The 47,885-nt window shown below is 70.7% G+C and carries 41 protein-coding genes (1 of these 41 only partly in view); 23 read left to right on the top strand and 18 right to left on the bottom strand.

The genetic code is table 11. From position 1 onward, the window contains the following. Window positions 1–93: 93 nt before the first annotated feature. The 3 genes from Adu01nite_RS20545 to Adu01nite_RS20535 form a co-directional block, all read right to left on the bottom strand. Complete coding sequence (locus Adu01nite_RS20545) at window positions 94–984, bottom strand: DUF2199 domain-containing protein (RefSeq protein WP_239132566.1); 891 nt, start codon at window positions 982–984, stop codon at window positions 94–96. Between the two features lie 120 nt (window positions 985–1,104). Then, the gene (locus Adu01nite_RS20540) at window positions 1,105–1,578 is read right to left on the bottom strand and encodes a hypothetical protein (protein ID WP_203728513.1); all 474 of its coding nucleotides are present in this window, start codon (window positions 1,576–1,578) and stop codon (window positions 1,105–1,107) included. Window positions 1,579–1,711: 133 nt separating this feature from the next. Then, window positions 1,712–2,383, bottom strand: a complete 672-nt coding sequence (locus tag Adu01nite_RS20535; RefSeq protein ID WP_203728512.1) for a DUF5317 family protein — start codon at window positions 2,381–2,383, stop codon at window positions 1,712–1,714. Between the two features lie 174 nt (window positions 2,384–2,557). Between Adu01nite_RS20535 and Adu01nite_RS20530 the strand changes: the two genes are divergently transcribed. From Adu01nite_RS20530 to Adu01nite_RS20515, 3 genes are read left to right on the top strand one after another with little or no spacing between them, the layout of a single operon-like run. After that, window positions 2,558–3,988, top strand: a complete 1,431-nt coding sequence (locus Adu01nite_RS20530; RefSeq protein WP_203728511.1) for a cellulose binding domain-containing protein — start codon at window positions 2,558–2,560, stop codon at window positions 3,986–3,988. Window positions 3,989–4,007: 19 nt separating this feature from the next. Continuing rightward, complete coding sequence (locus tag Adu01nite_RS47900) at window positions 4,008–5,246, top strand: cellulose binding domain-containing protein (protein ID WP_239132565.1); 1,239 nt, start codon at window positions 4,008–4,010, stop codon at window positions 5,244–5,246. A gap of 14 nt (window positions 5,247–5,260) precedes the next feature. Continuing rightward, window positions 5,261–6,433 carry a DUF6891 domain-containing protein gene (locus tag Adu01nite_RS20515; protein ID WP_203728510.1) on the top strand — a complete coding sequence of 391 codons (1,173 nt, stop codon included), beginning with the start codon at window positions 5,261–5,263 and terminating at the stop codon, window positions 6,431–6,433. Window position 6,434: 1 nt separating this feature from the next. Here the strand turns inward: Adu01nite_RS20515 and Adu01nite_RS20510 are convergent, their stop codons facing one another. From Adu01nite_RS20510 to Adu01nite_RS20495, 4 genes are all read right to left on the bottom strand, one after another. Beyond that, window positions 6,435–7,613 carry a hypothetical protein gene (locus tag Adu01nite_RS20510; RefSeq protein WP_203728509.1) on the bottom strand — a complete coding sequence of 393 codons (1,179 nt, stop codon included), beginning with the start codon at window positions 7,611–7,613 and terminating at the stop codon, window positions 6,435–6,437. Window positions 7,614–7,724: 111 nt separating this feature from the next. Then, on the bottom strand, window positions 7,725–9,530 hold the full coding sequence (locus Adu01nite_RS20505) for a TolB-like translocation protein (RefSeq protein WP_203728508.1): 1,806 nt from the start codon (window positions 9,528–9,530) through the stop codon (window positions 7,725–7,727). Window positions 9,531–9,637: 107 nt separating this feature from the next. Continuing rightward, window positions 9,638–10,873: a hypothetical protein gene (locus tag Adu01nite_RS20500; RefSeq protein WP_203728507.1), complete on the bottom strand. Its 1,236-nt coding sequence runs from the start codon at window positions 10,871–10,873 to the stop codon at window positions 9,638–9,640. Window positions 10,874–10,986: 113 nt separating this feature from the next. Next, on the bottom strand, window positions 10,987–11,643 hold the full coding sequence (locus Adu01nite_RS20495; RefSeq protein WP_203728506.1) for an NUDIX hydrolase: 657 nt from the start codon (window positions 11,641–11,643) through the stop codon (window positions 10,987–10,989). 64 nt (window positions 11,644–11,707) lie between these two features. Here Adu01nite_RS20495 and Adu01nite_RS20490 point away from each other — a divergent pair, with 64 nt between their 5' ends. Beyond that, a complete protein-coding gene (locus Adu01nite_RS20490) occupies window positions 11,708–13,036 on the top strand; it encodes a hypothetical protein (RefSeq protein ID WP_203728505.1) in 1,329 nt (442 codons plus the stop codon). Between the two features lie 45 nt (window positions 13,037–13,081). Continuing rightward, entirely contained in the window at window positions 13,082–13,924 is an 843-nt protein-coding gene (locus Adu01nite_RS20485; RefSeq protein ID WP_203728504.1) for an SGNH/GDSL hydrolase family protein, read from the top strand. On the opposite strand, the gene Adu01nite_RS20480 is transcribed toward Adu01nite_RS20485, so the two are convergent. Then, window positions 13,906–14,136, bottom strand: a complete 231-nt coding sequence (locus Adu01nite_RS20480) for a hypothetical protein (protein WP_203728503.1) — start codon at window positions 14,134–14,136, stop codon at window positions 13,906–13,908. The two genes, Adu01nite_RS20485 and Adu01nite_RS20480, sit on opposite strands and share 19 nt — an antisense overlap. 325 nt (window positions 14,137–14,461) lie before the next feature. Here Adu01nite_RS20480 and Adu01nite_RS20475 point away from each other — a divergent pair, with 325 nt between their 5' ends. From Adu01nite_RS20475 to Adu01nite_RS20460, 4 genes are all read left to right on the top strand, one after another. Then, window positions 14,462–15,646: a Tad domain-containing protein gene (locus Adu01nite_RS20475; protein WP_203728502.1), complete on the top strand. Its 1,185-nt coding sequence runs from the start codon at window positions 14,462–14,464 to the stop codon at window positions 15,644–15,646. A gap of 73 nt (window positions 15,647–15,719) precedes the next feature. Beyond that, a complete protein-coding gene (locus Adu01nite_RS20470) occupies window positions 15,720–17,237 on the top strand; it encodes an alpha-L-arabinofuranosidase B (RefSeq protein ID WP_239132564.1) in 1,518 nt (505 codons plus the stop codon). Window positions 17,238–17,522: 285 nt separating this feature from the next. Further along, entirely contained in the window at window positions 17,523–18,524 is a 1,002-nt protein-coding gene (gene xynA / locus Adu01nite_RS20465) for an endo-1,4-beta-xylanase XynA (RefSeq protein ID WP_239132563.1), read from the top strand. A 5-nt stretch (window positions 18,525–18,529) separates the two neighbouring features. After that, complete coding sequence (locus Adu01nite_RS20460; RefSeq protein ID WP_203728500.1) at window positions 18,530–19,516, top strand: polysaccharide deacetylase family protein; 987 nt, start codon at window positions 18,530–18,532, stop codon at window positions 19,514–19,516. 57 nt (window positions 19,517–19,573) lie between these two features. Here Adu01nite_RS20460 and Adu01nite_RS20455 read toward each other — a convergent pair whose 3' ends face one another. After that, the gene (locus Adu01nite_RS20455) at window positions 19,574–21,850 is read right to left on the bottom strand and encodes a hypothetical protein (RefSeq protein ID WP_203728499.1); all 2,277 of its coding nucleotides are present in this window, start codon (window positions 21,848–21,850) and stop codon (window positions 19,574–19,576) included. A 163-nt stretch (window positions 21,851–22,013) separates the two neighbouring features. Between Adu01nite_RS20455 and Adu01nite_RS20450 the strand changes: the two genes are divergently transcribed. Next, window positions 22,014–22,532, top strand: a complete 519-nt coding sequence (locus tag Adu01nite_RS20450) for a SigE family RNA polymerase sigma factor (protein WP_203728498.1) — start codon at window positions 22,014–22,016, stop codon at window positions 22,530–22,532. Then, complete coding sequence (locus tag Adu01nite_RS20445) at window positions 22,529–23,749, top strand: hypothetical protein (RefSeq protein WP_203728497.1); 1,221 nt, start codon at window positions 22,529–22,531, stop codon at window positions 23,747–23,749. Before Adu01nite_RS20450 ends, Adu01nite_RS20445 begins: the two co-directional genes overlap by 4 nt. A 1-nt stretch (window position 23,750) precedes the next feature. Here Adu01nite_RS20445 and Adu01nite_RS20440 read toward each other — a convergent pair whose 3' ends face one another. The 5 genes from Adu01nite_RS20440 to Adu01nite_RS20420 form a co-directional block, all read right to left on the bottom strand. After that, complete coding sequence (locus tag Adu01nite_RS20440) at window positions 23,751–24,962, bottom strand: hypothetical protein (RefSeq protein ID WP_203728496.1); 1,212 nt, start codon at window positions 24,960–24,962, stop codon at window positions 23,751–23,753. A 101-nt stretch (window positions 24,963–25,063) separates the two neighbouring features. Then, entirely contained in the window at window positions 25,064–25,738 is a 675-nt protein-coding gene (locus Adu01nite_RS20435; RefSeq protein WP_203728495.1) for an anti-sigma factor family protein, read from the bottom strand. Next, the gene (locus Adu01nite_RS20430) at window positions 25,735–26,154 is read right to left on the bottom strand and encodes a sigma factor-like helix-turn-helix DNA-binding protein (protein ID WP_239132562.1); all 420 of its coding nucleotides are present in this window, start codon (window positions 26,152–26,154) and stop codon (window positions 25,735–25,737) included. The genes Adu01nite_RS20435 and Adu01nite_RS20430 overlap by 4 nt, the downstream gene beginning before the upstream one ends. After that, a complete protein-coding gene (locus Adu01nite_RS20425; protein WP_203728494.1) occupies window positions 26,151–27,881 on the bottom strand; it encodes a YncE family protein in 1,731 nt (576 codons plus the stop codon). The genes Adu01nite_RS20430 and Adu01nite_RS20425 overlap by 4 nt, the downstream gene beginning before the upstream one ends. A gap of 50 nt (window positions 27,882–27,931) precedes the next feature. Beyond that, entirely contained in the window at window positions 27,932–28,693 is a 762-nt protein-coding gene (locus tag Adu01nite_RS20420; RefSeq protein WP_203728493.1) for a TetR/AcrR family transcriptional regulator, read from the bottom strand. Window positions 28,694–28,767: 74 nt separating this feature from the next. On the opposite strand from Adu01nite_RS20420, the gene Adu01nite_RS20415 reads away from it, so the two are divergent. From Adu01nite_RS20415 to Adu01nite_RS20385, 7 genes are all read left to right on the top strand, one after another. Beyond that, on the top strand, window positions 28,768–29,700 hold the full coding sequence (locus Adu01nite_RS20415; protein ID WP_203728492.1) for an ATP-binding cassette domain-containing protein: 933 nt from the start codon (window positions 28,768–28,770) through the stop codon (window positions 29,698–29,700). 85 nt (window positions 29,701–29,785) lie between these two features. Continuing rightward, a complete protein-coding gene (locus Adu01nite_RS20410; RefSeq protein ID WP_239132561.1) occupies window positions 29,786–30,544 on the top strand; it encodes an ABC transporter permease in 759 nt (252 codons plus the stop codon). A 67-nt stretch (window positions 30,545–30,611) separates the two neighbouring features. Beyond that, window positions 30,612–31,484: a S1C family serine protease gene (locus Adu01nite_RS20405; RefSeq protein WP_203728491.1), complete on the top strand. Its 873-nt coding sequence runs from the start codon at window positions 30,612–30,614 to the stop codon at window positions 31,482–31,484. Between the two features lie 17 nt (window positions 31,485–31,501). Beyond that, a complete protein-coding gene (locus Adu01nite_RS20400; RefSeq protein ID WP_203728490.1) occupies window positions 31,502–32,500 on the top strand; it encodes an AAA family ATPase in 999 nt (332 codons plus the stop codon). 1 nt (window position 32,501) lies between these two features. Then, complete coding sequence (locus Adu01nite_RS20395; protein ID WP_203728489.1) at window positions 32,502–33,389, top strand: DUF58 domain-containing protein; 888 nt, start codon at window positions 32,502–32,504, stop codon at window positions 33,387–33,389. Then, window positions 33,386–34,366 (top strand): VWA domain-containing protein, encoded by a 981-nt coding sequence (locus Adu01nite_RS20390; protein WP_203728488.1) that lies wholly within the window; start codon window positions 33,386–33,388, stop codon window positions 34,364–34,366. Before Adu01nite_RS20395 ends, Adu01nite_RS20390 begins: the two co-directional genes overlap by 4 nt. Beyond that, the gene (locus Adu01nite_RS20385) at window positions 34,366–35,472 is read left to right on the top strand and encodes a VWA domain-containing protein (protein ID WP_203728487.1); all 1,107 of its coding nucleotides are present in this window, start codon (window positions 34,366–34,368) and stop codon (window positions 35,470–35,472) included. The genes Adu01nite_RS20390 and Adu01nite_RS20385 overlap by 1 nt, the downstream gene beginning before the upstream one ends. Here the strand turns inward: Adu01nite_RS20385 and Adu01nite_RS20380 are convergent. Next, a complete protein-coding gene (locus tag Adu01nite_RS20380) occupies window positions 35,427–36,866 on the bottom strand; it encodes a UbiD family decarboxylase (RefSeq protein WP_203728486.1) in 1,440 nt (479 codons plus the stop codon). The genes Adu01nite_RS20385 and Adu01nite_RS20380 overlap by 46 nt on opposite strands. Before the next feature lie 80 nt (window positions 36,867–36,946). Here Adu01nite_RS20380 and Adu01nite_RS20375 point away from each other — a divergent pair, with 80 nt between their 5' ends. Then, window positions 36,947–37,933 (top strand): ABC transporter substrate-binding protein, encoded by a 987-nt coding sequence (locus Adu01nite_RS20375; RefSeq protein WP_203728485.1) that lies wholly within the window; start codon window positions 36,947–36,949, stop codon window positions 37,931–37,933. Here the strand turns inward: Adu01nite_RS20375 and Adu01nite_RS20370 are convergent. Beyond that, entirely contained in the window at window positions 37,893–39,101 is a 1,209-nt protein-coding gene (locus tag Adu01nite_RS20370) for a putative acyl-CoA thioester hydrolase (protein WP_239132560.1), read from the bottom strand. The genes Adu01nite_RS20375 and Adu01nite_RS20370 overlap by 41 nt on opposite strands. Window positions 39,102–39,362: 261 nt before the next feature. Here Adu01nite_RS20370 and Adu01nite_RS20365 point away from each other — a divergent pair, with 261 nt between their 5' ends. Continuing rightward, the gene (locus Adu01nite_RS20365) at window positions 39,363–39,605 is read left to right on the top strand and encodes a hypothetical protein (RefSeq protein WP_203728484.1); all 243 of its coding nucleotides are present in this window, start codon (window positions 39,363–39,365) and stop codon (window positions 39,603–39,605) included. Here Adu01nite_RS20365 and Adu01nite_RS20360 read toward each other — a convergent pair. After that, window positions 39,602–40,588 (bottom strand): glycoside hydrolase family 18 protein, encoded by a 987-nt coding sequence (locus Adu01nite_RS20360; protein WP_203728483.1) that lies wholly within the window; start codon window positions 40,586–40,588, stop codon window positions 39,602–39,604. The genes Adu01nite_RS20365 and Adu01nite_RS20360 overlap by 4 nt on opposite strands. A 57-nt stretch (window positions 40,589–40,645) precedes the next feature. On the opposite strand from Adu01nite_RS20360, the gene Adu01nite_RS20355 reads away from it, so the two are divergent. Continuing rightward, on the top strand, window positions 40,646–42,835 hold the full coding sequence (locus Adu01nite_RS20355; protein WP_239132559.1) for a bifunctional polysaccharide deacetylase/glycosyltransferase family 2 protein: 2,190 nt from the start codon (window positions 40,646–40,648) through the stop codon (window positions 42,833–42,835). A 46-nt stretch (window positions 42,836–42,881) separates the two neighbouring features. After that, window positions 42,882–44,717 (top strand): glutamine--fructose-6-phosphate transaminase (isomerizing), encoded by a 1,836-nt coding sequence (gene glmS / locus Adu01nite_RS20350; protein ID WP_203728482.1) that lies wholly within the window; start codon window positions 42,882–42,884, stop codon window positions 44,715–44,717. Between the two features lie 48 nt (window positions 44,718–44,765). On the opposite strand, the gene Adu01nite_RS20345 is transcribed toward glmS, so the two are convergent. After that, a complete protein-coding gene (locus Adu01nite_RS20345; RefSeq protein WP_203728481.1) occupies window positions 44,766–47,411 on the bottom strand; it encodes an exo-rhamnogalacturonan lyase family protein in 2,646 nt (881 codons plus the stop codon). Between the two features lie 164 nt (window positions 47,412–47,575). On the opposite strand from Adu01nite_RS20345, the gene Adu01nite_RS20340 reads away from it, so the two are divergent. Continuing rightward, on the top strand, window positions 47,576–47,885 hold the 5' end (the start) of the coding sequence (locus Adu01nite_RS20340) for a ricin-type beta-trefoil lectin domain protein (RefSeq protein ID WP_203728480.1). It continues 710 nt past the right edge of the window; 310 of the gene's 1,020 nt are visible here — the first part of the coding sequence; its start codon is at window positions 47,576–47,578; its stop codon lies off the right edge, out of view.

Genomic DNA, 47,885 nt, shown 5'->3' with positions numbered 1-47,885 from the left:
CTGGGCCGAGCCGGGCGGGCTGGGCCGAGCCGGGCGGGCTGGGCCGAGCCGGGCGGGCTGGGCCGAGCCGGGCGGGCTGGGCCGAGCCGGGCGTTACGAGGGGTTGAGTTGTGCTGATCGCCAGACGTTCTGGGCCCAGGGCAGGTCGGTGGGGTCGTCGTACATGCAGGTGATGGCGAGGATTCGTTCTGGGGCGGCAGCGTAGCCGTATAGCTCGTGCTGTGGGCTGCCGTTAGTGGTTGTTGTCAGCCAGAACGCTCGTTGGGTCAGTGGGCCGTTCTGTTCCGTCAGGGTGCCGTCGCAGCGGGTGGGGAGGTCCTGGCTCATCTCGGTGATGGCCTCGTCCGCCGTTGTGGTGGTCGGCAGGTTGAACGCCTCTATGTGGACGGTTCGGCCTGGGCCTGCGAACACCATGATGTCTTCGGCTCGTCTTGGCTGCAGGCCTGCGGTGCGCTCGATCGACCAATCCGCGGTTACCTGCTGACGTACGGCTAGCGGCAGCGGGTGCCAGATTCGGCTCAGTACGTCGTCTCGGTCCCATTCCTCGGTCAGCAACCTGGACAGGAGGGTGTCTTCCTCGGCTACCAGGTACGGCAGAGATCTGGCGTCGCGGACCTCTGCCCTTGCGGGCTCGCCCAGGAGGTCGGGCCACGGTTTGATCGCGTTGGCCAACTCGCCGCGCAGGCTCAGGTCGACGTACTCGGGTTTGGTCCAGACCGTGTGGGCGTGGCGCAGTTGGTCGTCGTCCAGCTTCAGCCACACCGAATACGTCACGCTGCCGCCTCCGGCCAGGCGCACCGGCATCAGGCAACGCAGGAAACCGCCTATGCCGGCCAGCCGCTGGAAGTCGGAGTTGCCCCAGGCCGACTCGCGTTGTTCCGGGGTCAGCGTCAGCATCGCGTCCGGTAAGGCTGAGCGGATGTCCAGGTCGACGCCGTTCAGCGGGGCGCCGCAGCACGAGCAGCCAGGCAAATGATCAGGCACACGGGCACCCTACGAGATCAGTGGCCGGCGAAACGAGGTCAGCGGTCGGCGAACCGACGTCGGTGAGCGGCGAAACGAGGCCATGGGTGGCGAAACGAGGTCATTCGGCGGCGAACGAGGTCAGTGGGCGGCGAAGTCATCGGCTACCTCGCGGATGTCGGGGTCGGTGCTCTGCTCGGCTCGTTTCACCAGTTCGTGCAGTTCGGCGGTGGCCTGCAAGTGCAGCAGGAGTTCGGCCAAGCGCCGGTACTCGTCGTCGTCGGCGTCCTGCAGTCGGGCCAGCACCTTTCGGGGGAGGTCGGGCAGCCTTCCGGCCCGCCAGGCGGGGGCTATGGCCTGGCGGGCTTCCAGCGACCATCGGTGCGACAACGACAGCTCGATGAGGCGGTCGAGCACCGCCGGCACGTCGTCGGGCAGGACGGCCAGGAACCTCAGGGCGGTGCTCTGGTCCGCGGAGCTTCCGGCCAGTGCCGCGGTGATGACGTCGGTGCGCGACCGCGCCTGTTGGTAGAACTCGGCGCGCCGGTGTGCGTGCTCCCACTCGGCGGCGACGAGTGCGTCCCACAAGCGCTGGTCGTCCGGTTGCTCGGTCACGCGCTCGACGATATGGCGCCGGTCAACTCATCTGGCTCGGGGCGCCGACCGTGTAGAGGAGCAGGGCCAGCGTGGCGACGGTGAAAGCGGCCAGGACGATGCGCTGCCACGAGAACGCGCGGGTCATGACATCTCACTCGGGGCGCCGACGGTGTAGAGCAGCAGGGCCAAGGTGGCCAGCGTGAAAGCGGCCAGCACCAGGCGCGGCCAGGACAACGTACGGGTCATCGGGGTTCTCCTCGTTCGCGCGGCGACCACGCCGCATCGTCAGGGTGATCAGGGCGATCGTGCCGCTGCTGATCAGGACGTCGCCGGGGCTCGCCACCTTGCGCAGCAGCGGCACCGGGATGGTGTCGCCGAGCGCGGCCAGCCTCGTTTCGGCGTCGGCGGGGGCGTTCTTCGGGCCTTCGCGGTCGGGGGCGTTGCCGACCGCCACGGCCGCCACCGGGTCGTACGGCATGCGGCCGTTCAACCCGATGACCAGGGCGTTCATGGCCGCGCCGAGGACTATCGCGACGCCGGCCAGGCGGATCGCGGTGGGCCAGTGGCGCAGGTTCACCGCCAGCCACGCGAAGACGATCGCGAAGACCGGGGCGAGCATCGGGATGCCGGCCATATCCTCGACCGCGTGCCGCACGCCGGGCGCGAAGTACTGCGTGAACTGCACGGCGGCCGCCAGCCAGACCAGCCAGAGCGCGCGCACCCGGACATTGCGGAAGCCGGAAAGCTGCCCGCCGCACAGATAGCCCAGCAGCACCCCGGCGATCGCCGGTGCGGCGGTGAGCACCAGGAAGCTGAACGACATGCGGGGAAGCTATCCGTCCGGCCGACCGGGCCACTGCCGCCAAACCGACAGGTCCGGGCTCCGGACACTGTGGATGATCGGTAATTCGGGGCGACTATCCTGGGGCCTTTTCATTGACACATGTGAATTGGTGAGCCACGATGCTGGGAGCGCTCCCAGAGGCGAGGAGAAGTCATGCGAAGGCTCAGGACCACGACGGTAGCTCTGGCGTCGGCCGCTCTGCTCAGCCTCGCGGGCTTGATGCTCGCGCCGTCCGCCCAGGCCGCTGCCGGGGACGGGACGCCGAGCGACACGAACATCAGCTTCGTCGGCCGGTGGAACACGTCGAGCGCGAGCGCCTACGTGCCCTACTGGGCCGGCGCCTATCTGCGGGTCGGCTTCACCGGCAAGACGGTGAAACTGAAGCAGCGCAACACCATCGACCTCTGGGCCAGCATCGACGGCAAGGCGTTCACCGCGTTCAGCGGCGTCTCCGGCACGGTCAACCTGACGCCGACCGCGCTGGCCGCCGGCAACCACACGCTGATCGTCACCTACCGGCAGGTGGCCGGGTCGTACACCGGGGACGCGGTCTTCCAGGGGCTGACGCTCGACTCGGGCGCCACCACCTTCAAGGCGCCGGCCCGCGCCAAGCTCGTCGAGTTCGTCGGTGACTCGATCACCGCGGGTGCCACCAGCAGTCAACTGGCGGTGACCGACTACGCCTTCGTGACCGGCGAGCGGCTCAGCCTCGACCACACCCAGATCGCGATCGGGGGCATGTGCCTGTCCGAGACCACGGACAGTTGCTGGGCGCATGAGACGCGGTACTGGATGTCCAGCGGCGGTCAGGTCGGCACCGACCTGTGGAACTTCAGCCGCTACACGGCCGATGCCGTGGTGATCAACCTGGGCACCAACGACAAGAGCCACGGCGTGAGCAGCGCCGACTTCCAGGCCAAATACGTCACCTTCCTGACCAAGATCAGGGCCAAGTTCCCGAACGCCAAACTTCTGGCGATGCGTACGTTCATCGGGCGCTACGCGGCCGAGACGCAGGCGGCGGTGCAGGCCCGGAACGCGGCCGGGGATGCCGCGGTGTTCTACGTGGACACCACCGGCTGGCTGCCCGCGGACGGCCTGAGCGACTCGGTGCACCCGAACGACAAGGGCCACCTCGCCATCGCCGACAAGCTGGCCCCGGTGATCACCGCGAGATTGGGTACGACCGCGACGACGGCACCGACGGCCACCGCGTCCCCGTCACCGACCGTGACACCCACCGTGACACCCACTGTGACACCCACCGGCGCCTGTGCGGTCACCTACACCCGGACCAGTGACTGGGGCAGCGGCGCACAGTTCGACGTCACGATCCGCAACACCTCGGCCGCCGCCGTCAACGGCTGGACGCTGACCTGGACGCTGCCCGGCAGCCAGAACGTCACCCAGGCCTGGAACGCCACCGTCACCCAGTCCGGCACCGCGGCCAAGGCCGTCAACGCCGCCTGGAACGCCCCGATCCCCGCCGCCGGTTCCACCGCCTTCGGCTTCACCACCGACAGCAACTTGACCGGCGCCACCGGATTCACCCTCAACGGCACCGCCTGCACGGCTGCCGCCTGACCCCGCAGGAGCATCCCCGATGACGGTTTCCCGACGGCGCCTCGCGGTGCTGGCCACCGCGGCGCTGGCCGTGCTGGCCGGCGGCATCGCCACCGCCACCGCGTCCACCGCCCAGGCGGCCACCACCGCGTGCCGGGTCGACTACAAGATCAGCAGCCAGTGGGCGGGCGGGTTCGGGGCCGACGTCACCATCACCAACCTCGGTGACGCGCTGACCGGCTGGACCCTGGGCTGGACGCTGGCCGCCGGGCAGGGCATCACCCAGGCCTGGAACGCCGGGGTCACCGTTTCCGGGACGGCCGTCACCGCGACCAACGCGAGCTACAACGGGGCGGTGGCGTCCGGCGCCGGGGTCAGCTTCGGCTTCAACGGCACCTGGAGCGGCAGCAACCCGGTGCCGGCCACGTTCGTCCTCAACGGCACGACCTGCACCGGCGCGGCCGCGACCACGAGCCCGCAGACGCCGTCGCCGACGCCGTGCACCGGACCGAGCACGCCGCCGGCCACCCCGACGACGTCGCCGACCCCGACCCCGACGGCCAATCCGAAGATCAAGATCTGGATGGCCGGGGACTCGACGATGATGAACGCGAGTACCTGCCCGATCGGCTGGGGCAGCCAGTTCGCGCCGTACTTCACCACCGACGTCACCGTGCAGAACAGCGCGGTCGGCGGCCGCAGCGTCCAGACCTGGCTGTACGAGGGAAACGTCACCACCACGAAGAACGCGGCCGGCGAGTGCACGCTCAGCTCGACCGCGTACAGCACGCGGTGGACCGCCATGCTGGATGCCACGACCGGCCTGAAGGCCGGCGACTACCTGTTCATCCAGTTCGGCATCAACGACGGCGACACGGCCTGCCCGCGGCACGTCGGCACCGCCCGCTTCCAGGAGTTGCTCGGCGTGATGACGACGGCGGCCAAGGCCCGCGGCGCCAAGCCGGTCCTGGTCACCCCGGTCGCGGCGATCACGTGCAGCGGCAGCACCGCCGTCGGCAACCGCGGCTTCGTCACCGAGACGAAGAACGCCGCCACCGCCGCCGGGGTGCCGGTGATCGACCTGCACGCCCGCAGCGTCGCGCTCTACAACCAGCTGAAGCTGTGCCCGAACAACGGCGACTACACCCAGGGCGCGGTCGGGGCGTTCTTCTGCGCCGACCACACCCACTTCGAGGCGGCGGGCGCCCAGCAGATCGCCGGCCTGATCGCCACCGCCCTGCGCGAGCAGGGCATCGCCCTGGCGGCCTACCTGAAATAACGTATCTTGCGCGGATGCGACCCGAGGACCTCCGGCCGGAAGCCACCGATTACCTCCGCGCCGAGGTGGCCCGCGGGCGAGCGAGTTGCGCGTCGATCGTGACCGGCACCGTCGAATACCTGGACGACCGGGCCGAGCCGGCCGACCTGTTCGACCTGGCCTGGGAGCTGGTCCCGGCCGAGTTCGCGGCGCACCTCGAAGCGCAGGCGACCTGGCCGGAACGGACCGACAGCGACCGGCTCACCGCCGCGTTCCGCGCCCTCGACGAGTCGCGGATCGTCGCCCGGGAGGACTTCGCCTGCTGCCAGAACTGCGGCGTGACCGCGATCCGGGACGAGGTCCTGGCGGGTTCGCGGGCGCGCGGCTACGTCTTCTATCACGAGCAGGACGCCGAGCGGGCGGTCCTGGGCGGCGGTCTCTGGCTGGCCTTCGGCCCGTCGGCGCAGATCGGCGAGGAAATCGTGGCTGCTCTGCGCGCCGAGGGCCTGCACGTCGAATGGGACGGTTCACCCCAACAGCGGATTGATGTACGCCTACGTTGGGCGCGACGCCGACACGGGCGATTGGCGGCTTTCCCGGCCGACGAAGCGGCCGAAAAGACGGTGCCGATCCGGTTCGAACCGGCCGTTGAGCACCCGCCGATGTCCGCGGCCGCACTGGCCCGGCTCGAGCTGCCCTGGCTGCCGACCGGCACCACCGTGCGGGTCGGCGACGGAGCGGGGGCGGTGACCATCCGGCGGGAGGGCCACCGCCTGATCAGCGACGACGGGCGGGTGGCCGGCCGATTCGAGGGCATCCGGCTGCTCGGCGGCGCGGACATAGGCGACGGCGGGGACGCGGACGGCGTACCCACGGAAACGGGTTTGCTCGAAGTGACTTTCTCGAACGTGCCGACCGGGGCTCAGCAGCACGCCAACCGGCCGATGGAGCTTCCGGAGATCCTCGACGTGTTGCGGCGGATACCGACCCACACCGATTCGTGGCTGTCGGCCGAGCACGACGCCGGATGTGTGCAGATCATGCGGAAGGACGGGCGGCTCTGGCTGGAGACGCCGAACGCGGACGACTCGACCTCGACCGGCAAGTTCGCCGAGCTCGATGAGGCCGAGCGGGTGCTGACGATCCTGGCGACCGAGCACCGCAACGCGATCCCCGGGCTGGAGGGCGTGACCACGACTCCGTGGTGACTTACGCGCGGGGAAAGCCCATGGTGGGGTGCTCGGGGCCGTCCAGGGCGGCGGAGATCAGGTCGGCGACGGCCCAATACGCCGCCTTGTGCTCGGTCGAGGCCCAGTAGGCCAGGCTCTCGACGATCGAGTTCCAGTCGTAGCCGCTGAGGGTCACCGGCGCGGTGGTCGCCGACGATGTCGCCGCCACCTCGATCGGTGCGTGCTTCGACTTGGCGCCGTCGGTGTAGGTCTCGACCGGGCCGAGGATCGCCAGCGCCTCGCGCCACTTCGCGGTCGGCAGGGTGATCGCGTATTTCCGGGTCGGGTTCAGGCCGAGGTCGTCCAGAGTGGTCTCGCCGATGGTGAACTCGCACCACGACGACCAGCCCTTCGCGCCCACCGACGGCGGGGTGCCGCGGACCCGCCAGCGGTACGACTCGCCGTGGGTGAGCGGGCCCTGCATCTTGAAGTCCAGGGTCGCGGTCAGGCCCTGCGGCATGTTGTCCCCGCCGATGAGGATGTCGTGCCCGGTCGGTCCGTCGACCCCGGTGACCTGGAAGGTGGACTCGATCCGCTGCAGGCCCGGGCCGGCCGTGAACGATGCGGAGAGGGCCGGCCGGATGGTGTCCAGGACGGGCCGCTTCGAGCCGGTCAGGCAGGCCCGCCCGCCGGTGGACAGGTTGGTCGGCAGGGCCGCGCCGGCGTAGCGCGGGTCGCTCGGGTCGGCGGCCGGGTCATTGTCCGGCAGCCACGCCCCGGTTGTCTCGTAGCCGCAGGTCAGCCGGTCCGGCAGATTGAGCTGGGCGGCGATCGCGGCCTGGCAGTCGGCGAGCGACATCGGCCCCGGCGACGAGCCGGCGGCACCGGCACCGGCACTGGCACCGGCACTGGCACCGGCCGGACCACCCGGCGACGAGGGCCGAGTCGCGATGACGATGGCCACCGCCAGAACCACGGCAACCGCACCACCGACGGCCATCCGCATCAGCCCGCGGGACGGATCCGATCCGCCGGCCGCCGGCAACGGCGACGAAACAGATGGCGATGAGGACGCCCGCGGCGAAATGTCCGTAACGGCCGAGGCCGGCGCCGCGGCGGGCCGGCGCCGCACGGCGAATGCCCAGGCCAGCAGCGCTCCGGCGGTACCGAACAGGATCATCCAGCCGGACTGGCGGGACGACGGGCGGGACCACTTCACATCTGGTTAGGTTCGGCAGGGCGGCGCCGGATCTGAGCGCTTTCCCACCCGTACCCAAATAAAGCGAAAGCCCGGCCTGCGAAACTCGCAGGCCGGGCCGTCACCATGCACTCAGCGGATCTTGAAGGTCTTCCAGACGCCGTCGGCGGCGGCGTTCTTGGCGTCGGCGATGAACGACGCGCGGATCCGGTAGGGCTGGTTCCGCACGATCTTGCCGGTGGCGACGCCGACCGCCCGGCTGTTGCCGTCGAGCTTGGCCGTCCAGGTGGTGACCGTGCGCCACTTTCCGTGGACCAGGGTCTGCTCGGTGAAACGCACCGTCGCGCCCGGCCGGTAAGGCTGGACGAAGACCGCGAGCCGGGTGCCCTTGATCGCCTCCTGGACCTGCGCGGACGTGGTGACCCGCAGCTTCATCGACGCCGGAGCGTAGGTGGCGTTGCCGGCGAACGACGCGGTCAGGACCGTGTTCTGCAGCATCTGGTAGGTCAGGTGCGCGACGCCGGCCTTGTCGGTCGGCGTGCAGGTGGACAGGCCGAGGTTGCTCGCCAGGCAGACCTGGCCCGTGGTGTGCCCGACCCAGATGGTCACCTTGGCGGTGGCGCCGTAGGCATAGTGCGACCGGTCGGTCTCCACCCACACCCCGCTCGCCTTGCGGGCGACCGCGACGGTGGCGGTCGCCTGGGCCGGACCCCACGTGCCGTCGCCGGCGAACGAGACAGCGTAGATGTTGTCGCCGCCGCCGGCCGGCTGGTCGGTGACGGTGAACGCGCCGCCGTCCCCGGTGGTGACCACGGCCAGCTGGTGCGCGCCGGTCAGGTCGGTGCGGGTGACCGCGAGCTGCTTGCCGGCCCCGCCGCCGAACGTGCCGGTCAGGGTGACCGGCCTACCCGGGTCGGCGGTGGCCGGACCGGTCAGGGTCAGCGTCGGGGTCTTCGCCTCGCTGGTGAAGACGTGCAGGCGGTAGGCGTGCGAGAGGTGCGACACGGCGTACGCGGTGGAGCCGTCACCGTTGAGCGCGACCCCCTGGTAGTCGATCGTCTCGCCGGCCGGCAGCGGGTGGTTGCGCAGCGCTGTCCCGTCGGCCGCGGAGACCCAGACGGTCGGGGCGTAGTTGGTGGTGGTCGCCACCGCCACGGTCGAGCCGTCGGCGCTGCCGGCGACTCCGACCGCCGGCTGGTCGTTGGAACCGAACGTGCCGGTCACGCTCAGGTCGACCGCCGACAGGGCGAACGCCGCGCCGGGCGACAGGCAGGTGGCGAGGATCCGGCCGCCGTTGAAGGTCGCCGTGCTCGCGCCGGTGCACGGCGCCGCCGAGGTGAGCAGGGTCGGCGTGGCACCGGTGATGTCGTACAGATCGATGCCGGTGCTGGTCGTGGTGACCAGCTTGCCGCCGGCCGCCGAGACCGGGCGCGCGTCCGGTGTCGCGGCCCCGAGGCCGAGCGTCATGGCGCCGGTCGCCGGGTCGAGCGAGCCGAGCCCGCCGCCGTCGCAGCCGTAGGTGAAGTAGACCTTTTCGCTGCCGGCCGCCAGGTAGGACGGACAGACAACGGACGAGAAAGTCTGCTCGACGGCCAGCGTCGCGGTGTCGATCGCCGCGATCCCGCCGGCGCCGCTCTTCGCCAGCGCGACGTAGAGCGTCTCATGGTCCGGGCTCAACGCCATCCCGCTCGCGCCGCCCAGCGCGACCTGCTGCTGCAGGACGCCGTACTCGTCGAGCACGGCCAGGTTGCTGGTCCGCGGCCCGCCGGTCACGTAGACGTGGTGGTTGGCGCTGTCGGCGAGCACCGACCCGAACTCGGTCACCGGCAGGCTGGTGGTGGTCTCGGAGGCCGACGCGGACAGCGCCGGCACCACCAGCCAGGCCGCACCCGCGACCACCGCGGCGCCGCTCAGCGCCCATCTTGTTCTGGTACGCACTGAAGTTCCCTCCCCCGTGGTGCTTCCCGGAAAAGGAAGCATCCGATGGTCATCCCGAGCGGCGACCACGTCCATGGGCCGTCCGGATGATCAGAGGAAACGGTCGGTCAGCGGCCCGCCATGATCAGGCCGGCCGGGTCGGTGCACACCAGATCGAGGGCCTTGGCGATCAGCGCCGGGTCGAACGTCGAGGCGTGGAACGTCGCGTCCAGGTGCAGCACGCCGTTCATCTCGGTGGTGGCCAGCGCGATCCCGTCCGGCTCGCACAGCGTGGGCACGCTGAAGTTGTAGCGCTCCCCCGGCTCGGCGGTCCACGGCAGGTCGGACAGCCCGTCGTGCCGCCCCTGGTTGCTGAACGTGTGCCGGGCACGGGTGTTGACGGCGATCTCGTCCGGGAACGGATCGGGCATCCCCTTGGTGCCGCCGGCCAGGATCTTCGTCTCCTCCAGCACCATCACCGAGAGGATCCGCGGAACGGTCAGCTCCGCCTTGATCAGCCGGTGGATGCTGGCCGGGTCGGTCATGTCGTCCGGCGAGAGCCACATGCCCATGCAGAAGTCGCTGTCGATCTCGACGCCCTTGTCCAGGAAGCGGCGGGCGTCGGCGAGGAAGATCGCGCCGTCGAGGTTCGGGTTGGCGCCGAGGTCGCGCAGCGCGGCCGCGAACGCCGCGAACGTGATGGCCGACGTCGTGACGCCGGGCGCGTGCTCGTCGCGCCACTTACGCATCTGCACCAGGGCCTCGGCCGAGCGGGTGGTCCGCCAGACGATCTCGTTCTTCCACGGCTTCATCGGCTCGGCGACCGGGCGCGGCGGGCGCGGGAAGTTCAAGCCCTGCTTCCACCGGCCGGGCTGGAACGCGATCTGCTTGAACCAGGCCGTGAGCAGCGCACTCCGGTGCCGCAGCGACGGCTTGACGGCGGCGGCGCGACCCTCGGCAGCCGCCTTGACCAGCTCGCGCAGCAGCGTGTTGACCGGTCCGGCGTCGCCGTACGAGTGCGAGATCTTCAGCGCCACGAAATCGGGGCCGACGAGCATCCGCACCGGGTGGTGGGCGCGCGGCTCGTGCTGCAGGGCCTGGGTGGCGGCGACGATGTCGAGGCCGCCGGCGTCGGTGACCGCGTCCTGCACGTAACGGGCGAAGGCCGCCGCGTCCATGTGCTCCCACCGGGCACCGGCCCGGTCGAGCCGGGACACCGCCCGGTGCGTGGGGTCGGTCGCGTGCAGGCCGATCAGCGCGCTGCGCAGCCCCTCCACGGTGACACCCTGCAGCGGGCCGACGGTACGCACGTACTCGAGCGGCAGCCACACGCGCTCGCGCGTGGTGAGACTCGTGCTGGACAAGGACCCTCCTTGGCGGTTCAGGATCTTGGCAAAACGACCCAGCCGATACTCGGTCGGCCACGCTACTCCTGCTATCGCCTTAGCAGGCAGTGGTGTGAGACGAACGGTCCTGCTCACACGACCCCGGCGACCACCGCGAGCGCAAACGCCCCAAGCGTATATAGATCGGTGATCTCCCCCATTCGGATCATACGCCGCAACTCCGGCACGTCGACCAGGATGATCTCGTCGATGCCCTCCTCGACCGCGTCGCCGGTCAGCGGCGGCCGGTCCGGAAAGTCGGCCACCGCGTGGTAGACGCCGACCCGGTGTTCGGACTCCTGCTCGTCCAGCCGGCCCAGGAAGCTGATCGAGGCGGGCGCGACGCCCAGCTCCTCGCGCATCTCCTTGGCCGCGTTCGCCGCGCCGTCGGTCCGCGGCTCGGCGAACCCCCGGGCGACCTCCCAGTGCCACTCACGGCAGCCGTGCCGGAAATGCCGGGCGAGCGCGACCCGGCCGTCCGGCGCGGTGGCGAAGACCACCACGGCTTCGCCGTCCACCGCCGGGACGGTCCGGATGTAGGTGCCGATCCGGCCGGACGGGAAGCGTACGGCGTCCTTGACCAGCACCAGGTACTCGTCGGCGTACAGCACCCCGATGTCGCCGGCCTGCTCCTGCAACTCCTCGTCGAAGACAATTTCCAGGGGTACGCCGGGCGGGTTCACGAACAGCCGGGGCCGTTCCGCGCGCAACCGGTCATAAGCCGCGCGCCGATCTTCCGTGACGGGCAAGTGGGGTTCCCTTCTACGATGGATCTCCGGCGAAGGGGGCACGTTGTATCAGTACCTGGAATCCATGGACTCCGTCCGGCAGCCGTTCCGTGACCCCACCGCCGACGACGACATCCGCACGATCGCCGAGCTCCAGCTCTTCTCCGAGATCCTGGTAACGATCATCCTGGGCCGCGAGATCGTGGTGCCGCAGTCGTACGCCTTCGACTCCTACGGTTTTCACCGGGTGGCCCGCACCTTCCTGAACGCTCGCGACGTGGCCGACGCCGACGCCGACCACCCGTTCCGCCCGCACCTGTTCGGCCCGGGCGTCCGCAGCTTCGACGACGCCGTCACCAACATCCTGACGCGCGCCCGCGACGCCCGCTTCCTGAGCTCGGCCTTCCCCGAGCTCGGCGAGCACCCGGCCGAGGCCGGCGACCGCCTGGACGCCGGCTGGCTGCTGAGCCGCCCCTGGCTGGACGACGACCGGCGGGCCGCCTTCAACATCGTCCGCCGCGAGTTCGCCGAGCTCGGCCCGGTCGCGGCCCGCCCGCGGCCGGACAGCCCGACCCTTCCCGGCCTGCTCCGGGCGTTCGTGGCCCGGCCGGCCGAGGGCGACGTGCACGACCGCCTGCTCCGCTCGATCAAGGCCCTCGGCCCCGAGCTGAACGAACGCAGCTCACTGCGGCTGCCCGGCCCGTGGCGGGACGGGAAGACCGCGGCCGAGGTGGCCGGCGGCGACGACCGGCTCGACGAGGTGATCGAGTTCGTCGACACGCTCTACAACGCGGTGGTGGCCGGCTCGATCGGGATCGCCACCACCACGATGAGCACCGAGCTGGAGACCGACGACCAGCGCCTCACCGCCCGCCGGATCGCGCAGAGCCTCGCCGTCACCGAATACCAACTGGGCGAGGGCACCGCCCCGACCGCCCCGGCCACCACGATGTTCGAGGTCCGCGCGGAGGGTCCGGTGCACGCCGAGCTCCGGCGCCTCTACGAGTCGGCCGGTCAGGGCCTGCCCGCCCTGTTCGCGGAGCGCGGCGCCGACCGCCGGAAGTCACCGTTCTGGAAGGGCGTCACGGCGATCAACACCGCCACCGACGCCAAGGCGGCACAGAAGGCGCTGGAGAAGCACCTGACCCACGTGGCCGGCCTGCTCGGCAAGACCACCAAGCTCGGGCTGCACAACCGGATCATCGAGTTCGGCCTGGGCCTGAGCGTCGCGGGCGGCTCGGCCTGGGTGGGCTCGGCCTTCTCGATGCCGGTGACCGCACAGATCGCGATGACCATCGGCGGCGAGACCCTCCCGGCCGGGCTGGGCTTCCTGGCCACCCGGCTCACCGGGCAGAAGGGGACCCGGCGGCTCGCGGCCGCCCTGATGCAGGTGGTCGAGCCCGACCGTCGATGACATATGGTGCGGAGACCGTAACTTTCCGTCGCATACGGGGGATGCATGATCCGCCGCTGGCACCTGGTCGTCCTCGCCCTGCTCAGCATCCTGGCGCTCGCCTGCGAGGGCGGCACCGCCGGTTCCGAGCCCACCGATGCGCCGACGAAGTCCGGTTATCCGTCGTCGATGGCGGCCCTCGGTGACTCGATCACCGCGGGGCTGGGCAGCTGCGGCACCTACGTGGTGTGCACCCGCAACTCGTGGTCGACCGGCTCCGGGGACACGGTGGACAGCCACTATCGGCGGATTCTCGCCAAGAATTCCAAGATCAAGGGCAACGCCGACAACTTCGGCGAGCCGGGGGCCGAGGCCGACGCCCTGGACGGGCAGGCGGCCCGGGCGGTCAAGGCCAAGGCCGAGTACGTGACGGTGCTGATCGGGGCGAACGACGCCTGCGCGAAGACGGTCGGCGGGATGACCTCGGTGACGACGTTCCGCAGCGAGGTCGACAAGGCCCTCAACCGGCTGAAGAAGGGGCTGCCGAAGTCCCGGGTGCTGGTGACCAGCATCCCGGACCTCTACCGGCTGTGGGACCTCGGGAAGGACAACCCGGACGCGGTCCGGGTGTGGACCCGCGCCACGATCTGCCCGTCGCTGTTCGCCAACCCGGCCTCCGAGGCCGACGCCGACAATGACCGGCGCAAGCAGGTCCGCGACCGCATCGACGACTACGACGACCAGCTGCGGGCGGCCTGCAAGGCGTACGGCAAACGCTGCCGTTGGGACAACGGCAGCGTCCACCAGGTCCGCTTCGGTCTCGACGAGGTCAGCTCGGTCGACTACTTCCACCCGAACGCGAAGGGTCAGAACGAGCTCGCCGACGCCTCCTACCGCGCCAGCTGGTGATCGAGGAACGCGGCGATCGCCCGCAGGACCGGGGTCAGGTCCGGCCGGTCGAAGGCCGCCGCCTCCAGATGGACCAGGATCTTCGGCTCCGGATGAGGATCGTCCGTCGCCAGGTAGGCGGCCAGGCACGACCGCAGCGCGTTGCCGGCGTGCTCCTCGACGCCGGTGCCGGGCGCGGCGTCCAGCGCCAGCGGCGGCACGGTCAGGATCACCCCGGGTGCCGAGGAACTCCGCGCACTCGTCGACCCGCCGCTGCGAGGCGGACGCGATGACGTATCTCATCCGCAACCGCCCCCGCTCACACCGGTACTCATGCCCGTCATGATCGACGAAGCCGACCGGGCCGATCTCCGAGGCACCGGACAGCTACTACGCGGAGCGAAACAACTGAGAAACACCTGAAACACCCGCATATCGGCACAACGATTGCGTAGGGTCGGCCTGACCTTCGATCTGCTGCGGTGAGGCGTCGGCATGTTCTCGATCAGGCGAATTGGCATATGGGGCCGCAAGCGCCAGGACTCCGACCACGGCGCGGTGGCCACCCTTCTCGCGGCCATTCTCGCCGGCGGCGTGGTGTTCGGGCTGGGTGCGGTGGTCATCGACATCGGCCAGCTCTACGTCGAGCGCGAGCAGCTGCAGAGCGGTGCCGACGCCGCCTCGATGGCGGTGGCGCTCAGCTGCATCCGCGGCGACGTCTGCACCAAGGAGAACCAGGTCGGCAAGGCCATTCTCTACGCCAAGAAGAACGCCGGCGGCGATCAGCAGGCCGACGCCATGGTCTGCATCAGCAACACCAGCTGCCCGAGTCCGTGGAACACGACGGTCACCTGCCCGCCGCTGCCCGCCGTGCCGGCCGGGCAGTCGGTCGGCCAGTACGCCGAGGTCCGGACCAGCACGGTGACCTCGACCGGCTCGACCCTGCTGCCGCCGACCTTCGCCGGGGCCCTGACCGGCGGGGCCTACACCGGTAAGAAGGTGGGCACGTGCGCCCGGGTCAGCTGGGGACCGCCGGTCACCACCAAGGTGTTCGCGCTCGGCATCTCGCTGTGCGACTGGAAGCGGATGACCGGCAACGGCACCGTCTACTACGGCCCGATCGGCGGGCTGCTGTCCGGCCTCGGCCTCTACACCACGATCGGTCTGCCCAACCCGACCACCGGCGCGGACTACTCCATTGTCAAATCGGGGTCGACCGTGCTGCTCGGCTCGGTCATCCCCAGCTGCACGACCCCACTGGACACCACCGTGCCGCGCGGTTACGGCTGGCTGATGTACCAGGACCTGACCGCGCCGGACAGCAGCTGCATGATGAACATCGCGGTCGACGACCTGCCGCGCGCCTCGGTGCTGGCCCTCACCGCCCTGACCTGCGTCCCGCTGCTCCAGGCGTACGCCGCGGCGGGCAAGGCGATCATGGTGCCGATCTACGACAAGCTGGTCCCGTCGTTCTCACCGATCCTGTCGATCGCGCCGCAGTACCACATCGTGGGGTTCGCGCCGTTCGTCCCGACCGGCTACTACACCCTGCTCGGCGGCCTGGTCAAAGGCCTGGGCAGCATCCTCAGCGGCGGCCTGACCCAGGGTCTGAACGACGTTCTCTGCATCGTTTCGGCCTGCATCACCGGGTACTTCACCAAGACCCTGGTGCCGCTGTCCCGCCCGACCGGTTTCGGCACCGGCCAGAACTTCGGCGCCACCGTGATCGCCCGCACGGGATAGCCATTGTGTTTCCGGGAGGTCACGTCTATGTTAACGTTCACATAGACAGACCTCCATGGAAGAGGTGCCGTACATGCGCCGGATCCTCCTGTCCCTCGCGGTCGTCGCCGCGCTGGTCACCGTCCCCTCCTCCGCGCAGGCCGCCGGCACCGGCCCGTGCGACATCTACGCCTCCGGCGGCACCCCCTGCGTCGCCGCGCACAGCACCACCCGCGCCCTCTACGGCGCCTTCAGCGGCTCGCTCTACCAGGTGCGCCGAGCCTCGGACAACGCCACCACCAACGTCGGCGTGCTCGCCGCCGGCGGCGCCGCCAACGCGGCCACCCAGGACACGTTCTGCGCCGGCACGTCCTGCGTCATCACGGTCATCTACGACCAGTCCGGCCGCGGCAACCACCTCACCCAGGCCCCGCCGGGCGGCTTCAACGGCCCGGCCTCCGGCGGCTACGACAACCTCGCCGACGCCAACGCCGCGCCGGTCACGGTCGGCGGCCACCGGGCGTACGGCGTGCTGGTCGCCCCCGGCACCGGCTACCGCAACAACAGCACCAACGGGATCGCCACCGGCGACGCCGCCGAGGGGATGTACGCGATCTTCGACGGCACCCGCTACAACGGCGGCTGCTGCTTCGACTACGGCAATGCCGAGACGAACAGCCGGGACAACGGCAACGGCACCATGGAGGCGCTCTACTTCGGCAACTCCAAGGGCTGGGGCTACGGCGCCGGCAACGGCCCGTGGGTGATGGCCGACCTGGAGAACGGTCTGTTCTCCGGGGTGAACGCGGGCTACAACGCGAACGACCCGACGATCAGCCACCGGTTCCTCACCGCCACCCTCAAGGGCGGCCCCAACCTGTGGTCGATCCGCGGCGGCAACGCCCAGTCCGGCAGCCTCTCCACCTTCTACAGCGGGGTGCGCCCGAACGTCTCGGGCTACAACCCGATGAAGAAGGAGGGCGCGATCATCCTCGGCATCGGCGGCGACAACAGCGTCAGTGCGCAGGGCACGTTCTACGAGGGCGTGCTGACCTCCGGCTACCCGACCGACGCGACCGAGAACTCGGTGCAGGCCAACATCACCGCGGCCGCCTACGCGACGACGACCACCGCCAGCCCGTTCGTCGCCGGTAAGGCGGTCTCGCTGCGGGCCACCACCGGCTGCTGCGTCACCCGCTACATCACGCACTCCGGCACGACCGTGAACACCACCGCGATCACCGCGTCGAGCTCGGCCACCGACAAGGCGAACGCGTCCTTCTACGTGCGGGCCGGCCTCGCCAACAGCTCGTGCGTCTCGTTCGAGTCACGCAACACGGCGGGCAGCTACCTGCGGCACTACAACTACCAGCTGGTCCTCAACGCGAACGACAGCACCTCGGTCTTCGCCTCGGACGCGACGTTCTGCCCGTCGGCCGGCAAGAACGGCCAGGGCTTCTCGCTCGCCTCCAGCAACTATTCGACCCGGTTCATCCGGCACTACAACAACGCGGTCTACATCGCCAGCAACGGCGGCACCAACGCCTACGACTCGGCCACCCTCTGGTCCGACGACGTGAGCTGGGCCGTGCAGGGCGCCTGGACCCCGTAACTTCCGAAACTTTCGGAGAGGCAGAACCAACGGCCACCCAAGATTGAGTACGCCGTGAGCACCGGAACCCTGTTTCCGGTGCTCACGGCTATTTCTGGCCCCTCCAGGTACCGACAACTTTCCGGAACTTGTTGACACTGTGACGCAGCTCGCTCAATACTGTCGCCATCGACTTAGGTCGATGAGGGTCAGCCCCGAGGCCCTTTCCCCGTCCAAACGCGCAGTACGACCCGGTCGACCACCGGGTCGTATCACGCTGCCCGTCCCCCGCGGAGGAAGCCCGCAATGATCGAAACTTCCGGTCCCCCGACATCACGACGACGGAGCCGCGTCCGGCTCCTGCTGGCCGCGGTGGCCGCCCTGGCCCTGGCCGCGAGCACGATGCTGCTGCCCGGCATGGCCAGCGCCGCCGTCACCAGCAACCAGACCGGCACCAACAACGGCTACTTCTACTCGTTCTGGACCGACAGCGCCGGCACCGTCTCGATGGACCTCGGCGCCGCCGGCAACTACAGCACCAACTGGAGCAACACCGGCAACTTCGTGGCCGGCAAGGGCTGGGCCACCGGCGCCCGGCGCGCGGTCAGCTACAGCGGCAGCTTCAACCCGTCCGGCAACGCCTACCTGACGCTCTACGGCTGGACCCGCAACCCGTTGATCGAGTACTACATCGTCGACAACTGGGGCACCTACCGGCCGACCGGCACCTACAAGGGCACGGTCACCAGCGACGGCGGCACCTACGACATCTACCAGACGCAGCGGGTCAACCAGCCGTCGATCGAGGGCACCAAGACCTTCTACCAGTACTGGAGTGTCCGGCAGTCGAAGAAGACCGGCGGCACCATCACGGCCGGCAACCACTTCGACGCGTGGGCGAGCAAGGGCATGAGCCTGGGCACCTTCGACTACCAAATCCTGGCCACCGAGGGTTACCAGAGCAGCGGCAACTCCAACATCACGATCGGCGGCACCACGACCACGCCGACCACCACGCCGACCAGTGGTGGTGGCAGCGGCGGCGGGTGCACCGCGACCCTGTCCGCGGGCCAGCAGTGGAGCGACCGCTACAACCTCAACGTCGCGGTCACCGGCTCCAGCACCTGGACCGTGACGATGAACGTGCCGTCCCCGGAGAAGATCCTCTCCACCTGGAACATCAACGCGACCTACCCCAGCGCCCAGGTGCTGACCGCCAAGCCCAACGGCAGCGGCAACAACTTCGGCGTCACCATCCAGGCGAACGGCACGTGGACCTGGCCCACCGTGTCGTGTACGGCAGCGTGATCACGATGCGGAAGAAGCTGATCACCACACTGGCGGTCGCCGCGCTGGCCGCCGCGGGCGTTGCCGGCGTCACCCTCCCGGCGCAGGCGGCGACCTGCAACGGGTACGTCGGTCTCACCTTCGACGACGGGCCGTCCGGCAACACCGCGGCCCTGCTCAACGCCCTGAAGAACAACGGGCTGCGGGCGACGATGTTCAACGAGGGCCAGTACGCCGCGCAGTACCCGGCGCAGGTCTCGGCCCAGGTCAGCGCGGGCATGTGGGTGGGCAACCACAGCTACACCCACCCGCACCTGATCCAGCAGAGCCAGGCGCAGATCGACTCGGAGATCTCCCGCACCCAGACCGCCATCGCCAACGCCGGCGGCGGGACGCCCAAGCTGTTCCGCCCGCCCTACGGCGAGACCAACGGGACGCTGCAGGCGGTCGAGGCCAAGTACGGCCTCAAGGAGATCATCTGGGACGTCGACTCGCAGGACTGGAACAGCGCGAGCGTCGACGCGATCGTGGCGGCCAACGCCCGGCTCACCAACGGCCAGATCATCCTGATGCACGACTGGCCGGCGAACACCCTCGCCGCCATCCCGCGCATCGCCCAGGGCCTGGCCGGCCGCAACCTGTGCGCCGGCATGATCTCACCGTCCACCGGCCGGGCGGTGGCCCCGGACGGCAGCGGCGGGGGCGGGTCGACGACCAGCCCGACCACCAGCCCGACCGGGGGCACCGGCAGTTGCACGGCCACCCTGTCGGCCGGCTCCTCGTGGAGCGACCGCTACAACCTGAACGTCGCGGTCAGCGGCTCCAGCGCGTGGACCGTGACGATGACGCTGCCGTCCCCGGAGAAGGTCCTGTCCACCTGGAACATCACCGCGAGCTATCCGAGCGCGCAGGTGCTGGTGGCCAAGCCGAACGGCAGCGGCAACAACTGGGGCGTGACGATCCAGCACAACGGCAACTGGACCTGGCCCTCGGTGACCTGCTCGACCGCCTGACCAGCGTCGAGCCTCAGGCCGCCGGCACGCACGCCACGTGCCGGCGGCCCTTCACTGTCAGCCGACCTTGACGCTCTTGCTGGTGGCCCGGCCGTCGAGGTGCCCGGTGCGCTTGGCCACCACGGTCACCGTCAGCTTCTTGCCCTTCATCGCCTTGGTCAGCTTCACCGCCGACGAGGTGCTGATCAGCTTGCCGTTGAGCCGCCACTCGTACCGGTAGGCGGTCGGCTTCGGCGACCACGTACCCACCGAGACCTTGACCGTCTTCCCGGCCTTGACCGTCCCGGAGATCTTCGGCAGCGCCGACGCCTTGGGCGCGACGCCGTACCCCACGGTGGCGTAGGCCGTGGCCCGCGCCCCGGCCAGGTAGTCGGGCCGCCGGGCGGTGACCACGACGGAGAGCCGCAGCCCGCGCAGCGCCGGCGGAATCGTGTAGGTGACCCCGGTCGCGCCCTTGATCGCCGAACCGTTCGCGGCCCACTGGTAGCCGTAGGACGTCGCTGCCGGCGACCAGACGCCGGGCACCGCTCGCACGGTGCTGCCCACCCGGATCGCCCCGGAGATCGACGGCGCCTGGGTCGAGACCAGATTCGGCCCGATGACCGTGAACGGACCGGCCAGCGTCGCGGTGGCGTGGGTAGCGGCCGACGTCGCGGTCACCGACCACGCGCCGGCGGCCGCACCGGCCAGGTCGACCCGCGCGGTCAGCGTGTGCCGGTCGGCGCTCACGCTCTCGACGACGGCGCTGATCGGCGCTGCCCCGGCCCGGGTGAGCTGGACCGTGTCGGCGGCGTCGAAGGCGGCCCCGGTCAGGGTGAGGACGACCGAGACGCCGGCCGGCACGGTGGCCGGCGACACCCCGCTGACGGCGTAGGCGTCGCCGCCGCACGGCGTGGTCAGGCAGGTGATCTGCGCCTGATACGGGAAGTCACCGAACTGCGTGCCCGGGGTGAGCAGGAAGATCGCCTTGCGCGGCGCCTCGTTCGCGAGAATGCCGGTCGCGGTGCAGCGGGACACCACCGCGTCGCACCCCGCCGTCGCCCAGTGCCCCGACGACCCGATCAGATACCACGGGTCGAAGAGGAACGACCGGTTGTCGTACGGGTCGCCGCCATCGATCGCGATCCGGTACTCGTCCTTCGACGCGACCGTCGTGACCACGCAGCGGGCGGTGTCCTGATCGGTGAAGGTGCCGCTCAGCGTCGTCGCGGAGACGATCGGGGCCGACTCCTGGCACTTCGGCGAGAGCGTCCCGTGGCCGAGGATCTGCCAGGTGTCCAGCTGGAACGGCACCGGCGCGGAGCTGTCCATCGCCTTCCAGACCACCAGCCGGTAGGTCATGTCGACCGACCACACCGTCGTCGTGCAGGCCCGGCTCCCGTAGCAGAAGGTGCCGTTGTTGTCGGTGACCCACTGGAAGCGGTTTCCCGTGTCCGAGCGCAGGCCCATCAGGAAACGGTCGCCGGCCGGCACGGTCACCTGGAAGCACCGGGCGTCACCGAGGCGGCCGAGGGCGCCGGCCGAGGCCGGGCCGCCGAGCTCGGTGGAGGTGACCGGGTCGCAGCTCAACGCGGCGTAGGTCGTGTCCCGGCGGGTCACCCGGCTGGTGGCCGCCGGCGAGGGGCCGAGAACCACGAGGCTGTAGTCGCGGGTGGCGTTCAGGTCGCACTGGACGATGCTCGCGGTCCCCGGCCGTGCACAGGCCCGCGAGCCGGTCGCCTGGTCGTAGACCGCGAAATCGACCGCGCGGCCGGCGACCCGCTCGGCGGAGACGAGCTCGCGGGTCGAGTGCGTGCCACGCGGCATCGCGAAGCAGCTCACGAACCCGTGCTCGTCGTCGAAGGAGACATCGAGGCCGCTGTCCGCGCCGATCCGGCCGAGCGGCAGGTCGGTGCGACAGCCGGCGTCACCGGAAAGCCGCTGCAGCGCGAGCTTGTAGGGGCCGACCACCACCTCGTTGGCGGCGGTGGCCACCACCCGGAACGGGCCCGTGCCGGTCAGCGTGCAGTCGAACAGCCACGTGCCGTAACCGCTGCAGATCACCGTGCCGTCGCCGGTCAGCACGGTGAGGCGCGGCGTCCTCAGCTCGCTGCTGTTCGCCGGCCCGAACACCCCGACCTTGCTGTTCGCCGGCAGCTCCGGCAACAGCAGGCAGGTGCTCCGGACCGTGGTGGTGAACTCCAGGTCATAGGAGGTGCCGAGGGTCGCCGCGGCGCAGTCGGCCGGGATCGGCGCGGTGGTGGCCGCGAGCGCCGGCCCACCGGGCACGACGGCGATGGAAACCATCAGAAGAGCAGCAAGAAAGACGGCCTTGGCGGCCTTGATGAAGCCCACGAAATTCTCCCCGTTATCCACACCGGACGCGGTGCAGCGACGATGTTCGCAGACCGGCATCCATCGATGCATCGGCGTTTCGGTCAGGCCACCAAGATGTGATGCAACCTTTTGCCGCCCCGGCAACGACAAGAGGTCGGACAGGTCCACGGGGAGGAGCGGGATGCGGCCCGACATCGAGCGGGAGTACGTGGAGTACGTGAGCGGGCGGTTACCCCGTCTGCATCGCCTCGCGTACATCCTGTGCTCCGACCGGCATCAAGCCGACGACATCGTCCAGGCCACGCTGACCTCGCTCTACGTGGACTGGCACCGGGCCAGCGGCGCCGACAACATCGACGCGTACGTGCATCGGATGCTGGTCCGCCGGTTCCTCGACGAGCGGCGCCGCCGGTGGTCGAAGGTGCTGCTCGGCAACTTCCTGCCGGAGCAGGCGGCGCCCGCCCAGCACGCGGTCGAGGAGCGGGACGCGCTGGTCACCGCGCTGCGGGCGCTGCCGAAGGGGCAGCGCGCGGTGCTGGTGCTGCGCTACTTCGTCGACCTGTCGGTGGAGGAGACGGCCGACGCCCTGGGCTGTTCGGCGGGCAACGTGAAGAGTCAGGCGTCGCGCGGGCTGACCGCCCTGCGCGGTGTTCTCGAGGCGGGTCCGCTTCGGGTCGCGAGGGGAACGGGACGCGCGTGAACGAGGAGCGGGAACTTCGCAGCCGGCTCGAGGAGCTCGACGTGCCGCCGAGCCGGGTCGAGATGGACGAGGTGCTGCGCGCCGGGCGCAAGCGGTCGGCCCGGCGCACCACGACCCGGGCCGCCACCGGCGCGGCCGTCGCGATCGGCCTGCTGCTGGGGGCGCCGCCGGTGCTCTCCGCGGCCTGGAACGACGTGAAGGTCGACGTCGGGCCGTCGACCTCGGTGTCCCCGTCGGTCGATCCCGATCTGCCGGTCGATCCGACGCCGACCCGGTCCGCGCGCACCGGGCCGATCGCCTGCCAGATGCGGACGCTTCCGGTGCCGAAGGGCCTGAGCGGCGTGGAGATCACCGCGGTCGACCCGGCCGGGAAATACATCGTCGGCAACGCCACCACCAAGCAGAACTTCAAGCCGATCCTGTGGACCGGCGGCAAGGCGCAGGCGCTGTCCATCCCGGGCAAGTCGGTACAGCTCAGCGACGTGAACGCGGCCGGTCAGGTGGTCGGCATGATCACCATCGGGAACGAGGACTACCCGTTCCGCTGGCAGAACGGCTCCTACCAGATGCTCAAGCTGCCGGCCGGCGACTGGCACGCCTACCCGGTGCCGCGGATCAACGCGGGTGGCGAGGTCGTGCTGAACGTCGAGCCGAAGGGGAACACCGGCGGCAAGGACAGCTTCGCGATCGTCTGGACGGCCGGTTCGACGAAGGCCACGAAGGTGCCGCTGCCGAAGGGCGCCAACGCCCTCGACATCAACGACGACGGCACCCTGGTCGGGGCGATCTACGAGGGTGAGCAGGGCGCCACCGGCGCCTGGGCGTGGGACCAGCAGGGTAGGGGCCGCGAGCTGAAGCCGGACGCCGGGGAGACCGCGGCCGGCTACCACACCCAGGGTGACTGGGCGGCCGGTGGCCTGTGGCCGTCGATGGAGCCGGGTCTGTGGAACCTGCGCACCGGCAAGCTCACCCACCTGAAGACACCGCCGGACGCCGACCTGGCGCCGGCCATGGACGGGGTCGGCGCCGCCGACGCGGTCAACGCGCTCGGCTGGGTGGTGTCCGGCGGTTACGTGCTGCTCGAGGACGGGCCGCTGAAGCTACCGGTGCCGGCCGGCCGGACGGCCTGGGCCAGCGCGGTCGCCGACACCGGCCTGGTCGCCGGCACGCTCAAGAACGACGTCTACAACCTGGGGGTCGCCGTCTGGCAGTGCTGACTCAGGCGGCGGGCAGGTCGTGCCAGGGGCGCAACCGGTCCGGTTCGGCGAAGCGTGGAACGTCCGGGTGTGCGGGGAAATCGGGGGCAACCGGGCGCAGGATCTCGGTCGAGTCGGCATCGGACGGTTGCGGCTGCGCCCACAGCGGCTGACGCTCGGGCGGCGCCCAGGCCAGCGCGGGAGCGGAGCGGCCGGCCAGCGCCGGACGCACCCGCTCCGGCGGCACCCAGATCGGCGGCGCACCCCACCAGATGATCCGCTCGGCGTGCGCCCGGGCCGCGGCGGCAACCGCGGCCGGAATGGTGGCCGGGGCCGGCGCCGCGGGAAGGGCGGGCCGGACCGGGGCGGCCTCGAGTGCGGGCCGGCCGTCGGCGGCCATCACGGTGGCCGCGGTCGCCGGGGCGGTCGCGAGCACCACGGCCATCACGACCACGACCAGGCCGGCGCCCATCGAGGCCATCTCCCAGCCGGGGCGCACGGTGTCGCCGAGGAACGTCACGGCCACCGCCGAGGGGGCGATCACCTCGGCGATCCAGAGCACCGCGGTGACCGGGCCGACCTGGCCGCGCTGCAACGCGTCGGCGTAGAGCACCATGCCGGCGACGCCGAAGACGAGCAGGGCGCCGATCAGCGGCGAGGTGACCACGGCCAGCACACCCGAGCCGAAGCTGTCGAACGCGCCCGCCGGGAAGGTCAGGGCCCGGCCGACCAGGGCGGCGCCGCCGAGGCAGAGGCCGGCCAGCCCGGCCACCACGCCGGGCGGGGCGAACTTGGTGGCACCCCAGCCGAGCAGGGCGATCAGCACCGCGGCACCGCAGAACGCGAGCCGCAGCTCGGCCGAGGTCTCGACGGTCTCCTGCGGGCCGGCCGACATGGCGAGGACGGTCAGCGCGGTCACCGAGACGGCGACGGCGACCACGTCGATGCCGCGCAGCCGCGACTTGAGGATGACCCGGGCGGCGACCACGGTGACCGCGAGCGAACCGGCCAGCACCGACTCGACCAGGTAGACGGCCAGCTCACTGAGGGCGACCATCGAACAGCCCCAGGCGACCAGGTCGAGGAGGGTGCCCAGCAGGTAGAGCGGATGGCCGAGGGTCTTGGCCATGCCGGTGCTGCGACGGGCCCCGATGGCCTGCAGGATCGAGGCCGCGGCGAAGGCGAACGCACCGAAGATGGTGAGCGCAAGCGCGATCCAGCCCATGGGTGTCATTGACCCCACCTGCCGTCTTGACCCGATCTGCAATGATGACGCTGCGTATATTGAGTCGTCACAGACCGATAATATGTGCTGGCCATCGATATGGCGAGGGTCTAGAGCGGGGTTGTCACAAGGATCTGGCCCGCGTAGGTCTCGGCCTGCACGGCGGCCACGTCGGCCGGGGCGATCAGGGCGGCACCGTCCACCGTGGTGCTTCCCGATTCCGGGCCCAGCCAGCTGCCGGCCTGCTCGCGGGAACCGTCCGGCGCGACCACCACCAGGCGGCACTGCTCACCGGCCGGGATGCCGGACACGGTGGCCCGCACCCGCACCCAGCCGGCCGCCGGACGGACCTCGACCGCCATGGTCACCCCGGTCGCGGCATCGGTGGCGGTCGCGGTGCGGGTGCCGGCCGGCACGACGGCGACGGCGTCCGGCGCCGGGCCGGCCGCGCGCCGGCCGATCAGCGCACCACCGCCGAGCGCCACCACCACGACCAGGGCGGCCGCGGTCGCCAGCAGGGTGCGGTTGCGCCAGGTCTGCCGGCGACGCTCACCGCGGACCTCATCGAGCGTGCGCCGCAGCAACAGCTCGCCGCCCGGCGGTGGTCCCTCCAGAAAGGCCTCCGGCGGGATCTCGCCCAGCGCGATCTCCATCTCGCGGAGGTCGTCGACCTCGCGCCGGCACGCCGCGCAGCCGTCCAGATGGTCCTGCACGGCGCCCTGCTCGGCCCGGTCGAGAACGCCGAGGACGTACGCGCCGAGCAGCGCGGTCTCGTGCCCGCTCACCCGGCCACCGCCGCGCGCAGTTGCCGCAGCGCCTGATAGCTGCGCTCCTTGACCGCACCGGCCGGGACGCCGAGCGACGCGGACGCCTCGGCGATGTCGCGGCCCTGGAAATACAGCACGTTCAGCACGTCGCGATGCTCCGGCGGCAACGCCTCGACCGCGCCGAGCATGGCCATCGCCTCGCCGGCCGGGGCGCCGCCGGCGATGTCGCGGATGGTGGCGAACAGGCTGGCCCGGGCCGGCCCGGCGAGGATCTCCGGGTGCCGCCACACGCGCAGCAGAACGTCCTGGACCACCGCCTCGCCGCGGGCCCGATCGCCGGTGAGCCGGGCCGCGTAGGCCAGCATCGCCGCACCGTGCTCCTCGAAGATCCGCCGGACCAGGGCTTCGTCGGCCGCACCGTCCCGCCTGCTCACTCCCCCACCTTCAGCACCGAGATCGTGTCGTCGTCGCCATTGGACACATAGGCGAACCGGCCGTCCGGGGACACCCCGATCGTGCGCGGGCTCTTGCCGACCTTCACCGTCGCGGTCACCCTGCCGTTGCTCGCGTCCAGCACCGAGATCGTGCCGTCGACCTCGTTGACCGTATAGCCGTGCTTGCCGTCGGCCGCGAACGCGACGCTCTGCGGCGCCCTGCCGACCGCGAACGGGCCGGTGGTCTTGAGCGTGACCGCGTCGATCAGGTTGGCCGCGTTGGCCTCGAAGCCGGCCACCAGCACGCGCCGGCCGTCCGGGGAGACCGCGATGCTGTGCGGGGCCTTGGCCACCGGGATGCTCTTGAGCAGCTTGTCGGTGTTCATGTCGACGACCGCGACCGCGTTGGACTCGTGGTTGGCGGTGAACGCCCGCATCAGGTCGCCGGAGAAGCCGACCGCGTGCGGGTTGGGCGGCACGGTGATCACGCCGGCCGGCTTCTGGTCGCCGACCGAGTAGATCTCGACCCGGCCGGCGCCGTGGATCGGCACCCAGAGGTTGCCGTCCGGCCCGGTGGACAGCGCGAACGGCGCATCCCCGGTCTTCACGTAGCCGTCGACCTTCTTACCGGCCGCGTCCACGACCGCGACGCCGCTGCCGGTCTTCTTGTCGTTCTCGTACATCGAGACGAAGACCTTGCGACCGTCGCGGGAGACGGCCACGAAGCGGGGGGTGTTGCGCAGCGTCACCGAGCTGACCTGGCGACTGGTGGCGTCGACGATCGACAGCACCTTCGCGCCCTGGTTGGCGACGTAGACCGTGCGGCCGTCGGGCGAGACGGCCACGCCCTCGGGCTCGTTGCCGACCTTGATGGTGGCGATCAAGGCCGGCTTGCCGAGGCTGGCGATCCGGTGCGCGAGCACCTCTTTAGGCACGGTAATCGGCGCGACCGGCCCGGCACTCGCTTCCGGACTCTGCTCGGCGACCGGCGCCGCGGTCGGCAGCAGGTCGGCGGCGGTGGTCGGGGTGGCGGTGTCCGGCCGGCCGAGCAGCGACCAGGCGACGCCGACCCCGCCCAGCACGACCAGCGCGGTCAGCCCGGCGACCAGGACGGCACCGCCGAGCCGGCGCCGTGGCGGCGGCGCCGGCAGCACGGTGACCCGGGACGGGCCGTAGGCGGCGTAGTTGACCGTGGTGTTGACCGCTTGCAGTTGCGCCTCGACCGCGGCCCGGGACACCGGGGCGGCGGCGACCGGCACCTGCCCGGTGACCCGCACGTCGGCCCAGCCGGCCGGGCCGCGCACGGTGACCGAGCCGTCCAGCCACTCGGACCGCGGCTGCCAGAGGATGCGCAGCTGGCGGCCGGTGAGCATGGCCCGCAGGCCGGGCCCGGAGACGGTGACGGTGGCGCTGGCCAGGGCCAGCGGCGGGCCGTCGACCAGCACGTCGGCGACGATCCGCGGGGTGCCCGGGGCGAGCTGGCCGAAGTCGACCCGCTCGGGGCGCACCCGGATCGCGGTGCGTTCGAGCGCGGCGGCCGCGGCGGCCGAGACGCTGCGACTGTCGTCCTGGGTGAGGCGTTCGAGCGCGCTGCGGGCGGCAGCGGCCATGGCGAGATCGTTGCCGCCGGCGAACCGGGCCAGCTCGTCCACACCGGTCAGACGAGCCTCCCGGATCGGGCTGTCGATCTCGGTCAGCACATGCGTCGGCAGGCTCAGATCACTCATAGTGTCCCCGCGATCATCATGCAGTGACGATGGGGATCAGAGTAACCCGTCTATCGCTTCTTCGCGATCAGCACATCGATGCCATTCAACAGGCAGCGCAGGCCGAACTCGAAGGCCCGCGCCGGGTCGCCCGGTGCGTTGTACTCCTCGCCCGCGGCCGCACCGACCCGGGTAGCGGTCGGCGTGGCCGCCGGGTCGAGCACCTTCTCCAGCACCGGGGCGACCTCCGCCCACCATTGCTCGTCGGTGCGGCCGGTGCGCTGGGCGACCAGGGTGGCCGAGACGGCGGTGCGCGCGGCGCCGTGCACGTAGTCGCCGACCATCTGCACGACCAGGTCCATCTCGATGTCGGTGAGGCCGATGCCGTCGATCGCGCGCAGCTCGAAGTCGTACTTGGCGATCAGGTGCGGGCCCAGTGGCGGGCGGCTGGTGGCGACCTGCAGCAGCCAGGGGTGGCGCAGGTAGAGCTGCCAGTTCTCGCGGGCCACCCGCTCCAGGCGTTCATGCCAGCCGTCGGTGCCGTCGAAGGTCAGCGACACCTCGCCGAAGATCGTGTCCAGCATCAGGTCGATCAGCTCGGCCTTGCCCGGCACGTAGGTGTAGAGCGACATCGCGCTGACGCCCAGGCGCTCGGCGACCCGGCGCATGGACAGCGCGGCCAGGCCGTCGGCGTCGGCGATGGCCAGGCCGGCGGCGGCGATCTCGGCCACCGTGAAGCGCGGTTTCGGCCCCGGGCGGGAGCCTTCGCGCAGGCCCCAGAGCAACTCGATGGTGCGCCGCGGGTCGCCGCCGCCGCTGAAGTCGGTCGTCACCCTTTACAGCGTACGGAATCGAGGTATCGTGGGCGGCGCACGAACTCCGTACGCTGTAAAGTGATAGGAGCACGATGCGCGACCTCGCGATCGAGGCCGAAGGCCTGACCAGGCGCTTCGGCACCACCACCGCCGTCGATCAGTTCGACCTGACCGTCCCGGCCGGCACCGTTCACGGGCTGCTCGGGCCCAACGGCGCCGGCAAGACCACCGCCGTCCGGATCCTCACCACGCTGCTGCGCCCCGACGCCGGGCACGCCCGGGTGGCCGGGCACGACGTCGTCCGCGAGGCCGACCGGGTCCGCGCCCGGATCGGCCTGGTCGGCCAGCAGGCGGCCCTCGACGAGCAGCTCAGCGGCCGGCAGAACCTGGAGATGTTCGGCCGCCTGCACCACCTCGGCGCGGCCCGCGCCCGCCACCGGGCCGGCGAGTTGCTGGAGCGGTTCGGGCTGGCCGACGCGGCCGACCGGCCCGCCGCGAAGTATTCGGGCGGCATGCGGCGCCGCCTCGACCTGGCGGCCGGGCTGCTGATCGGCCCGGCCGTGCTGTTCCTCGACGAGCCGACCACCGGCCTCGACCCGCGCGGCCGCAACGAGGTGTGGCGGGAGATCCGCGCCCTGGTCACCGAGGGCACCACGGTCCTGCTGACCACGCAGTACCTGGAGGAGGCCGACCAGCTCGCCGACGCCATCGCCGTGATCGACCACGGCCGGGTGATCGCGGCCGGCCCACCGGATGAGCTGAAGGGGGCCTACCACCTCGATGTCGTGGTCCGCGACACCGAGTCACTGGACCGGACGGCCGAGCTGCTGACCCGGATCGGGGCCGGCGACCCGCAGATCGACCCGGACCAGCGGCGGGTCAGCGTGCCGGTCGGCGACCGGGTGGCGGCGCTGACCGAGGCCGCCCTGGCGCTGCGCGACCACGACGTCGAGGACATCGCGCTGCGCCGGCCCACGCTCGACGAGGTGTTTCTCAGCCTCACCGACGAGAGGAGCGCGGCATGACCGCCTGCACCGAGCGGCACACCCGGAAGTTGACCGCCCAGGCCGCAGGCGAGGGCCAGAAGGGCATGCTTAAGGAGGGCACCGCGTGACGGCGTACGCAATGGACAGCTGGACCCTCACCCGGCGGACGCTGCTGCAGTGGCGCAACCAACCGGCCCAGCTCGCGATCGGTCTGCTCTTCCCGGTGATGATCCTGCTCATGTTCGCCTACCTGTTCGGCGGTGCCATGCAGGTGCCGGGCGGCGGCGACTACCGCGAGTTCCTGCTGCCCGGGATCTTCGTGCTGACCATGGCGTTCGGGCTGGAGAGCACGTTCACCGCGGTGAGCTCGGACGCCGGGAAGGGCGTCACCGACCGGTTCCGCACCATGCCGATCTCGGCGGCGTCGGTGCTCACCGGGCGCACCGTCGCCGACATGCTGTACGCCGCGGCCGGCCTGGTCGTGCTGATCGCCTGCGGCCTGGCGGTCGGCTGGCGCTGGCACCACGGCTGGACAAACGCCCTGCTGGCGGTGGGACTGCTGCTCCTGTTGCGGTATGCGCTGCTCTGGTTCGGCGTCTGGCTCGCGCTGGTGGCCGGCAAGCCGGAGATGCTGATGGCGGTGCAGATCCTGGTCTGGCCGCTGGCCTTCCTCTCCAGCGTCTTCACCGCGCCGGAGACGATGCCGGGCTGGCTCGGCACGATCGCCGAGTGGAACCCACTGTCGGCGACCGCCGCCGCGACCCGCGAGCTGTTCGGCAATCCGGGCGAGGGCGGCTCGTGGTGGCCGGCGGTGATCTGGCCACTGGCGTTACTCACCGTGTTCATGCCGCTCGCGGTGCGACGTTATCGGCGTTTGACCTGATCCGCAGGCACAGGAATTCGTAGGTGACTCTCAACCAACTTTGAGAAACCGCTCCTACAGTCGAGAAATGCAGCCTGTGATTACGGTGCAGGGCGACGGTCCAGGGCCGCCGCCCGAGCCGGACCCGCCGCAGCGCCGCTGGACGACGCCCGGCCCGGCCGTGCGGCGCAAGCTGCTGGTCGGGGCGCTTGCCGTGTGGGCTGTGGTGATCACCGGCCTGGTGGTCTTCCGCGGCTCCGGCGACGACCCGGCACCGACCGCGGCCCAGCCGAAAGCCTCACCCTCCGCATCGGACGGGCCACTGACCGTGGCCGAGACCTATCAGACCGTGCTGCCCTCGGTCGTCCGGATCACCTCGACCGGCAAGACCGGCACCGCGGCCGGCGCCAAGAGCATGGCCGAGTCGTCCACCGGCACCGGCGTGATCGCGAACGCCGACGGCACCATCCTCACCGCCGCGCACGTCATCGACGGCGCGGTCGCCATCAAGATCACCTATGCCGACGGCACCACCTCGGCCGCCCAGGTCGCGAGCGCCGACGACGCCCAGGACATCGCCACCCTCACCCCGGCGAAACTGCCGGAGACCCTGGTCCCGGCCACCCTCGGCGGCGGCCTGCAGGTCGGCGACGACGTGGTGGCGATCGGCAACCCGCTCGGGCTGACCGCGAGCACCACCAGCGGCGTCGTCTCCGGCCTCGACCGGACGATGACCCGCGAGAAGGGCGCCGACATCGCCGGGCTCATCCAGTTCGACGCGGCGGTCAACCCGGGCAGCTCGGGCGGCCCGCTGATCAACGACCGCGGCCAGGTCGCCGGCATCGTGGTGGCGCTGGCCAACCCGACCGACGCCGGCACCTTCATCGGCATCGGTTTCGCCGTCCCGATCGGCGCCGCGCTCGGCGCCGGCCAGGGCGACGGCCAGACGCCGCCACTGTGAGAATTTAGGAGAAGCGCGTGAGTTGGAACGACGCCGCGGTTCCGGCCGCGTCCGCCGGCCCGATCGAGAAGGTGCTCTACGAGGTCAAGAAGACCATCGTGGGCCAGGACGTGCTGCTGGAGCGGCTGATCGTGGCGCTGCTCGCCCGCGGCCACATCCTGGTCGAGGGCGTGCCCGGGCTGGCCAAGACGCTCGCCGTGAAGTCCCTCGCCGAGGCGATCGGCGGCGAGTTCCACCGGGTGCAGTTCACCCCCGACCTGGTGCCGGCCGACATCGTCGGCACCCGCGTCTACCACCAGCCGACCGGCGAGTTCCGGGTGCAGCTCGGGCCGGTCTTCACCAACCTGCTACTGGCCGACGAGATCAACCGGGCGCCGGCCAAGGTGCAGAGCGCGCTGCTGGAGACCATGCAGGAGCGGCAGGTCACCATCGGCCGGGAGACCCACAAGCTGCCCAACCCGTTCCTGGTGATGGCGACCCAGAACCCGATCGAGAACGAGGGCGTCTACCCGCTGCCCGAGGCGCAGGTCGACCGTTTCATGATGAAGGTCCTGGTCGGGTACCCGAGCGTCACCGAGGAATTCGTGGTGGTCGAGCGGTCGCTCGCCCCGGCCGCGGTCATCCACCGGATCATCGACCCGGAAACCCTGGTTCAACTGCAACAACAGGCAGATCAGGTGTACGTCGATCCGTCGCTGATCGAGTTCGCCGTGCAACTCGCGCACGCCACCCGCGAGCCGGCCCGGATCGGCCTCACCGACCTGGCCCGCTACGTCACCTTCGGGGCCAGCCCGCGGTCGTCGATCAGCCTGGTGCTGGCCGCCCGGGCGCTCGCCTTCATCAGGGGCCGGGAGTATGTGGTGCCGGAGGACCTCACCGACCTGTCCCTCGACGTGCTGCGGCACCGCCTCGTGCTGTCCTACGAGGCGCTCTCCGACGAGGTCACCCCGGACGTGATCCTGCAGAAGATCCTGGCCAACCTGGCGATCCCGGAGCCCGCCGGCCGGGGCCGCTGAGGTGACCACCACCCCGGACCGCCTGCTGCGGCGCCTGGAGTGGCGGCTCGGCCGCCGCCTCGACGGGCGGCTGCAGGGTGCCTACCGCACGGTGTGGCACGGCACCGGCCTCGACTTCACCGACCTGCGGATCTACTCGCCCGAGGACGACGTCCGGCACATCGACTGGAACGTGACGGCCCGGCTCGACGAGCCGTTCGTCCGGCAGTACACCGAGGACCGGGAGATGACCGCCTGGCTGGTCATCGACCGGTCCGCCTCGATGCGGTTCGGCCGGGACGCCGGCAAGGAATCCACCGCCACCGAGCTCGCCGTGAGCCTGGGCCGGGTGGTGTCGCAGGGCGGCAACCGGGTCGGTGCCATCCTCTTCGACAACGACAGCCACCTGGTGATCCCGCCGCGCACCGGGCGCGACCAGATCCTGCGGATCACCCGCGAGCTGCTCCGGCCGGTCAAAGCCGGCAAGAAGGGCAGCACGACCGACCTGTCGAAGATGCTGCACCTGGCCGCCACCACCACCTCCCGGCGGCGCAGCCTGATCTTCGTGATGTCCGACTTCATCAGCGATCCCGGCTGGGAGCGGCCGCTCGGCATGCTCACCCACCGGCACGAGGTCGTGGTGATCCGGGTCGTCGACCCGGCCGAGCTCGACCTGCCCGACCTCGGCCTGATCCTGGTCGAGGACGCCGAGACCGGCGAGCAACTGCTGGTCGACACGAGCGACCCGCTGCTGCGCGGCCGGCTCTCCGCCCAGGTCGACGCGCGCGAGACCGAGCTGGCCGAGGGGATGCGGCGGGCCGGCGTGGACGCCCACCGGATCACCACCGACCAGGACATGCTGGCCGCGCTCGTGGCCCTGGTCCGGCGCTCGGGACGGGTACGCCGATGAGCTTCCTCTACCCCCTGCTGCTGGCGGTCGCCGTCCTGATCACCGGGGCGGCCGTCGCCGGATACGTCCTGTTGCAGCGCCGCCGCACCGCCGCCCTCACCGCGGCCGGCTTCGGCGCGCTGGCCGGCGGTTCCGGCCGGCGGGCCGCGATCCGCCGGCACCTGCCCTACGCGCTGCTGCTCGCCGCCCTGCCGATCATGCTCATCGGCCTGGCCCGGCCGCAGGCCGAGGTGGCCGTGCCGCGGGTGGCCGGCACCGTGCTGCTGGCATTCGACATCTCCAACAGCATGAAGGCCACCGACGTGCAGCCGACCCGGCTCAGCGCGGCCCAGAAGGCGGCGGTCGGTTTCGTCGACGAGCAGCCCGACTCGGTGGACGTCGGCGTCGTCGTCTTCGGCGACCAGGCGCTGCTCACCCAGGCGCCGACCGACGACCACGCGCTGGCGCAGGCCGCGATCAACCGGGCCACGCCCGGCGGCGGCACCTCGCTCGGCCAGGCCATCCTGGTCGCCCTCGGCACCATCACCGGCAAGCCGGTGGCGCTCCCGACCGCCGACGGCGGCGCGGCCCCCGACCTCGGCTACTGGCCGTCGGCGACGATCGTGGTCTTCTCCGACGGGGCCGACACCGGCGGCCCGGACGCCGAGGCGGCGGCCGAACTCGCCGCGGCGGCCGGGGTCCGGATCCAGACCGTCGGCGTCGGCACCGCCAAGGGCGGCACCGTCGAGGTGGACGGCTTCCAGCTGGCGGCCACCATGGACGAGGCCGCGCTGACCTCGATCGCCCAGGTCACCGGCGGGGCGTACCACGCCGCCGGGGATGCGGCCGCGCTCGCCGACACCACCGACTCGATCGACCTGCGGCTGACCACCAAGAAGGAACCGCTCGAGTTGACCGCGCCGTTCGCCGCCGCCGCCCTGCTGCTGCTCTCCCTCGGCGCGCTGCTCGGCACCCGCTGGCACGGAAGGATCGTCTGATGTCGCTCAGCTGGCCGTGGGCGCTTCTGGGCCTGCTAATCACGCCGATGCTTCTGGCGGTGCGCTATTGGATGAACCGGCGGCGGAAACGCTCCGCGATCACCGTCTCGAGTGTCGCGCTGATCCGGGCCGCGATCCCCGGCCGCAGCGCCTGGCGCCGGCGCATCCCGGTCTGGCTGTTCCTGGCCGCGCTGATCGTGCTGGCCGGCGGCATCACCCGGCCGCAGGCGTCGATCGCGGTGCCGTCCAACGACACCTCGATCCTGCTCGCCATCGACGTCTCCGGCTCGATGTGCAGCACCGACGTCTCGCCCAACCGGATGACGGTGGCCACCGACGCCGCCCGCGACTTCGTCAAGGCGCAGAGCGACGGCACCCAGATCGGCCTGGTCGCCTTCTCCGGCATCGCCGGCCTGCTGGTGGCGCCGACCACCGACAAGGACGCGCTGATCCAGGCGATCGACAATCTCAAGACGGCCCGCGGCACCGCGATCGGCCAGGCCATCCTCACCTCGATCGACGCGATCGCCGAACACAACCCGAACGTGGCGGCGACCGGGGTCGACCTCGGCGACGCCGCGCCGAACACGCTCGGTGACTACCAGCCGGACACCATCGTGGTGCTCACCGACGGTTCCAACACCACCGGCGTCGATCCGGTCACCGCGGCCGAGCAGGCGGCGGCCCGGAAGGTGCGGGTCTTCACGATCGGCTTCGGCACCACCACCCCGGCCCCGATGGTCTGCTCGGCCAACCAGGTCAGCGGCGACTCGTGGATGGGCGGGGGCGGCGGCTTCAACAACGGCCGCGGCGGTGGCGGCCGTAACCAGCAGATCGACGAGGACGCGCTGCAGCAGGTCGCGGACACCACCGGTGGCCGCTACTTCCGGGCCGAGGACGCCGACCAGCTCGTCGACGTGCTCGGTGACCTGCCCAAGGAGATCGGCCTGCACAAGCAGAACGTCGAGATCACCGTCTGGTTCGTGCTGGTCGGCTTCCTGCTCGCGGTCACCGGCGTCGGGCTGTCGCTGTGGTGGAACCGAGGCCCCGGGCTGCCGGGTCAGCCCAGAACGCTCGCCCAGCGACCGCGCACCCCGGCCAGGTAGGCCGGGTCGCTCTCGGCCACCCGGGGGAACGAGCCGAGCCGCTCCCACGGGCGGCAGGCGTCGATCACCGCGCGGCTGTTGAACGGCGCGGCACCCGCGGGCAGCATCGGGTCGAGCCGGCTGCCCCGGGTGCGGCGCTGCACCTCGATGTCGTCGGCCGGGTCGGTGCGGGTGGAGATCGCCCAGACCAGCTGGTCGAGGTCGGCCGGGTCGATGTCCTGGTCGACCACGACCACGTAGCGGTTCATGTAGGCGGCGGCCGGCAGCTGCGCGGTGAGGTGGCCGACCTGGCGGGCGTGACCGGCGTACTTCTGCTCGATCGCGACGCCGACGAAGAGGCGGCCGCCGCCGGCCTCGTGCGCCCACGCCTTCACGATGCCGGGCACGCCGGTCGCGACCAGTTCGTCGTGGATCATCGCGGACTTGAGCACGGTCCGCATGTAGGAGTAGTCGTGCGGCGGGCGGCCGGGCGGGGCGCCGAGCAGGATCGGGTCGTCCCGGTGGTACAGCCGGGTGATCTCCAGGCACAGGTCCTCGCGACGGGCGCCCGAGTAGTAGCCGGTCCACTCCCCGAACGGTCCCTCCTCGGCGGTCTGCCCGGGACGCAGCCAGCCCTCGACGGCGAGCTCGCTGCCGGCCGGGATGGGCAACCCGGTGTCCGGGGCGAGCACGACCGGGATGCGCTCGCCGGCGACCGCCCCCGCGTACTCCAGCTCGGAGATGCCGGTCGGCACCTCCGTCCCGCCCAGCGCGAGCAGCAGCGGGTCGTGGCCGAAGGACACCGTGACCGGTGCCCGGCCGTGCGCCGCGAACCAGGCGGCGATGTGCTGGGCGCCGTGCTTGCCGGGAACCGCGGCGATGGTCACCGCCCGGCCCTCGTCCTGCACCTCCATCCGGTAGCAGCCGCCGTTGTGCACGCCGGTCTCCGGGTCGCTGGTGACGACCAGGCAACCGGTACCGATGAACCGGCCGCCGTCGTGCTCATGCCAGCGCGGCACCGGGAAGTCGAGCAGGTTGATCCGATCGCCGGTGACCTCGTTGGCCAGCAGCGGAGCGTCGGTCACCGGCCGGATCGGGAAGTCCTTGGCCGCGGCCGCCCACTGCGCCGGCTTGCCGCGCAACGCGGCGACCAGTGACTCGTCGGTGTGGTCGGCGCCGAGCCGCAGGGTCAGGCCGAGGCGGCGGGCCGAACCGGTGCTGCCGGTCAGCACGCGTCCGCTCGGGTAGCCGAGGATGTCGGCGAACAGCAGCGCCGGCGGCTGCGGCATCCGATAGCTGAGCTCGGCGATCGCGCCCAGCTCCAGATCCCAGTGGGCGCCGCGCACGTCGCGGACGTCGCCGACCTCGGTCAGGAAGGTTCGCAGGCTGAGCAACGGCTCCGATTCGTCCTTCATGGACACACGATATTCGCATCAAATGACAGCGACCGATGGATGGGGTCGCGGACGACGGCCGGTCGGCGGACCATCCGCCCATGAGGCTCAAGGCTGCCGCCGCCGCGTTCGCCCTGCTCGTGATCACCGCCGGATGTTCGAAGGACGAACCCCGGACCGCCCCGGCAACACCCGACACGGTCACCTACGCGACCGGGTTCGGCGCGGTGGGGCGGGACGCCTTCATCTGGGTGGCCCGGGACAAGGGGTACTTCGCCGCGGCCGGGATCGAGGTCGACATCCAGAAGGGCGCCGGCAACGTGCCCAACCTGACCATGCTCAAGTCGAACCAGGCGCAGTTCGCGGCGATGGACTTCGCCGGCGCCGAACTGCTGGCCGGGCAGGGGAAGTTCACCGACTGGCGGGCGGTCGCGGCCGTGCACCAGCAGACCCTCGTCTCGATCATGACGACGGCCGACACCGGCATCACCAAGCCCACCGATCTGACCGGCAAGACGGTCGCGACGGCGAAGGGCTCGGTGAGCGAGGTGCTCTTCCCGGCGTACGCAAAGCTCGCTGGTGTTGATCCTTCGACGGTCAAGATCCAGGGGACGCAGACCACGGCGCTGAACGGGTTGATGGCGCAGCGTCAGGTCGACGCGATCAGCACGTTCCTGCTCAGCCGCAAGGCTCTGGAGACCGCGTCGAAGAAGCAGGTCGTGGTGCTGCCCTACCGCGAGTATCTGAAGAACCTCTACGGCAATGTCATCGTCACCCAGGCCGGGCTGATCGGCAGCGACCGTGACCTGGTGCAGCGCTTCACCACTGCCGCGCTCAAAGGTCTGCGCTACACCCTCGACCATCCGCAGGAGGCGGCCGAGATCCTCAACCGGGCCGAGCCGACCGCCGCGATTCCGGCGGCGGTCGGGGAGATCGAGGCGATGAAGCCGTTCGTGGAGCCGCTCGGCCGGCTCGACGAGAAGCGGGTCGCCGACAGCCTCACCGAGTTGGGGGTCACCGGGCTGACCCCGTCCTCGGTCGCGGACCTCAGCTTCTGCCCTGGACCTCCCACAGCCGGTTGTAGTTGACGTCGTTGAGGTCACGGCCCTCGTCGATGCGGGCGGTGAACGGGCGGGCGGTGGTGGCGGCCGGCGCCCACGGGGTGACCTCGTTGTAGCCGGCGCAGATCGCGCTGTCCCGGATCACCAGCTGGCCGTTCGGGGTGACGCCGGGCAGGTAGCCGGTGGCGCTCGCGCCCTGGTCCCAGCCCCGGCCCAGGTAGCCGGTCGGGGCCGCCTGGTAGCCGGCGTCGGCGGTGATCCGGGAGTGGGTGACCAGGAAACCGTACGGGTAGTTGGGCGCCGTGTTCGGCGCGAAGATGACGCCGCCGGACGCCTTGCGCGACGACACCAGGTGGAAGTGGGTGCCGTCGAAGACGGTGGCGGCGCGGCCGAAGACGAAGTCGGTGTCGCCCTCGATGTAGCTGTCCCGCACCGACACCCGGGCGATGCTGGTGACGTCGTTGGCGTTGGCCAGGAACGTGTCCTGCCGGGAGATCAGCCGCATGTTCTCCAGCTGGGTGCGGTCGGCGTCGGTGCGCAGCGCGAGGGCCTGGTGGGTGCCGCGGTCGACGGTGTCGAGCAGCGTGTTCGTGATGGTCAGGCCCTTGAGCTGCAGGTCGGTGCTCTGCGCCCAGACCACGGTGGCGCACAGGCCGGCGGTGGCGCTGGTCTTGGTGGCGCAGGACTGGAACATCGGCCAGGCCGGGTCGCCCTCGGCATACCGGCCGTCGGCGTTGACCAGGGCGCCCCACGCGGCCGGGGTGATGGTGGCGTCGACGGTGAACTCCAGTCGCACGTCGGCCGGGCGGCCGAGGCCGAAGATGGTCAGCGGCGGTGAGCCGGCCGGGATGAGGACGGTGCCGGTGTAGGTGCCGGGCAGGATGCCGATCCAGCGGCGGGCGCTGCCGCCGTCCCGGTAGGCGGCGTTGACCGCCTCCTGCACGGTGGCCAGGCCGGGCCCGCCGACCAGGTAGTCGGGGCGGCCGGTGGCTATCGGTTTCGGGCGCCAGGGGTCGGCGACGGGGGCGGCGTAGAGGCCGGAATACCGGAAGTAGTTCTCCGGGGTGAACGGGCGGGCCTCCGCGGCGGAGAGAACCGGGCGGGTCACGGTGCCCGGCGCGGTCAGCACTTCGTGACCACCGCCACCCTGCACCACGAGGGCCATCGCTGCCATTGCCGTGATCGCCGTCATCATCGCGTTCTCCTCGTCAGGAATGCGCTTACCTCAGGGGTTTTGACGAATCATACGATCGAGTCGCGTCAATGGGAGCCCCCGTTGATGACAACTACTTTGGGTGACCATCGCATCACTTTTGATCTTGAGCGTGAGCATACGATTACTTTACGTAGCTGCAAATGTGATCACAGAGAGTGCCGAGGAGCGGCATAGGAACTTCCTAGATTCCATTCCTAACGTGGCCTAAGACGCAGATCCACCCCGAAAGGAAGAATCACCATGATTCGTACGGCCGTCATGCCCCTCGAGGACGCCAGCCCGCAGGTTTTCGTCGACTCGACCGGGCGCCGCAAGCGGGTCCTCGCGATCTTCGGCTTCCTGGTGGCGATCTTCGCGACCCTTTACATCGCGGTGGTCGGCACCAGCGTGGTCCAGGCCTCCGACGCCGGCCTCACCACTAAAGCCACCGTCTCCACGTCCGCGACGACCAGTGCGTCCGCGTCCGCGTCCGCCTCCAGCTAACCCGTGTAGCCGGCGAACAGCTTCGTGAAGGCGTACTCGTCCTGGCTGATCCCGCTGCACTTGCTGCTGACCTTCGCGTCCGTGCAGTCGCCGTTGTCCCGGTTGACCGACCAGAACCGGACGAAGCCCAGCCCCTTCTCCTTGGCGTAGGCCAGCAGCGTCGTCGCGTTCGCCACCGTGGTCGGACCGCCGAGGCCGTTGGCGCCGATCATCGGCGTGACCGCGAGCATCGCGTAGACCTCGGCGTCGGTCAGATCCGACCAGACGCCGGCCACGTCGGCCTTCACCGACTCGGTGGCCGTGGTCAGCGCGGTCCCCCACGCGCCGGTCCCGGTGAAGTTCATGATCATCGCGTTGACGATGACGTCCAGACCGGCGTCCTTGGCGCTCTGCAGGATCGCGATCTCGGTGTCGGTCAGGCCGACCGACTCGCCGCCGACCGGCAGGGTCAGGGTGATCGAGGTGCCGCGGGCCTTCTGCACGGTGGACAGCGCCGTCATGATCGTCGCGGCGGTCACCGTCTGTTCGATGTCGACGTCGAGGTAGTTGCTCCCCGCGACATCCAGCGCCTTCTCGTACGCGGCGGCCAGCTCGGTGGCCGAGCAGACGTTCTCCAGATAGGTCCCGGTCTCGCCCCCGGTCGACACGATGACGTCGCCGTCCACCGCCTCGATCTTGTCGAGTTCCGCGCCGACCGTGCTGTCGTCGATCGCCTTCGTGCCACCCCAGGTCGGCGTGCAGGTCTTGGCGCTGTCCGCCACCACGAACGCCGCCGAGAAGTCGGCCTGGCCGGTCGCGGTGTGGATCGCGGTGATGTCGGCGGTGCCGCTGACGATGTCGATGTAGGGCGCGACGATCGGCGCCGAGGTGGCGGCGGCACTGGCCGACGTCGTGGCCGACCCGGCGTCCCCCGAGTCGGCGTCGCCCGAGCAGCCCGCGATCGTCAGGACCAGGGCGGCAGCGACAGCAAGGTGGGCGCGCACCCCCGAACTATCCCACGTGAATGGCTCAGAAACGTCCCGGTTCGACCGATAAGGGCGATGAGCCAGCGTCTGCCGTTCGGGGGATTGGAAGATCACGTGTCCGTCGAGACGTCCGCGCCGGCCAAGCGGCGCATCCCGGTCCCGCGGCCGCGCTGGATCGTGCTGACCGTGGTGCTCGCCCTGTTCGCCGCGATCCTGATGGTCAACGGCCTGGTCGAGGGCGAGTTCACGCAGGACGGCGCGGCCGAGGCGACCGCCGAGACGGCCGACGTGCCGAGCGACGTGCTCAACGGCGGCGGCCCGGTCATCCAGACCGACGGCACCACCACGACCACGGTCAGCGTGCCGGACAAACAGATCGTGCTGACCTTCGACGACGGGCCCAGCCCGACCTACACGCCGGAGATCCTCGACGTCCTTGCCAAGTACGACGTACCCGGCACGTTCTTCATGATCGGCTCGGAGGTCAGCCGCTACCCGGACCTGGTCGGGGACGTGCAGGACGCCGGCCACGAGATCGGCATCCACACCTTCACCCACCCCGACCTGTCCACCAAGAACGAGTGGCGGCGCGAGGTGGAGATGCAGGAGACCCAGTTCGCGCTGGCCGGCGCGGCCGGGGTGACCAGCGTGATCTTCCGCCCGCCCTACTCGTCGACGGTCAAGGCGATCGACAACAACGTCTGGTCGGTGATGACCGACATGGGCCGGCGCGGCTACCTGACCGTGGTCAACGACCTGGACAGCCGCGACTGGGAGTCGGCGGTCACCATCGACGACATCGTCACCGCGGTCACCCCGGACGACGGCGCCGGCGCGATCCTGCTGTTCCACGACGGCGGCGGGAACCGGTCCAAGACCGCCACCGCGCTCGAGACGGTCATCCCGACGCTGCGGAACGCGGGCTACACGTTCACCACGGTCTCGGCGCTGACCGGCATGACGACGGTCAACCCGACCGCCTCGAACAAGGACCGGGTGCTCGGCCTCGGCCTGGTCGGCGCGGTGCAGATGGCCACCCACGTCACGGTGTTCTTCTCGTACCTGTTGCTGCTGCTCGGCGTACTCACCGTGCTCCGGCTGATCGTGGTGATCGCGCTCGGCCGCAAGCACGCCCGCCGGAAGAAAAACGGGGCGTGGGGCGAGCCGTACACGAAACCGGCGACCGTGCTGGTCCCGGCCTACAACGAGAAGGAGATCATCGCCGACACCCTCGGGTCGCTGGTGGCGAGCACGCACCCGATCCGGATCGTGGTGATCGACGACGGCTCGGACGACGGCACCGCCGACATCGCCGAGGCCCTCGGCTACTCCAACGTGACCGTGGTGCGCCAGCCGAACAGCGGCAAGTCGGCCGCGCTGAACACCGGTATCGCGCACGCCGACACCGAGGTCGTCGTGATGATGGACGGCGACACGGTCTTCGAGCCGGACACCGTCCGCCTGCTGGTGCAGCCGTTCGCGACCGCCGAGGTCGGCGCGGTGGCCGGCAACGCCAAGGTGGCCAACCGCAAGGGCATGGTCGCCCTGTGGCAGCACATCGAATACGTGGTCGGCTTCTCGATCGACCGCCGCGCCTACGACGTGATGCGCTGCATGTCGACCGTGCCGGGCGCGATCGGCGCCTTCCGCACCGAGGCCCTCAAGCAGGTCAACGGGCTCAGCGACGACACCCTGGCCGAGGACACCGACCTGACCATCGCGATCATCCGGGCCGGCTGGCGGGTCGTCTACGAGGAGCAGGCCCGCGCCTGGACCGAGGCGCCGTCGACCATGTCGCAGCTGTGGCGGCAGCGCTACCGCTGGAGCTACGGCACCATGCAGGCGATGTGGAAGCACCGCCGCACCCTGTTCGAGCGGGGCACCGGCGGGAAGTTCGGCCGCCGCGGCCTGATCAACATGACCCTGTTCCAGACCCTGCTGCCGCTGCTCTCCCCGCTGATCGACGTGTTCCTGATCTACGGGCTGTTCTTCCTCGACCCGCTGAAAACCGCGCTGGCCTGGGTGGCCATGCTGCTGGTCCAGCTGGCCAGCACGATCTACGCGTTCCGGCTCGACAAGGAATCGCTGAGACCGCTCTGGCGACTGCCGTTGCAGCAGTTCGTCTACCGGCAACTGATGTACCTCGTACTCATCCAATCGGTCCTCGCCGCCCTCGGCGGCATTCGCCTCGGCTGGCAGAAGCTGCGCCGCACCGGCGGGCTGAATGCCCTGCTCGGGAGCCGTTTGCCGACAGGAGACGCGTAGTTCCCGCACAGGAAATCCGTCGGACTGGCTGACTAACTTCTCCGGCATGTGCGGAATCGTGGGATATGCGGGCCGGCGGACGGCCGTGGACATCGTGGTGGACGGGCTGCGGCGGCTGGAGTACCGCGGCTACGACTCGGCGGGGGTGGCGGTCGTCGGCGACGGCGAGCTGCTGACCGAGAAGCGGGCCGGAAAGCTCGCGGTTTTACGCGCGGCGCTGGCGGACGGTGCCCTCGACGCGGGAACGACCGGCATCGGGCACACCCGGTGGGCCACGCATGGCGGCCCGACCGACCGGAACGCCCATCCGCACCTGTCGAGCGACAACCGGATCGCGGTGATCCACAACGGGATCATCGAGAACTTCGCCCGGTTGCGCGCGGTGCTGGAGGCCGATGGCGTCGAGTTCACCAGTGACACCGACACCGAGGTGGTGGCGCACCTCCTGGCCTCTATTGATGCTCCCTTGCCCGAGGCAATGCGCCGAGTCTCCCGCCAACTTGAGGGCGCCTTCACCCTGCTCGCGGTTTCTGCCGACAATCCGGACATGGTGGTCGGTGCCCGGCGCAACTCACCGCTCGTGGTCGGCCGCGGGGACGGCGAGAACTTCCTGGCGAGCGACGTGTCAGCATTTATCGCCTATACCCGGGAGGCGATCGAGCTCGGCCAGGACCAGGTCGTGGTGATCACCCCATCGTCGATCGAGATCATCGACTTCGCCGGGGTGCCGATGACCGGCACCGACTTCCACATCGACTGGGACCTGAAGGCCGCCGAGAAGGGCGGCTTCGACCACTTCATGCTCAAGGAGATCGCCGACCAGCCGCAGGCGATCGCCGACACCCTGCTCGGCCGGCTGACCGATCACGGCATCGCGCTCGACGAGGTGCGGATCAGCGACCAGGACCTGCGCGACGTCACCAAGGTCTTCATCGTCGCCTGCGGCACCGCCTACCACTCCGGCATGGTCGCTAAATACGCCATCGAGCACTGGACCCGCATCCCCTGCGAGGTCGAGCTGGCCAGCGAGTTCCGCTACCGCGACCCGATCCTGGACTCCTCGACGCTGGTCATCGCGATCTCCCAGTCGGGCGAGACGATGGACACGCTGATGGCACTACGGCACGCGAAGCAGCAGAAGGCGCGGGTGCTGGCGATCTGCAACACCAACGGCTCGACCATCCCCCGCGAGTCGGACGCGGTGCTCTACACGCACGGCGGGCCGGAGATCGCGGTCGCGTCCACCAAGGCTTTCCTCACCCAGCTGGTCGCCTGCTATCTGCTGGGTCTCTACCTCGCCCAGGTGCGCGGCATCATGTACGCCGACGAGGTGGGCGCCGTCGTCCGGCAGCTCCAGCAGACCCCCGACCTGCTGCGCGACCTGCTCGACCAGATGGACCCGGTGCGCAAGCTCTCCCGCGACCTCTCCTCGGCCCGGCAGGTGCTGTTCATCGGCCGGCACGTCGGCTACCCGGTGGCCCTCGAAGGCGCGCTCAAGCTCAAGGAGCTCGCCTACATGCACGCCGAGGGCTTCGCCGCCGGCGAGCTCAAGCACGGCCCGATCGCCCTCATCGACGACGACACCCCGGTGATCTGCGTGGTGCCGTCGCCGGTCGGCAACGCGATGATGCGCGACAAGGTCGTCTCCAACATCCAGGAGGTACGGGCCCGGGGTGCCCGCACCATCGTGATCGCCGAGGAGGGCGACGAGGGCGTCCGGGCGTACGCCGATGATCTGATCTTCGTGCCGCGGGTGCCGACCCTGCTGGCGCCGCTGATGACCACGGTCCCGCTGCAGATCCTCGCGTGCGAGATCGCCACCGCTCGCGGCTACGACGTGGACCAGCCCCGTAACCTGGCCAAATCAGTCACCGTTGAATAAAACGGCTTGCCGGCCGCGTTCCCGGAGCGGGGAACGCGGCCGGCCCCTCTACGGAGCCTCCCCGGGCGCGATCGCCAGCAGCGAGATGATCGCCAGGCCGCGCTGGGCGAAGTCGTTCGTGGCGAAATCCCCGGCCGGGATCTCCGGGACCCCGTTCACCGTCACCGGCGCCGGCCACGGCTTGCCGGCCGCGTCGGCGGTGAACTTGGCCCAGCCGCGCTGCCGCAGCGCAGCGTCGCCGAGCTGCTCGCCGGCCCACGCGGTCACCCGGGAGTAGATGGTCCCGAACACGTTCGGGTTGAAGTCGAAGCCGTAGCGGGCGATCTTCTCCGCCGACGTCGCCTGCACGTAGTGTGCGAAGTCCAGCAGCGCCGCCCGGAACGCCGGCACGTCCACCAGGTCGAGCGCCTCCCACAGGATCTGCTCGCCGCCGAACGCCATCGACAGGTTGTAGCCGCCGATGTAGTCGCCCTTGCTGAGGTTGGTCAGGTGGCCGGTCTCCGGATCGAAGCCGACCGCGCCGCCCGCCTCCCCGGTGAACAGCCCGGCCGGGAACGCCGCGATGTCGGTCATCCCGGTGACGATCCTGTCGCGCCATCGGGTGTCGCCGGTGCGTTCCCACTCGGTCAGCCAGTTGCTGACCAAGGCGTACCAGTCCGGGCCGATCCGCAGCCGGGTCGGCGCCAGAGTCTGCGGCGGCAGCACCTCCCGCAGCGGCTCGACCGTCAGCAGCGTCCGGTCGGCCCGCAGCGACATCCGGATCAGGTCGCCGAGCAGCTCGTCGGCGGTCAGGTAGTAGGAGAACCGCCGGGTGAACGACTCACCGATCCGGGCCTCCTTGGCGCCGTCGCCCCAGTGCGACACGTTGTGCCGGGAGCCGAGCCCGGCGAACCGTCCGGTGTGGTGCGTGTCGACCTCGCTGACGTGCCGGGTCATCGCCCGGGCCAGCCGGAACGTCGCCGGGTCGCCGGAGCGCAGGAACGCGTACCAGAGCAGCGCGTCCGTCCCCAGCTCGGCGTTGTCCCAGGCGTAGCCGCCGACGTCGTAGCGCCACTCGTGCCGATCCGCGTCGTAGGTGTGCATCACGTCGCCGTAATTCCAGTAGCCGTACCACTGCCGCCCGGCGACCTGCCCCGCGTAGAAGTCGATCTCGTTGGCCAGCGCGGTCTCCAGCGTCGCCCGGGCCGGGGTGCTGCGGTCCGGCAGGCTCCAGCGCCCGAAGATGCCGGCCGCGTGGTACCACTCCGGGTCGGCGACCAGCTGCGGGGTTGCGGTGAGTGCGGCCTCGAGCGCCACGATGCGGCTGCGTGCGGGCGTACGGTCGAAAGCCCACAGGACCATCTCGGCCGAACCGACGATCCCCTCCGGCGTGCTGAACCCCTCCTGCACGTCCTCGTAGGCGAGGTCGAGGCCGTGCGCGACGGTGTCGTAGTGGCGCAGATCCATCGGCGGCCCGTCCGGCGCCCACGACCACAGCGTCACCTGCGCGGTCGCCCCGGCCGCGCCGCGGATGTCGAGCGCCCGCGGGAACCGCTGCCAGAAGTCGGTCAGCCCGAACCCGAGCCCGCCGGACACCCCACCCACGTACCCGAAACCCGAGGCCCGGCGGCCTCGTCCGGCATGCCGCAGCCAGCTGCCCTTTGCGGACGTACGCTTCGCGACCGTGAAGTGCTCCGACGACTCCTGGGTGAGCCGGAAGTCGTTCCACTCGGCGAGCTGGGTGTAGATCGAGCTGACCTGGGTGTTCCACTGCTCGCGCGGCGGGGTCGCGGTGCCGTCGACCTGGGCGGCGTTGACCGCGGCGCCGGGGTCGCGGCGCAGGCCGGTGAGCACCCGGACCGGCTCGCCCCACACGCCTTTTTCGGCCACCCCGAAGCGGACGTGGCGGTCGTAGGTCTCGTCGGTCATCGGGACGTCGAAGCGCAGGCCGAGGCCGCGGATGAAGTCGCGGGCCGGGTCGGCGTCCCAGGTGAAGCTGTGCACGATCCGGATCGCCTCGCCGCCGCTCAGGTAGACCCGGAGCGTCCACGGCAGGATCTTCCGGTTCCCCCGGCGGTAGGTGCCGGTCAGCCGGACCACCGCCCGGACCGGGCCGGACTGCTCGACGACGGCCTGCTCGACCACGCCGCGGTAGGACGACCGGGTGGTGGTGCCGGTCTCGTCGTCCGGGCGGTCCTGCACATCCAGGACCAGCCGGCCGGAGGCGGCGGTGACCCGGCCGGAGCGGCGGATCTCCGGGAGCACCAGGTCGCCGCGGCCGGCCAGCCGGACCTCCACCGTGCCGTTGGCGAGAATCACGTCGGCGCCCTTACGGCGTACCGAAACCGGCTCTTCGCTCGTCGCCGGCGTCCCCGGCGCCAGGAGGTAGCGTTCCGCCTTCGCGCTCCCCGCGCCGATGGCATGGCCGGTCCACTTGAGAGTGCCGTCCGGCCAGTAGGCGAGCGGCCACGACTGCACCGGCACGCCGGTGCCGTCGGCCGTGGTCAGCGCCAGCTTGGTGCCGTTGGCCAGCCGGCCCCGGGGCCACGGGACGCCCCAGGCACAGCCGGCGGTCTCGGCGGGCGGCCCGTCCAGCCAGTGCAGTTCGGCGGCAGCATCGGCGTCGGCTTCGGCCTTGGCAAGCGGCAGGGCCATTCCGGCGGTGGCGCCGATGGTGCTGGCGAGCAGCGTGCGACGGCTAAGTGGCGGAGTCATGACGCTACGGGTACGCGCCCGCCGCAATCCATGTCAATCGATGCTTAGCGATCACTCGGATGGTGAGGAAAGCGCTTACCCGCCCGTTTGATCCATTCAGGTGTATTTCGCGTATGGTCGTTTACCGGTCTGCCCCGAGACCGTCGATTTCCCAAGGCGCTGACATGACCACTCCCCCCGACGACGCCGACCGGGCCACCTCCGCCCGGCAGGGCGCCGACCCGGCCACACCCCCGAACAGCTCCGGCCGGTCCGGCCCGACCGTCCCCTCGGATGACACCGATCGGCATGACACCGATCGGCATGGCGCCGGGATGACCACCCCCTCGGCGGACGACGTCGACCTCCCGGACCCCGTCCTGGTCCGCCCCTACGTCACCACCATGCCGGCGCCGCGCGATCCCGCCGACGTCCCCACGGTGATCCAGCCCGCGGTCGTCGACGACGACACCGCCGTCATCGACCCGGTCCCGG

Source organism: Paractinoplanes durhamensis (assembly GCF_016862175.1).
In the GTDB taxonomy this organism is placed as follows: domain Bacteria; phylum Actinomycetota; class Actinomycetes; order Mycobacteriales; family Micromonosporaceae; genus Actinoplanes; species Actinoplanes durhamensis.
The sequence above is the reverse complement of the archived record's forward strand: the minus strand, read 5'-3'. Positions and strand labels throughout refer to the sequence as shown.

Excerpts from the sequence above, each read along its gene's own strand:
- Adu01nite_RS20375 (WP_203728485.1), top strand. The coding sequence starts at position 36,947 with ATGAGGCTCAAGGCTGCCGCCGCCGCGTTCGCCCTGCTCGTGATCACC.
- glmS (WP_203728482.1), top strand. The coding sequence starts at position 42,882 with ATGTGCGGAATCGTGGGATATGCGGGCCGGCGGACGGCCGTGGACATC.
- Adu01nite_RS20355 (WP_239132559.1), top strand. The coding sequence starts at position 40,646 with ATGAGCCAGCGTCTGCCGTTCGGGGGATTGGAAGATCACGTGTCCGTC.
- Adu01nite_RS20405 (WP_203728491.1), top strand. The coding sequence starts at position 30,612 with ATGCAGCCTGTGATTACGGTGCAGGGCGACGGTCCAGGGCCGCCGCCC.
- Adu01nite_RS20390 (WP_203728488.1), top strand. The coding sequence starts at position 33,386 with ATGAGCTTCCTCTACCCCCTGCTGCTGGCGGTCGCCGTCCTGATCACC.
- Adu01nite_RS20460 (WP_203728500.1), top strand. The coding sequence starts at position 18,530 with ATGCGGAAGAAGCTGATCACCACACTGGCGGTCGCCGCGCTGGCCGCC.
- Adu01nite_RS47900 (WP_239132565.1), top strand. The coding sequence starts at position 4,008 with ATGACGGTTTCCCGACGGCGCCTCGCGGTGCTGGCCACCGCGGCGCTG.
- Adu01nite_RS20440 (WP_203728496.1), bottom strand. The coding sequence starts at position 24,962 with ATGACACCCATGGGCTGGATCGCGCTTGCGCTCACCATCTTCGGTGCG.
- Adu01nite_RS20425 (WP_203728494.1), bottom strand. The coding sequence starts at position 27,881 with ATGAGTGATCTGAGCCTGCCGACGCATGTGCTGACCGAGATCGACAGC.
- xynA (WP_239132563.1), top strand. The coding sequence starts at position 17,523 with ATGATCGAAACTTCCGGTCCCCCGACATCACGACGACGGAGCCGCGTC.
- Adu01nite_RS20470 (WP_239132564.1), top strand. The coding sequence starts at position 15,720 with ATGCGCCGGATCCTCCTGTCCCTCGCGGTCGTCGCCGCGCTGGTCACC.
- Adu01nite_RS20450 (WP_203728498.1), top strand. The coding sequence starts at position 22,014 with ATGCGGCCCGACATCGAGCGGGAGTACGTGGAGTACGTGAGCGGGCGG.
- Adu01nite_RS20370 (WP_239132560.1), bottom strand. The coding sequence starts at position 39,101 with ATGATGACGGCGATCACGGCAATGGCAGCGATGGCCCTCGTGGTGCAG.
- Adu01nite_RS20385 (WP_203728487.1), top strand. The coding sequence starts at position 34,366 with ATGTCGCTCAGCTGGCCGTGGGCGCTTCTGGGCCTGCTAATCACGCCG.
- Adu01nite_RS20345 (WP_203728481.1), bottom strand. The coding sequence starts at position 47,411 with ATGACTCCGCCACTTAGCCGTCGCACGCTGCTCGCCAGCACCATCGGC.
- Adu01nite_RS20535 (WP_203728512.1), bottom strand. The coding sequence starts at position 2,383 with ATGTCGTTCAGCTTCCTGGTGCTCACCGCCGCACCGGCGATCGCCGGG.
- Adu01nite_RS20380 (WP_203728486.1), bottom strand. The coding sequence starts at position 36,866 with ATGAAGGACGAATCGGAGCCGTTGCTCAGCCTGCGAACCTTCCTGACC.
- Adu01nite_RS20365 (WP_203728484.1), top strand. The coding sequence starts at position 39,363 with ATGATTCGTACGGCCGTCATGCCCCTCGAGGACGCCAGCCCGCAGGTT.
- Adu01nite_RS20490 (WP_203728505.1), top strand. The coding sequence starts at position 11,708 with ATGGACTCCGTCCGGCAGCCGTTCCGTGACCCCACCGCCGACGACGAC.
- Adu01nite_RS20415 (WP_203728492.1), top strand. The coding sequence starts at position 28,768 with ATGCGCGACCTCGCGATCGAGGCCGAAGGCCTGACCAGGCGCTTCGGC.
- Adu01nite_RS20485 (WP_203728504.1), top strand. The coding sequence starts at position 13,082 with ATGATCCGCCGCTGGCACCTGGTCGTCCTCGCCCTGCTCAGCATCCTG.
- Adu01nite_RS20515 (WP_203728510.1), top strand. The coding sequence starts at position 5,261 with ATGCGACCCGAGGACCTCCGGCCGGAAGCCACCGATTACCTCCGCGCC.
- Adu01nite_RS20530 (WP_203728511.1), top strand. The coding sequence starts at position 2,558 with ATGCGAAGGCTCAGGACCACGACGGTAGCTCTGGCGTCGGCCGCTCTG.